General features: G+C 63.4%; 50 protein-coding genes, 1 pseudogene and 3 riboswitches (2 of these 54 running past the window's edge). Of the genes and pseudogenes, 32 read left to right on the top strand and 19 right to left on the bottom strand.

Annotation, left to right across the window (positions count from 1 at the left end; all coding sequences use genetic code 11):
- From Y88_RS04490 to Y88_RS04460, 7 genes are all read left to right on the top strand, one after another.
- On the top strand, positions 1 to 84 hold the 3' end of the coding sequence (locus Y88_RS04490) for an electron transfer flavoprotein-ubiquinone oxidoreductase (RefSeq protein WP_018075368.1). It extends 1,563 nt beyond the left edge of the window; only the last 84 of its 1,647 coding nucleotides appear in the window; the start codon falls outside the window, past its left edge; the stop codon is at positions 82 to 84.
- Between the two features lie 98 nt (positions 85 to 182).
- Positions 183 to 995, top strand: a complete 813-nt coding sequence (locus Y88_RS04485; RefSeq protein ID WP_008066678.1) for a 4-(cytidine 5'-diphospho)-2-C-methyl-D-erythritol kinase — start codon at positions 183 to 185, stop codon at positions 993 to 995.
- Between the two features lie 2 nt (positions 996 to 997).
- Complete coding sequence (locus Y88_RS04480; RefSeq protein ID WP_008066677.1) at positions 998 to 1,735, top strand: N-formylglutamate amidohydrolase; 738 nt, start codon at positions 998 to 1,000, stop codon at positions 1,733 to 1,735.
- Positions 1,736 to 1,891: 156 nt separating this feature from the next.
- The gene (gene ilvD / locus Y88_RS04475) at positions 1,892 to 3,751 is read left to right on the top strand and encodes a dihydroxy-acid dehydratase (protein ID WP_018075369.1); all 1,860 of its coding nucleotides are present in this window, start codon (positions 1,892 to 1,894) and stop codon (positions 3,749 to 3,751) included.
- 145 nt (positions 3,752 to 3,896) lie between these two features.
- Positions 3,897 to 4,169: a hypothetical protein gene (locus tag Y88_RS04470; protein ID WP_232280910.1), complete on the top strand. Its 273-nt coding sequence runs from the start codon at positions 3,897 to 3,899 to the stop codon at positions 4,167 to 4,169.
- Positions 4,153 to 5,568 (top strand): NAD(P)H-hydrate epimerase, encoded by a 1,416-nt coding sequence (locus tag Y88_RS04465; protein WP_018075371.1) that lies wholly within the window; start codon positions 4,153 to 4,155, stop codon positions 5,566 to 5,568. Before Y88_RS04470 ends, Y88_RS04465 begins: the two co-directional genes overlap by 17 nt.
- Entirely contained in the window at positions 5,565 to 6,779 is a 1,215-nt protein-coding gene (locus Y88_RS04460; RefSeq protein WP_008066666.1) for a class I SAM-dependent RNA methyltransferase, read from the top strand. Before Y88_RS04465 ends, Y88_RS04460 begins: the two co-directional genes overlap by 4 nt.
- Here the strand turns inward: Y88_RS04460 and Y88_RS04455 are convergent.
- The 3 genes from Y88_RS04455 to Y88_RS04445 all read right to left on the bottom strand — a co-directional run bounded on the left by Y88_RS04455 (position 6,776) and on the right by Y88_RS04445 (position 9,767).
- Positions 6,776 to 7,423 (bottom strand): class I SAM-dependent methyltransferase, encoded by a 648-nt coding sequence (locus Y88_RS04455; protein WP_008066665.1) that lies wholly within the window; start codon positions 7,421 to 7,423, stop codon positions 6,776 to 6,778. The two genes, Y88_RS04460 and Y88_RS04455, sit on opposite strands and share 4 nt — an antisense overlap.
- Positions 7,420 to 8,673 (bottom strand): DUF3419 family protein, encoded by a 1,254-nt coding sequence (locus Y88_RS04450; RefSeq protein WP_408637182.1) that lies wholly within the window; start codon positions 8,671 to 8,673, stop codon positions 7,420 to 7,422. Before Y88_RS04450 ends, Y88_RS04455 begins: the two co-directional genes overlap by 4 nt.
- A gap of 80 nt (positions 8,674 to 8,753) precedes the next feature.
- Positions 8,754 to 9,767, bottom strand: coding sequence for a threonine ammonia-lyase (locus Y88_RS04445; RefSeq protein ID WP_008066663.1), 1,014 nt, complete (start codon positions 9,765 to 9,767; stop codon positions 8,754 to 8,756).
- Positions 9,768 to 9,844: 77 nt separating this feature from the next.
- On the opposite strand from Y88_RS04445, the gene Y88_RS04440 reads away from it, so the two are divergent.
- The 4 genes from Y88_RS04440 to Y88_RS04425 all read left to right on the top strand — a co-directional run bounded on the left by Y88_RS04440 (position 9,845) and on the right by Y88_RS04425 (position 14,999).
- On the top strand, positions 9,845 to 11,050 hold the full coding sequence (locus Y88_RS04440) for a saccharopine dehydrogenase family protein (RefSeq protein WP_008066662.1): 1,206 nt from the start codon (positions 9,845 to 9,847) through the stop codon (positions 11,048 to 11,050).
- Between the two features lie 18 nt (positions 11,051 to 11,068).
- Positions 11,069 to 12,250 (top strand): carboxynorspermidine decarboxylase, encoded by a 1,182-nt coding sequence (locus Y88_RS04435; RefSeq protein WP_008066660.1) that lies wholly within the window; start codon positions 11,069 to 11,071, stop codon positions 12,248 to 12,250.
- A 124-nt stretch (positions 12,251 to 12,374) separates the two neighbouring features.
- On the top strand, positions 12,375 to 13,595 hold the full coding sequence (locus Y88_RS04430) for a serine hydrolase domain-containing protein (protein WP_008066658.1): 1,221 nt from the start codon (positions 12,375 to 12,377) through the stop codon (positions 13,593 to 13,595).
- 195 nt (positions 13,596 to 13,790) lie between these two features.
- Entirely contained in the window at positions 13,791 to 14,999 is a 1,209-nt protein-coding gene (locus Y88_RS04425; protein ID WP_008066657.1) for a type III PLP-dependent enzyme, read from the top strand.
- 119 nt (positions 15,000 to 15,118) lie between these two features.
- On the opposite strand, the gene Y88_RS04420 is transcribed toward Y88_RS04425, so the two are convergent.
- The 3 genes from Y88_RS04420 to murI form a co-directional block, all read right to left on the bottom strand.
- Complete coding sequence (locus Y88_RS04420) at positions 15,119 to 18,136, bottom strand: TonB-dependent receptor domain-containing protein (protein WP_018075372.1); 3,018 nt, start codon at positions 18,134 to 18,136, stop codon at positions 15,119 to 15,121.
- A gap of 115 nt (positions 18,137 to 18,251) precedes the next feature.
- Positions 18,252 to 19,472: a 5-aminolevulinate synthase gene (gene hemA, locus Y88_RS04415; protein WP_018075373.1), complete on the bottom strand. Its 1,221-nt coding sequence runs from the start codon at positions 19,470 to 19,472 to the stop codon at positions 18,252 to 18,254.
- Between the two features lie 158 nt (positions 19,473 to 19,630).
- Positions 19,631 to 20,431: a glutamate racemase gene (gene murI, locus Y88_RS04410; RefSeq protein WP_018075374.1), complete on the bottom strand. Its 801-nt coding sequence runs from the start codon at positions 20,429 to 20,431 to the stop codon at positions 19,631 to 19,633.
- 79 nt (positions 20,432 to 20,510) lie between these two features.
- On the opposite strand from murI, the gene plsY reads away from it, so the two are divergent.
- The 3 genes from plsY to topA all read left to right on the top strand — a co-directional run bounded on the left by plsY (position 20,511) and on the right by topA (position 24,997).
- Entirely contained in the window at positions 20,511 to 21,122 is a 612-nt protein-coding gene (plsY, locus tag Y88_RS04405) for a glycerol-3-phosphate 1-O-acyltransferase PlsY (protein WP_008066638.1), read from the top strand.
- Positions 21,122 to 22,273: a DNA-processing protein DprA gene (dprA, locus tag Y88_RS04400; protein WP_008066637.1), complete on the top strand. Its 1,152-nt coding sequence runs from the start codon at positions 21,122 to 21,124 to the stop codon at positions 22,271 to 22,273. Before plsY ends, dprA begins: the two co-directional genes overlap by 1 nt.
- A 75-nt stretch (positions 22,274 to 22,348) precedes the next feature.
- A complete protein-coding gene (gene topA / locus Y88_RS04395; protein WP_018075375.1) occupies positions 22,349 to 24,997 on the top strand; it encodes a type I DNA topoisomerase in 2,649 nt (882 codons plus the stop codon).
- 125 nt (positions 24,998 to 25,122) lie between these two features.
- Here the strand turns inward: topA and Y88_RS04390 are convergent, their stop codons facing one another.
- From Y88_RS04390 to lepB, 4 genes are all read right to left on the bottom strand, one after another.
- On the bottom strand, positions 25,123 to 26,652 hold the full coding sequence (locus tag Y88_RS04390; protein ID WP_232280909.1) for a glycosyltransferase family 39 protein: 1,530 nt from the start codon (positions 26,650 to 26,652) through the stop codon (positions 25,123 to 25,125).
- 126 nt (positions 26,653 to 26,778) lie between these two features.
- A complete protein-coding gene (gene era / locus Y88_RS04385; RefSeq protein WP_008066632.1) occupies positions 26,779 to 27,717 on the bottom strand; it encodes a GTPase Era in 939 nt (312 codons plus the stop codon).
- A complete protein-coding gene (gene rnc, locus Y88_RS04380) occupies positions 27,714 to 28,415 on the bottom strand; it encodes a ribonuclease III (protein ID WP_008066630.1) in 702 nt (233 codons plus the stop codon). Before rnc ends, era begins: the two co-directional genes overlap by 4 nt.
- A complete protein-coding gene (lepB, locus tag Y88_RS04375) occupies positions 28,388 to 29,341 on the bottom strand; it encodes a signal peptidase I (protein ID WP_008066628.1) in 954 nt (317 codons plus the stop codon). Before lepB ends, rnc begins: the two co-directional genes overlap by 28 nt.
- 160 nt (positions 29,342 to 29,501) lie before the next feature.
- Between lepB and pgi the strand changes: the two are divergent.
- The 4 genes and pseudogenes from pgi to Y88_RS04355 all read left to right on the top strand — a co-directional run bounded on the left by pgi (position 29,502) and on the right by Y88_RS04355 (position 34,343).
- Positions 29,502 to 31,021: pseudogene (gene pgi / locus Y88_RS04370) on the top strand (glucose-6-phosphate isomerase).
- Between the two features lie 122 nt (positions 31,022 to 31,143).
- Complete coding sequence (gorA, locus tag Y88_RS04365) at positions 31,144 to 32,508, top strand: glutathione-disulfide reductase (protein ID WP_008066626.1); 1,365 nt, start codon at positions 31,144 to 31,146, stop codon at positions 32,506 to 32,508.
- Between the two features lie 75 nt (positions 32,509 to 32,583).
- Complete coding sequence (locus tag Y88_RS04360; protein ID WP_008066625.1) at positions 32,584 to 33,306, top strand: SDR family oxidoreductase; 723 nt, start codon at positions 32,584 to 32,586, stop codon at positions 33,304 to 33,306.
- Positions 33,307 to 33,326: 20 nt separating this feature from the next.
- Positions 33,327 to 34,343 carry an NAD-dependent epimerase/dehydratase family protein gene (locus Y88_RS04355; protein WP_008066624.1) on the top strand — a complete coding sequence of 339 codons (1,017 nt, stop codon included), beginning with the start codon at positions 33,327 to 33,329 and terminating at the stop codon, positions 34,341 to 34,343.
- Here the strand turns inward: Y88_RS04355 and Y88_RS04350 are convergent, their stop codons facing one another.
- Genes Y88_RS04350 through crtY form a run of 4 tightly spaced genes read right to left on the bottom strand, consistent with a single transcriptional unit; the run spans position 34,344 to position 38,551 of the window.
- Positions 34,344 to 35,288 carry a phytoene/squalene synthase family protein gene (locus tag Y88_RS04350; protein WP_008066623.1) on the bottom strand — a complete coding sequence of 315 codons (945 nt, stop codon included), beginning with the start codon at positions 35,286 to 35,288 and terminating at the stop codon, positions 34,344 to 34,346.
- Between the two features lie 10 nt (positions 35,289 to 35,298).
- Positions 35,299 to 35,880: an LOG family protein gene (locus tag Y88_RS04345; protein ID WP_018075378.1), complete on the bottom strand. Its 582-nt coding sequence runs from the start codon at positions 35,878 to 35,880 to the stop codon at positions 35,299 to 35,301.
- Entirely contained in the window at positions 35,877 to 37,355 is a 1,479-nt protein-coding gene (locus Y88_RS04340) for a phytoene desaturase (protein WP_008066621.1), read from the bottom strand. Before Y88_RS04340 ends, Y88_RS04345 begins: the two co-directional genes overlap by 4 nt.
- The gene (gene crtY, locus Y88_RS04335; RefSeq protein ID WP_008066620.1) at positions 37,352 to 38,551 is read right to left on the bottom strand and encodes a lycopene beta-cyclase CrtY; all 1,200 of its coding nucleotides are present in this window, start codon (positions 38,549 to 38,551) and stop codon (positions 37,352 to 37,354) included. Before crtY ends, Y88_RS04340 begins: the two co-directional genes overlap by 4 nt.
- A 301-nt stretch (positions 38,552 to 38,852) precedes the next feature.
- Here crtY and Y88_RS04330 point away from each other — a divergent pair, with 301 nt between their 5' ends.
- The 4 genes from Y88_RS04330 (at position 38,853) to Y88_RS04315 (ending at position 43,918) form a co-directional block, all read left to right on the top strand.
- On the top strand, positions 38,853 to 40,358 hold the full coding sequence (locus Y88_RS04330) for a flavin-containing monooxygenase (RefSeq protein ID WP_008066619.1): 1,506 nt from the start codon (positions 38,853 to 38,855) through the stop codon (positions 40,356 to 40,358).
- A 132-nt stretch (positions 40,359 to 40,490) separates the two neighbouring features.
- A riboswitch (TPP riboswitch) is annotated at positions 40,491 to 40,598 on the top strand.
- A gap of 45 nt (positions 40,599 to 40,643) precedes the next feature.
- Entirely contained in the window at positions 40,644 to 42,506 is a 1,863-nt protein-coding gene (thiC, locus tag Y88_RS04325; protein WP_008066618.1) for a phosphomethylpyrimidine synthase ThiC, read from the top strand.
- Between the two features lie 196 nt (positions 42,507 to 42,702).
- On the top strand, positions 42,703 to 42,912 hold the full coding sequence (locus tag Y88_RS04320; protein WP_018075379.1) for a hypothetical protein: 210 nt from the start codon (positions 42,703 to 42,705) through the stop codon (positions 42,910 to 42,912).
- Positions 42,890 to 43,918, top strand: a complete 1,029-nt coding sequence (locus Y88_RS04315; protein ID WP_008066616.1) for a DUF6976 family protein — start codon at positions 42,890 to 42,892, stop codon at positions 43,916 to 43,918. The genes Y88_RS04320 and Y88_RS04315 overlap by 23 nt, the downstream gene beginning before the upstream one ends.
- 165 nt (positions 43,919 to 44,083) lie before the next feature.
- On the opposite strand, the gene Y88_RS04310 is transcribed toward Y88_RS04315, so the two are convergent.
- The 4 genes from Y88_RS04310 to Y88_RS04295 form a co-directional block, all read right to left on the bottom strand.
- Complete coding sequence (locus Y88_RS04310; protein ID WP_008066614.1) at positions 44,084 to 44,368, bottom strand: hypothetical protein; 285 nt, start codon at positions 44,366 to 44,368, stop codon at positions 44,084 to 44,086.
- A 278-nt stretch (positions 44,369 to 44,646) separates the two neighbouring features.
- Complete coding sequence (locus Y88_RS04305; RefSeq protein WP_008066613.1) at positions 44,647 to 45,087, bottom strand: cupin domain-containing protein; 441 nt, start codon at positions 45,085 to 45,087, stop codon at positions 44,647 to 44,649.
- A 34-nt stretch (positions 45,088 to 45,121) separates the two neighbouring features.
- Positions 45,122 to 45,958 (bottom strand): 2,3,4,5-tetrahydropyridine-2,6-dicarboxylate N-succinyltransferase, encoded by an 837-nt coding sequence (gene dapD, locus Y88_RS04300; protein ID WP_008066612.1) that lies wholly within the window; start codon positions 45,956 to 45,958, stop codon positions 45,122 to 45,124.
- A gap of 65 nt (positions 45,959 to 46,023) precedes the next feature.
- Entirely contained in the window at positions 46,024 to 46,713 is a 690-nt protein-coding gene (locus tag Y88_RS04295; protein WP_008066610.1) for a pyrimidine 5'-nucleotidase, read from the bottom strand.
- Positions 46,714 to 46,765: 52 nt separating this feature from the next.
- On the opposite strand from Y88_RS04295, the gene Y88_RS04290 reads away from it, so the two are divergent.
- From Y88_RS04290 to folP, 3 genes are all read left to right on the top strand, one after another.
- Positions 46,766 to 47,383: a ribonuclease HII gene (locus Y88_RS04290; protein ID WP_050805609.1), complete on the top strand. Its 618-nt coding sequence runs from the start codon at positions 46,766 to 46,768 to the stop codon at positions 47,381 to 47,383.
- Between the two features lie 187 nt (positions 47,384 to 47,570).
- Positions 47,571 to 48,737: a site-specific DNA-methyltransferase gene (locus Y88_RS04285; protein ID WP_008066607.1), complete on the top strand. Its 1,167-nt coding sequence runs from the start codon at positions 47,571 to 47,573 to the stop codon at positions 48,735 to 48,737.
- Between the two features lie 13 nt (positions 48,738 to 48,750).
- Positions 48,751 to 49,863, top strand: coding sequence for a dihydropteroate synthase (gene folP, locus Y88_RS04280; RefSeq protein WP_008066604.1), 1,113 nt, complete (start codon positions 48,751 to 48,753; stop codon positions 49,861 to 49,863).
- A 24-nt stretch (positions 49,864 to 49,887) separates the two neighbouring features.
- Here folP and Y88_RS04275 read toward each other — a convergent pair whose 3' ends face one another.
- Entirely contained in the window at positions 49,888 to 51,306 is a 1,419-nt protein-coding gene (locus Y88_RS04275) for a sigma-54-dependent transcriptional regulator (protein ID WP_018075381.1), read from the bottom strand.
- Positions 51,307 to 51,474: 168 nt separating this feature from the next.
- Between Y88_RS04275 and Y88_RS18855 the strand changes: the two genes are divergently transcribed.
- The 7 genes from Y88_RS18855 to gcvT form a co-directional block, all read left to right on the top strand.
- Positions 51,475 to 51,603 (top strand): aa3-type cytochrome c oxidase subunit IV, encoded by a 129-nt coding sequence (locus tag Y88_RS18855; protein ID WP_008066601.1) that lies wholly within the window; start codon positions 51,475 to 51,477, stop codon positions 51,601 to 51,603.
- An 8-nt stretch (positions 51,604 to 51,611) separates the two neighbouring features.
- Positions 51,612 to 52,742, top strand: a complete 1,131-nt coding sequence (locus tag Y88_RS04270) for an NAD(P) transhydrogenase subunit alpha (protein ID WP_008066600.1) — start codon at positions 51,612 to 51,614, stop codon at positions 52,740 to 52,742.
- A gap of 15 nt (positions 52,743 to 52,757) precedes the next feature.
- The gene (locus Y88_RS04265) at positions 52,758 to 53,042 is read left to right on the top strand and encodes an NAD(P) transhydrogenase subunit alpha (RefSeq protein WP_008066599.1); all 285 of its coding nucleotides are present in this window, start codon (positions 52,758 to 52,760) and stop codon (positions 53,040 to 53,042) included.
- On the top strand, positions 53,042 to 54,454 hold the full coding sequence (locus Y88_RS04260; protein WP_008066598.1) for an NAD(P)(+) transhydrogenase (Re/Si-specific) subunit beta: 1,413 nt from the start codon (positions 53,042 to 53,044) through the stop codon (positions 54,452 to 54,454). The genes Y88_RS04265 and Y88_RS04260 overlap by 1 nt, the downstream gene beginning before the upstream one ends.
- A gap of 56 nt (positions 54,455 to 54,510) precedes the next feature.
- The gene (locus Y88_RS04255; protein ID WP_018075382.1) at positions 54,511 to 55,680 is read left to right on the top strand and encodes a deoxyguanosinetriphosphate triphosphohydrolase; all 1,170 of its coding nucleotides are present in this window, start codon (positions 54,511 to 54,513) and stop codon (positions 55,678 to 55,680) included.
- Entirely contained in the window at positions 55,673 to 56,338 is a 666-nt protein-coding gene (locus tag Y88_RS04250; protein WP_008066596.1) for an NAD(P)H-binding protein, read from the top strand. The genes Y88_RS04255 and Y88_RS04250 overlap by 8 nt, the downstream gene beginning before the upstream one ends.
- 43 nt (positions 56,339 to 56,381) lie before the next feature.
- Positions 56,382 to 56,496, top strand: a riboswitch (glycine riboswitch).
- Positions 56,497 to 56,616, top strand: a riboswitch (glycine riboswitch).
- 33 nt (positions 56,617 to 56,649) lie between these two features.
- Positions 56,650 to 57,413 carry the 5' portion of a glycine cleavage system aminomethyltransferase GcvT gene (gene gcvT, locus Y88_RS04245; RefSeq protein WP_008066595.1) on the top strand. Its footprint extends 364 nt past the window's final position, so the window shows 764 of its 1,128 coding nt (coding positions 1-764); the start codon lies at positions 56,650 to 56,652; its stop codon lies off the right edge, out of view.

The raw sequence follows: 57,413 nt of genomic DNA, 5'->3' as shown, positions 1-57,413 counted from the left end.
ACCTGCGACATCAAGGACAAGACGCAGAACATCAACTGGGTCACGCCCGAAGGCGGCGGCGGTCCGAACTACCCCAATATGTGATCATCCCCGAACGGGATTTTCCATCCGGCGATAGGTCGGATCATCAAAAGGGCGTCGGGGGCTTGCTCCGGCGCCCTTTCGCTTGCAGGGAGGGCGCGATGACTGCCGACCTCTATCACGAAACCGCCTACGCCAAGATCAACCTGGCGCTTCATGTCCGTCGTCGCCGTGCGGACGGATATCACGAGCTCGAAACCGTTTTCGCATTCGTCGATGCGGGTGACGAACTGGTCGCGACGCCTGCGGAGGCCGACCGGCTCGAAGTCGTCGGCGAATTCTCCTCGGCGCTTGAAGGCGATGGCGACAACATCGTCACCCGCGCCTTGTCGCTCCTGCCGCATGGGAAAGGCTGGCACGTCCGGCTCGACAAGCGGTTGCCGGTCGCGGCGGGCCTTGGCGGCGGTTCGGCCGATGCGGGCGCGATTTTCCGTCTTGTCGAACGGGTTAACGGCCTTCCGTCCGATTGGGAGGTGCATGCCGCAGGTCTTGGTGCCGACGTGCCGGCCTGCGTTGCCAGCCGGGCGCTGGTTGGGCGCGGCACCGGGACCGACCTTGCCGAAGTGGACAACGATCTTGCCGGGACGCCGGTGCTGCTGGTCAATCCGCGCGTTGCGCTGCCGACCGGTCCGGTCTTTCGTGGTTGGGATCAGGTCGATCGCGGCCCCATGCCCGAAGGCGACTTGCGTACGATCGCGCTGACCGGGCGCAATGATCTCGAGGCGCCCGCCGTGGCGCTGGTGCCGGTCATTGCGCAGGTTCTGGAAAAGCTCTCGCGCAGCGGCGCGTGGCTATCGCGGATGTCCGGGTCGGGAGCGACCTGTTTTGCCTTGTTTGACGATGTGATGGCGCGCGATGCTGCTGCCGCTTCGCTGCCGCCCGAATGGTGGCGCCTTGCCGGAAAGCTGATCTGACTATGGGCGAAAGCGGGGAAGCCTGGCGTCTCGTCGGGACGCCGCGCGCGGGCGGGATTCTGGTCGTTTCCGACCATGCTTCCAATCGCGTGCCTGCCGACATCGATCTCGGGATTGCCCCGGCGCTGCTCGATTGCCATGTCGCGGTCGACATCGGGGTTGCCGGGATTGGCGAGCGGCTTGCCGCGCGGCCCGGATTTGCGGCCTTTCTCGGCAATGTCAGTCGCCTTGTCTGCGATCTCAATCGCCACGAGAACGAGCCGAGCGTGATCCCGATCGCCAGCGATGGCCATGCCGTTCCGGGCAATGCGCTCGACCATGCGGGCCATGAGGCCCGCATCGCACGGTTCCACCGTCCCTATCACGCTGCGCTGGCGGATCTTCTCGACCGCGAGCCGCCAGGGCTGATCTTGTCGATTCACAGTTTTACGCCACATCTCGAAACGAGGCCCGATGAGAAACGCCCCTGGCATATCGGGGTGCTTTACAATGAAGACCGCCGGGGTCCGGGCGTCGCGCTCGATCTTTTGCGTCAGGAAAACGGTTTGTGCGTCGGGGATCAGGAGCCCTATTCGGGGCAATTGCTCAACGAAACGATGAACCGTCATGCCGAAGGTCGCGGGCGCCTCTATTTCGGGGTCGAAGTGCGTCAGGACCTGATCGCGGATGCGGCGGGGCAGGAGGAATGGGCCAATCGCCTGGAACGGGTTGCGCGTGGGGTTCTTGCGCATTTCGCCTGACGCACATGCGGCCTTTGCGCATGTGACCTGATGATCCGCCAGAAGATCCGCCAGAATATCCGGTTGCAAAATTACCTTTCGACCTTTCGGGCAGGCTGGTTTAGGGCGCACGGTCATATCTTGTCCGTTGCGACAGCAAGTCCGGAGTCGACCGCAATGCCCGCCTATCGTTCCCGCACCACCACCCATGGCCGCAACATGGCCGGCGCCCGTGGCCTGTGGCGTGCGACCGGCATGAAGGACAGCGATTTCGGCAAGCCGATCATCGCGGTGGTCAACTCTTTCACCCAGTTCGTGCCGGGCCATGTCCACCTCAAGGACCTGGGGCAGCTCGTCGCCGGTGAAATCGAGGCCGCGGGCGGCGTTGCCAAGGAATTCAACACGATCGCGGTCGATGACGGCATCGCGATGGGGCATGACGGCATGCTCTATTCGCTGCCCAGCCGCGATCTGATCGCCGACAGCGTCGAATACATGGTCAACGCCCATTGCGCCGACGCGATGGTGTGCATTTCCAACTGCGACAAGATCACGCCGGGCATGCTGATGGCGGCCCTGCGCATCAATATCCCGGTCGTCTTCGTTTCGGGCGGACCGATGGAAGCGGGCAAGGTCATCCTGCGCGGCAAGGAGCACGCGCTCGATCTCGTCGACGCCATGGTCGCTGCGGCTGACGAAGCCTATTCCGATGAGGAAGTGAAGACCATCGAGCGTTCGGCTTGCCCGACCTGCGGTTCATGCAGCGGCATGTTCACCGCCAACTCGATGAACTGCCTGACCGAAGCGCTGGGGCTGTCGCTGCCGGGCAACGGGTCGATGCTGGCAACGCATGCCGATCGCGAACGCCTGTTCCGCGAAGCCGGGCGCCTGATCGTCGATCTGGCGCGCCGGTGGTACGAACAGGACGACGCATCGGCGCTGCCGCGTTCGATCGCGGGGTTCAGCGCTTTCGAGAACGCGATGAGCCTCGACATCGCGATGGGCGGTTCGACCAATACCGTCCTGCATTTGCTTGCCGCCGCGCATGAAGCGGGTGTCGATTTTACCATGACCGACATCGACCGCCTTTCCCGCCGGGTTCCCTGCCTGTCGAAAGTCGCCCCGGCAAAGGCCGACGTCCACATGGAAGACGTCCACCGTGCCGGCGGGATCATGGCGATCCTGGGCGAACTCGAACGCGGTGGGCTCATTCACACCGACCTTCCGACCGTTCACAGCCGTACGCTCGGCGATGCGCTGGCGAAGTGGGACGTGGGCCGCAGCAACGCGGCTTCGGTGCAGGAATTCTTCCGCGCGGCGCCGGGCGGCGTGCCGACCCAAGTGGCGTTCAGCCAGAGCCGTCGCTGGGACGATCTCGATCTCGACCGTGAGAAGGGCGTGATCCGCTCGGTCGAGCATGCCTTTTCCAAGGATGGCGGGCTTGCCGTCCTGACCGGCAACGTCGCGCTCGACGGCTGCATCGTCAAGACTGCCGGGGTCGACGAAAAGATCCTGAAGTTTGCAGGCCCCGCCGTTGTTTTCGAAAGCCAGGATGCGGCAGTGACCGGTATCCTCACCGGACAGGTCAAGGCGGGCGACGTCGTCGTCATCCGTTATGAAGGCCCCAAGGGTGGGCCGGGCATGCAGGAAATGCTCTATCCCACCAGCTACCTCAAGTCGAAGGGGCTGGGGGCGGCTTGCGCGCTCATCACCGACGGTCGTTTCTCGGGCGGCACGTCGGGCCTGTCGATCGGTCACGTTTCGCCCGAAGCGGCCGAAGGCGGTGTGATCGGTCTGGTCGAAAACGGCGACCTCATCACCATCGACATTCCCGCCCGTTCGATCGTGCTCGGCGTGAGTGAAGAGGTTCTCGCCGCTCGCCGTGCCGAGATGGAAGCGCGTGGCGAGGCTGCCTGGGCGCCGGTCAAGGCGCGCACGCGCCGGGTCTCGGTCGCGCTGCAAGCCTATGCCGCGATGGCGACCAGCGCCGCCCGGGGTGCCGTGCGCGATCTGTCCCAGCTCAAGCGCGGACGTTGAGCAGGGCTTGACCGCGTCGTCAAAGCGCCGGATGGGTAAGGGCATGCGCGGCATGCCCTTTTCCTTTGGCCCATGGATGATGGTGGTGGCGTCATGCGCCGCCCTCCCGGCATGCGGTCGACCGACCGGCGATCCCGAACCTGCCATGCGGACAATCGACTGCGCTCTTGCCGGGGCCAGTGCATTCACGCCGGTGTGCCGGGTCGAACAGGCCGGGCTGGTTCTCGTGGTTCATCACCCGGACGGCGGATTTCGCCGCTTGCACAAGGTCGCCGACGGGCGCGGGGTCATCTCTGCCGACGGGGTGGAGGAAGCTCTTGTCGCATGGGCCAATGACGGGCGGCTGATGGTGACGGTCGGCCCGGATCGCTATCTCTTTCCCGCCAAGGTGAAACCCGACAATGCCCCGAAACCGTAATGCGGTGCTTTCGCAGGTTCTGACCGTTGCGCAGATGCGCGCGGCCGAACAGGATCTGATCGCGGCCGGAACTTCGGTCGAAGCCCTGATGGAAAAGGCGGGGCACGGCGCAGGCGCCTATGTCCACCGCATCAGCGCCGGACGGTCGGTTGCCGTGCTGTGCGGGCCGGGGAACAACGGCGGCGACGGCTATGTGATTGCCCGCCACCTTGCCGACCGGGGTGTCGCGGTGCAGGTCTTCGCGCCGCTTCCGCCCGGGACGGCGGCGGCTGCCGCTGCGCGCGCGGCCTTTGGTGGAACGATCCACGAGGGGATTCCGGGCGATCTGCCTCATGGCGAAGTCTTCGTCGATTGCCTGTTCGGCAGCGGGCTCACGCGGGCCTTGCCCGACGATCTCCATGCCTTGCTTGTTCGACTGGCCGCACGCCATCACCGTCGGGTCGCGGTGGATCTGCCCAGCGGGGTCGAAAGCGACAGCGGTCTGCCGCTCAATTCCGCTCTGCCGACTTACGATCTGACCATTTCGCTCGGCGCGTGGAAACATGCGCATTTTGCGATGCCCGCTGCCGCGATGATGGGGGCGCTGCGCCTGATCGATATCGGGTGTGGGGCGGTGCCCGGGGTTCCGCATGTTCTGGCGCGCCCATATCTGCGCGCGCCGGCGGCCGATGCGCACAAATATCGGCGGGGCCTCCTCGCGATTGTCGGGGGCGCGATGCCGGGCGCGGCGCTGCTGGCGGCGCGGGCTGCCGCTCATGCGGGCGCAGGCTATCTTCGCCTGATCGCCGGGGCCGAGCCGGATGGGATTCCCGCAGATCTTGTCGTCGTGCGTGCCGATCCGGGCGAGGCGCTTGAGGACGGACGCGTTGCCGCCGTGCTGATCGGGCCGGGACTGGGCCGCGATGAGGCGGCCAGGGTGCGCTTTGCCTCGGTTGTTCGCTGTGGGTTGCCCACGGTGGTCGATGCCGATGCATTGATGATCCTGCATCCGGCGCCGGGCGTCGGCCCGGGCATGATTTTTACCCCGCATGAGGGCGAACTCGCGGCGCTCGAGCGCGCCTATGGTCTGCCCGGCATTGGTCACAAGCGCGAGCGCGCGGTGGCACTGGCGGCGGCAAGCGGCGCGGTGATCGTTGCCAAGGGCGCCGACAGCCTGATTGCCGGGCCTGACGGACGGCTTTTGCTGGCCCCGCGTGCCTCGTCGTGGTTGTCGGTTGCAGGCAGTGGCGATGTCCTGGCCGGGATCATTGCCAGCCGCCTTGCCGTGACGCGCGACCCGTGGACCGCTGCTGCCGAGGGGCTGTGGCTCCACGGCGAGGCCGCCGCACGGGCGGGGGCAGCTTTTTCAGCGACCGGTCTTGCCGATTGCGTCGCACCTGCATTGGGGAGTTTGTTGTGAGTGAGGCGGGTCTGATCGTTCGGGTCGCGGCAAAGGGGGACGGCGCGACTGCGGATGGTCGTCATGTGCCGCTGTCGGCGCCCGGTGACGTGCTGGAAGCCGACGGGACGTTGACGCGTGGCCCCGATCATGTCGATCCGCCGTGCCGCCATTTCCCTGCCTGCGGCAGTTGCCAGTTGCAGCATTTGTCCGAGCGCGCGCTCGAAACCTATGTCGCCGACCGGGTGGCAGGGGCCGCGCGCGGGCAGGGGATCGATCCGGGCGAGATGCCTGCGGCTCATGTCTCGCCTCCGTCGAGCCGTCGCCGCGCCTCGCTTCATGCCCAGGCGATCGGTCGCCGGGTGGTGATCGGTTTTCGCGAGCAGGGGTCGCACAAGATCGTCGATCTCAAGGAATGCGCGGTGCTTGCGCCCGCTCTGTTCGCTCTGGTCGCGCCTTTGCGCCGTCTGTTCGAAGCACGCGCCGATCGCAAGCTGTCGGTCGATATTGAGCTTGCCCTTGCGGATCAGGGTGTTGTCGTCGGTCTGTCGGGCTATGTGGCGGAAGGATTGGAGCAGACCGAGGCTCTGCTCGATTTCGCCCGCGACAACGGGCTTGCCCGGCTGACGACCGACGCGGGATATGGGCCCGATACGGTGTGGGAGCCGGAACCGGTGACCGTCACTCTGGGCGGAACCCCGGTGGCGCTGCCGCCCGGCGCGTTTCTTCAGGCGACGTCCGATGGCGAGGCGGCGCTTGTCGGGGCTGCTCGGGAATGGCTGGACGGCGTGGGTGTCGTTGCCGACCTTTTCTCAGGCCTCGGCACTTTTGCGTTCGGTCTGGCCGGATCGGCCGGAGCCGCGCCCAAAGTGCTCGCGGTGGAAGCCGCGCGCGACACGCATCTTGCCTGCCAGAGCGCGGCGCGGATGAACGGACGCTCGGTCCATGCGCTTCACCGTGACTTGTTCCGCAATCCGTTGCGGACCGAGGAACTCGATCGCTTTGGCGGGGTCGTGCTCGATCCGCCGCGTGCGGGTGCGCGCGAGCAAGTCGGGCAGATCGCCGCGTCGAAAGTCGCGCGCGTCGTCTATGTCAGCTGCAATCCGGCAAGCTGGGCACGCGATGCGGCGCAGTTGATCGAAGGCGGTTATCGTCTTGCCGCCTTGCGCGCGGTGGGCCAGTTCCGCTGGTCCACCCACGTCGAACTCGCCAGCTTGTTCGTTCGAGACTAACGCCGCTTGAGGATCAGGCGGCGATAGTAGCGCAATGGGCCATGTTCCTGGCCTAGCCACAGGCCGTTCTCGGCAGCGATCCGGGCTGCGACCGTTTCCATGTTGTCGCGCGGGGCGACATGGAACAGGTCGAGCCAGCGACGAAGCAGCATTGCCAGAGGGCGCGGCATGGTGGTGAGATCGCCGAAATCGACGATGTGGAGTTGCCCGCCCGGCGCCAGTTGTCCGGCAGCATGGACGATGGTCCCACGCCAGTCGGGGATCATCGACAAGGCATAGGATAGGACGATGTGGTCGAAGCCGTCCTCGCCGAACAGCGCGGCGGTGTCGAACGATGTCGCATCACCCACGGCGAGCAGAGCGCGCGTGCCCAGCTTCGCCTGTGCATGGTCGAGCATCTCGCGCGAGATATCGAGCCCGAACAGACGCGCGCCGGACCAGCGCCGCCCGATCAGCGCGAGATTGCGCCCCGTCCCGCAGCCCAGTTCAAGCACGCGTTGGCCAGGGCGCACATGCATTCCCGCTATCAGCCGGTCGCGACCGAACAGGTAATATTTGCGCGTCGCGTCATAGATGTGTTTCTGCCGCCGATAGATCGCGTCCATCAGCGCCCCATGACCGGGAAGCGTGCCTGCCGTGTTCATGCGCCAAGCTCGTAGAGATGGACGCCGCCGTAGATCGACGAGCGGTCGCGCCGGGTATAATCGGCCGAGGCTTCTCCGTGATAGGTCCAGCGGGCGAGCAGGTCGTCGGCGACCCGGCCGGGGAGCAGGCTGGGCTCGGCCGCAGTGCGGAACAGGACGCGCGCGCCGGGGCGGGCGGTGCGGGTGATTTCCCGCCACAGGGCATTGAGTTGAGCGTCACTCATCCAGTCCTGCGCGTCGAGCAGGACATAGCGGTCGAGCGAGGCATCCGGCTGCGCGGCGAGATGTTCGGTCAGGTTGGCGTGGCGGACGGTGACGCGGTCGGCGCGGGCGCGCACCTTGTCCCAGTTCGCTTCCTGCAGATAGGGGGGGAGGGGCGCATCGGCGTCCCTGCTATACCCGCGCGAAAAGGCCTGCCACGCGAAATAGTTGTCCTCGACCGCGAAGTCGCAGGCGAGCTTTTCGAGGCGACGGCGCAGGACTTGCGCCATCGGCTGATCCCCAGCGAGCGCGTCGAACTGGGCGGGCGGAATGCCGAGGCCGAACAGTGCGGCAGGCTGTTCGGTCAGCCAGCGGACGAACTTGCGATCGAACACCGGCGCCATCTGCGCCTCGAAGATGGTGCGCTGGGCTTCGCGCGTGGGCGCGTCAAGAATGGCGTGGAGATCGACGCGATAGAGACGGGCGAGCAGGTGGGCCATGCCGATGAAGCCGCCGAGCAGTCCGCGCTTGTAGATGCCCTTGCGAAAGCCGCCGATGCGCCGACGCAGCGTGAGGTCGCGTCCTTCCCAATAGCTCCGCGTCGGTTCGTCGAGGAAGGGGGCGACATAGGCGTGATAGGCCGCGATGTTCGACGGACGGTCGGCTTCGGCAAAGAAACGGCGGAAATGCTTGTAATCGGGCAAATGCTGCGCCGAAGCGAGCTTCAGCTTGTTGAGCGCGATGTGGGCGGTGTTGAGATCGACGGCCGTGATCGCCGCCGGATCGGCGACGAGATAGGAGAGGACGTTGCATCCGCCGCTGGCAATCGCGACCACCCGGCTGTCGGGCCGGATCGCCAGCGCCTCCATGTCGATTTCCGGGTCTTCCCAGATCTGGGCATAGACCAGCCCGCGAAACGCGAGGGCAAAAGCGTGATCGAGCACTTTTCCGGCAACACCGGCGCCTTTGCGGACGACGGCATGCGTGATCGGCGGCTTTCCGGCATTGTCGGAAGTGTTGCTGCCCTGTGCCTGCCGTGCCGATTTCATGACCATGCGTAATGACCCTATGACAATTTCATATAGGTATACGACGGTGCTGTTGCGGATTTGTGGCAAGCGTGCGGGCGTCAGGCCTCGGCGGAAATCGTCCGTGCAAAGGCGATCGGATCGACATTGCCGCCCGAAAGGATGACCGCCGTGCGCCCGTCGGCAGGAACTTTCCCGGCCATCAGTGCCGCCAGAGCAGTCGCCCCGCCGGGTTCGACGACAAGGTGAAGCGCGGAAAAGGCAAGGCGTTGCGCGGCGTGGACCTCGGTGTCGGTTACGGTGACGCCGTGCATGGCGTGTGACTTCATGATGTTGAAATTCATGGGATATGTCTGCGTCGTCTGCAGGGCGTCGCATGATGTTGCCGTTGCATCTTTCGCGACGGCCTCGATTTTTCCGCTGTCCAGACTGCGTACGACATCGTCCCACCCTTCGGGTTCGACCGGCACGACTTCAGCGTCAGGGCAGGCGATGGCAAGGCCCGAGGCAAGCCCGCCGCCGCCGCATGGGCAGACGATGCGCGTGGGCGTGCCGCCCGCCCATGTTTCCATTTGGGCGGAAAGCTCGATGCCCATGCTGCCCTGGCCTTCGATCACCCATGGATCGCCGAAAGCATGGACGAGGATTGCGCCGCTTTGCGCGATCAGGTCGGCGGCGATGGCGTCGCGCGATTCGGTTGCACGGTCATAAGGAACGACCTCGCTTCCCATGGCACGGGTTGCCTCTGCCTTCACCGCCGGCGCGTCGGCGGGCATGACGATCCGGGCGGCAATGCCGAGCCGCTTTGCGGCCCAGGCGACGCCTTGCGCATGGTTCCCACTCGAAACCGCGACGATGCCGCGCGCACGTTCTTCCGCTGTCATGTCGGACAAGCGGTGCCATGCCCCGCGAATCTTGAACGATCCCACCGGTTGCAAGCATTCGGCCTTGGCCCAGACCGTTTGCCCCGAGGGAAGGACGATTGGCAGCAGCGGCGTTTGCGGCACCAGTGCCGCAAGCTTTTCCGCAGCGGCCAGAACGCCCGCGCGGGTGGGTTCCCGGTATGGTGCGGCGATGCTGTGCGGAACCTGCGAAAGGGGACTTGGGTTTGTCATCGTGATACCCTAAACGCCCGCCCCATTGTCTGTCGCGCCCCTTTGCGCGCAGCTCACTCTTTCAGGGGGAGATTCCCATGGCCAAGGTCCTTGTCATCGGCGCCGGCGGCGTCGGCTCGGTCGCCGTTCACAAGATGGCGATGAACCCCGGCATTTTCAGCGAGATTGCCCTCGCCAGCCGGACCAAGTCGAAGTGCGACGCCATTGCCGCATCGGTGAAGGCGCGTACCGGACGCGATGTCGCGACGTATCAGATCGATGCCGACGATGTTGCCGCCACGACTGCGCTGATTGCGGAAGTAAAGCCGGTTCTCGTCGTCAATCTGGCGCTGCCGTATCAGGACCTGTCGATCATGGACGCCTGCCTTGCCGCGGGCGTCAACTATATGGACACGGCCAACTATGAACCGCGCGAAGAAGCGAAGTTCGAATACAAGTGGCAGTGGGCCTATCAGGAACGTTTCAAGGAAGCGGGCCTGACCGCGCTTTTGGGGTCGGGTTTCGATCCGGGCGTGACCAGCGTCTTTGCGATGTGGCTCAAGAAGCACAAGCTCGACACCATCCGCACGCTCGACATTCTCGACTGCAACGGCGGCGACCATGGGCAGGCCTTTGCGACCAACTTCAACCCGGAAATCAACATTCGCGAAGTGACCGCTCCGGCGCGTCACTGGGAAAACGGCGAATGGATCGAAACCCCGGCGATGAGCGTCAAGCACAGCTTCGACTTCGAACAAGTCGGGCCGAAGAACATGTACCTCATGTATCACGAGGAACTGGAAAGCCTCGCTCGCTTCCTGCCGGAAATGGAGCGCGCCCGGTTCTGGATGACCTTTGGCGATGCCTACATCACGCACCTTACCGTCTTGCAGAATGTCGGCATGACCCGGATCGATCCGGTGATCTATGAAGGCAAGGAAATCATCCCGCTGCAGTTCCTGAAGGCAGTGCTGCCCGAACCCGCTTCGCTCGGGGCCACGACGAAGGGTAAGACCAACATCGGCGACATCGCCACCGGCACCAAGGATGGCGTCGAAAAGACGTTCTACATCTACAATATCTGCGACCACGAGGAAGCCTATGCCGAAACCGGCAACCAGGCGGTCAGCTACACCACCGGCGTTCCGGCGATGATCGGCGCGGCCATGCTGGTGCAGGGCATCTGGTCGGGTGCGGGCGTGTTCAACATGGAACAGTTCGATCCCGATCCCTTCATGGACATGCTCAATGCCCATGGCCTGCCCTGGCAGGTCAAGGAACTCGACGGTCCGGTGCAGTTCTGAGCAAAGGATAGAAAGACGATGGAAACGAGGGCTGGCGATCCGGGGGCATTTGCCCATTTCGACCTGTCGCGGGTCGACAGCCCCGCTTTTGTCGTCGACGCGGCGGCCTTGCGGCGCAATCTCGGCGTGCTTGCGGACATCCGCGACCGCGCCGGGATCAAGCTGCTGTCCGCGCTCAAGGCGTTCAGCATGTGGAAGGTCGCGCCGCTGGTCGGGGACTATCTCGACGGCGTGTGCACTTCGGGACTGTGGGAAGCAAAGCTCGCCGACGAGCATTACAGCGGCGAGATCGCGACCTATTGCGCCGGGTACAAGGCGCAGGACCTGCCCGAGATCTGTGAGCTTTCCGACCATGTGATTTTCAATTCGCCGGGCCAGATCGCGCGGTTTGCCGACGTTCTGGCAACTGCTCGGGCCCGGGGATGCAGCTTTGACGTCGGGTTGCGGATCAATCCGCTCCATGCCGAAGGCGAAGTGCCGCGCTATGACCCTTGCGCGCCGCATTCCCGCCTCGGTTTCCCGATCAGCCAGTTGACGCAGGCTCATCTCGAAGGGGTGAAGGGCATTCACTTCCACACCCTGTGCGAGCAGGATTTCGAGCCGCTCGCTCGGACCTGGGATGCCGTGAAGGAACGTCTGAAGCCTTATTTCGGGCAGCTCGAATGGCTGAATTTCGGCGGCGGGCATCACATCACCCGCGCCGATTACCAGCGTGACGAGCTTGTCGAATTCCTGAAGTCGGTGAAGGCGGAAACGGGTTGCGAGATCTATCTCGAACCCGGTGAAGCGGTTGCGCTGGACGCAGGCATTCTCGTCGGCACCGTTCTCGACCGGCATGAAAACGGGATGCCGATCGCAATCACCGACATTTCGGCGACCTGCCACATGCCCGACGTGCTGGAGGCGCCCTATCGCCCGGCGATGCTCGGCGAATGGGGCGAGGGCAGCGGCGAGACGGCCGTGCGTCTGGGCGGGCCGTCGTGCCTCGCCGGGGATGTCATCGGCGATTATCGCTTGCCGGTGCCGTGCGAGCCGGGCGTGCGTTTCGCGTTTCTCGATCAGGCGCACTATTCGATGGTCAAGACGACCACGTTCAACGGCGTGCCGCTTCCCTCGATCTGGCTGTGGGACAGTGAGAGCGACGTGCTCGAATGCGTGCGCTCGTTCTCTTACGAGGATTTCCGCGACCGTCTTTCATGATCGCGCTTTGATGATCCCGGTGCACGATGAGTTTATCTCATCGTGTATCTCATCGTGCGGGCAGGGACTTGATTGCCGCAGCCTTTGCGGCAGTCTCGGCCCGAACCGAACGGGAGAGACATACATGACCGAGCCCTTGCTGGATGCAATCGCCAGCGATCCGCTGACCATGGGCTGGATGCAGGGGTTTCCGCCACCGCCCGAGCGCCAGGTCTTGTGGCGGCGCGGCGATCACTGGCAGTTTCCCAAGACGCGCTGGGCATTTTCCCATTTCCGCGAAATCCTGCCCTCGGTTCGGGTTGAGGGGGAGGGGAGCAGCCCGCTCCCCCGCCGGATCGCGGCCGATCTTGGGCATCTCGAATTCACTCCGCTCGATGCGACAGCGCTGATGACGCTCGATGAGGCGCTTCTGGCGACTTATACCGACGGCATTCTCATCCTGCACGAAGGGGCGGTGGTCTACGAACGCTGGTTCGGCGTGACCGGGCCGGAAACACGCCACATCGCCTTTTCGATGACCAAGAGCTTTGCCGGGACGCTTGCCGAAATCCTGATTGCCGAAGGAAAGCTCGATCCCGCAGCCGAGGTCGCGGCCTATGTTCCCGAACTCGCCGACAGTGGTTTCGGCAATGCCAGCGTGCGGCAAGTCCTCGACATGACGACGGCCGTCGATTTCAGCGAGGACTATACCGATCCCCATTCGGGCATCGGCGCCTATAGCTCGGCTGTCGGTTTTCTGCCGACCGCGCCCGATTATACGGGGCCGCGCGACCTCTGGGGTTTCCTGCGCACGGTCGAGGCCGACGGGGCTCATGGCGAGCGTTTCACCTATCGCACGGCCAATACCGACGTTCTCAACTGGATCCTGACGCGGGTTGGCGGGATGTCGTTCGCGAGGGCACTTGGCGAGCGGCTGTGGCATCCGCTCGGGCTTGGCGAGGCCGATGTTCTGGTCGATCCGCTCGGAACGCCCTTTGCTGGTGGCGGGCTGTGCCTGAGGCTCGAGGATCTTGCCCGGTTCGGGGAAGCGATCCGCAAAGGCGGCGAGGGCGTTATTCCCGATATGGCGATCAGGGCGATCCGGCAGGGTGGCGATCCGGCACTTTTCGACGCGGTGCGCTACCCCGCCTTGCCGGGCTGGAGCTATGGCAGCCAGTGGTGGCACAGCCATGGATCCGACGGCGGGTTCAGTGCGCGGGGAATTCATGGGCAGACGCTGTGGATTGCCCCGGAATCGGGCCTGACCATCGCACGATTCGCCTCGCATCCGGTTGCTTCGGGGAGCGGGAACGATCCAATTTCCGTGCCTTTGTGGCAAGCGCTTGGTCGCGCGCTCAACGCCTGATTTCCAACGAGTCGCGCAGTCGTGCCCGGTCCGGGCAAGGCACTTGTGTTTCAGTTTCTTGACGGTTGTCTGAACCCGCGAATTTTCCCCTTGAAACTCGCACCGGGGGGGCTATGTAGCCCTTCCGCTGCCCCATGGGGACTTCCAAACCGCAAGGCAGCCTTGTTCAACCGTTTCGTTTGGGGGTCCCTTGAGTTGCAGCTTCATCTTGACGCTCTGGCCGTAGTCCGCGCTTCCGCGCCTGACCAACCCGCCATTCTCAATCGCCCGCACGCCGCTGCGCGCGCTGCCCGCTTCTTTGTCGAGAAGTTTCCGGGCAAGACGCTGTACGCCGTGAAGGCCAACCCGTCGCCCGATCTGATCCGCGTGCTCTGGGATGCCGGTGTCACGCATTATGACGTCGCTTCCGTCGGTGAAGCGCGTCTGGTGCGTGGTCTGCTGCCCGAAGCCACCTTGTGCTTCATGCACCCGGTGAAGGCTCCTTCGGCCATTCTCGAAGCCTATCGCGACCACGGTGTTCGCACGTTCAGTCTCGATTCGCTCGAAGAACTGGAAAAGATCCGGCTCGCCACGACCGAAGCGAACGACGGGGTCGAACCCACCGACCTCACGCTCTGCGTTCGTCTGCGCGTCTCCTCGGAATATTCCGAGCTGAGCCTCGCGTCGAAGTTCGGTTGTGAGCTTTCGGATGCAGCCGAACTGCTTCAGGCGACCCGCCAGCTTGCCGATTGCCTCGGCATCTGCTTCCACGTCGGCAGCCAGGCGATGAGCCCGCATGCCTATGTGCAGGCGCTGGAAAAGGCGCGTGCGGCGATTGTCGATGCGTCCGTCACTGTCGACATCATTGATGTCGGTGGCGGGTTCCCATCGATCTATCCCGGCATGGAGCCGCCGCCGCTTGAAGACTACTTCGCGCTGATCGACCGCACTTATGAATCGCTGCCGGTGTCCTATTCGGCGGAACTGTGGTGCGAACCGGGCCGTGCGCTGTCGGCGGAATACAATTCGATGATCGTGCGCGTGGAAAAGCGTCGCGGTGACGAACTGTACATCAACGACGGGGCCTATGGCGCGTTGTTCGATGCCGCCCATGTCGGTTGGCGCTTTCCCGTTCGTCTCCTGCGCGAGGATGCGAACGGTGATAATGCCGATTTCAGCTTCTACGGCCCGACGTGTGACGACATGGATCACATGGAAGGTCCGTTCGAACTGCCCGCAGACATCCGTTCGGGCGACTATATCGAAATCGGCATGCTCGGGGCTTATGGCGCGGCGATGAAGACCCGCTTCAACGGCTTTGGCGCGACCGAAGTGTGCGAAGTCGCCGACGAACCGATGTCGAGCCAGTATCGCGGGGATCGCGTCGATCCGCGTGTCAGCGACAACGTCGTTTCGCTGCGCTGATCGGATCATCGGTCCAAAGAAAAGGCCCCGCCGGAAGGTGGGGCCTTTTTCGTTTCCGGAGTCCGGGTCGCGTCGCGTCTTACGGACCTGCAATGAGATGAACTCATTGCAGGTTGGTATCAGAGTTTGATTTTCACCGTCGCGCGCACATAGCGGCCCATGATGGCGTCATAGTAACGCTTGGTGCTGACCGTGTACGGGAACGGAAGGCCCCGATCGAACAGGTTGTTCACGTTGACCGTGAACGTGTAATGTTCGTTGACGATGAAGCTCACGGCGCTGTTGACGATGAGATAGGGCGACTGGCGCGGATACTGGTAGTCGCTGTCAGCGGCGTTCACGTCGATCCGCGTGGGGCCGTAATAGATGCCCTGCCACATCCAGTTGAAGTGCTTGCGCGCATACGTGATCGTCGTTGTGACGTTGTCGATGGGGGATTCAATGCCGCCCGCGACCTTTTCCAGATCGCCGGTCCCGACCCGATAGTAATGGCGATAGGTATGGAGGAAGTCCGCGTGGAACGTCAGCGAGCCGAAGCTGTCGGGAAGGCCGACACGGCGCAACGGCAGATTGTAGGCGATCGACCCCTGGAGCGCGCGCAGGTTCTCGACGCCGATGTTGTAGTAGCCTTGCGAGAAGCTGGTGACCTGACCTGAGGAGTCCCGTGTGAACGTCTTGCAGAACGCGTTGTTGGGATAGCTCGAGCTGTCATAGCACGCATCCATGAGATCGGTCGGGGTGAGCGAGGCGATCTCGTTGCGGATGCTGATGCTGATATAGTCGATGCCGATCTGAAGCCCGGGAATGACGCGCGGAGCGATCACCGTGCCTGCCGTCCAGCTGGTCGAGACTTCGTTCTGGAGCCCGGTGTTGCCGCCTCCGGTGCCCTGGATCGCATAGTCGACGATGTTCGAGACGAAGTTGCTCGACAGCCCGGCATTGGCGCAATTGGCGGCACGGACCGCCGGGTTCGCGCCTTGCGAGACATAGCGGTAATCGCAAGGATCGTTCCCGGTGTTGTAGACCGACCCGCGTGGGGCATAAAGTTCGGTGATCGAGGGCGCGCGGAACGAACGGGTGTAATTGCCCCGGAACGTGATGTCGGGGATCGGCGCGTAGGCGCCGCCGCCGGTATAGGTCCAGAAATTGCTGGTCGAGCTGTTGGTGACGTAACGGGCTGCGCCGTTGATTTCGAGACGGCTGACCAGCGGGACGTGATTGTCGGCGGAAATCAGCGGAAGTTTCAGTTCCCCGAACGCTTCGTGCGTGGTGAAGGCGCCTCCGACCGGATCGACGACCGCTGCGGTGCCATAGGCCGTCCGGGTGCCGTCGCTGGCAACGGAGCCATAATAGAACGCGCCGGGGTCAAAGTGTGCGGTTTCATGGCGTTGTTCGTAGCCGATCACGAACCGGGAAAAACCGCCGGGCAGTCGGACCAGGTCACCCTTGATGTCGGCGACGATGTCGTACTGGGTGTTGACCTGATGCGTCTGGGCGATCGAAGTGATGTAGGCGATCGCGGCCGAACTTGCGGTATTGGTGCCGAAGACGTCGAGTGGCGCGCAAGTGCTGCTCAGCGTCGGATAGGCCGAATTCGTCGGCGTCCCCGAACAGACGATGTTGCCGTTGGAATCGGTCGTCGCGTCGAGCGCGTTGGTGAAGTTCTGAAGGTTGAGTTCGCGCGCGGACGTCACCGAAACCGAGCGACCATAAGTCGCGGTCAGGTCCCAGTCGAACTTGCGTTCACCCGCCTCGAAGTTGCCCTTGAGGCCGGTCACGATCCGCAAGACGTCGGTCCGTGTGCGGAATTGTCCGGTGGAGAGGTCGGTGTTCGCCCGGGCGAGATAGAATGTGCCGGGCCCGCCGATTGCGGATTCGATCAGAGCGCGGTCGGTTGCGCTCAGGTACGGGTTCGACGTGCTGAAAATCAGGTTGCCGTTGGTGGACCCGGCTGTGCCCGCTGCGGCGGACGAATAATAGGGCTGGGAGGCGAGGTTGGTTCCAAAGCTGCGCCCCCACCAGACTTCGCCCGTCAGCTGAATGTGGTCGTTGATGTCGTAGTGCGAGAGCAGCGTTGCCGAATAGCGTTCGGTCTGGCTCAGGAAGTTGCCATAGTCGCTGGTGGCGAAACCGTCGCCGCCTGCCTGATAGATCGAACTGCCCGTGGCCGTGCCGTTGACGAACGGGACAAGGTGGCCGCTGTTGTTGAAGCGCAGGGCATTGCCGCCCGCATCCGTGACCGCCGAGAAAGCCGACGTGCCCAGGATGGGGATTGAATCCGCGACGAGCGGGATGCCGGTCTTGGTGAAGAGGGAATAGTGCTTCCCGTTGGAATAGGTCTGGTAGAGATAGCCCGCCGCGCTCGATCGGGCGGCTCCGGTGAAGACCGAATCCCCGCCGATGATCGAGGACCGCTGGGCATTGGTGATGCCGTTCTGGCGATCGTAATAGAAATTGAGCGTGACGTTGCCGCGCCCGCCCGCGAAATTCCGTCCGAACAGGAGTGACCCGTTGATGTCCCGGCCGTCGCCGTATTTCGAGATGCCGGTCGAGAACGTGCCTTCCAGTCCCTGAAAGTTCTTTTTCAGGATCACGTTGACCGTTCCGGCAATCGCGTCGGAACCATAGATCGGGGCGCCGCCGACGGTCACCACTTCGATGCGGTCGACAAGGTCGGGCGCGATCTGCGCAAGGTCGACCGGGCTCCCGGCAACCGGGCCGAAGATCGAACTGCTGGCCGAACTGACCGAGCGGGTTCCGTTGATCAGCGTGAGCGTGCGCTGGGCGCCGAGGTCGAACAGATTGACGAAAGTCTGTCCGGCGCTGAAGGTTCCCTGCGTTCCGACGGCACTGTTGGCGGCGACGCCGAAGACCGGCAATTGCTGCAACGCGGTCCCGATGTTGGTTGCGCCCAATGTCTCGATGGTTGCGTGGTCGAGCGTGGTGACCGGCTGATCGACGATTTTCGACTGCGCGATGCGGGATGCGGTGACAACGATCGGATCGTTGAACGTCGGCGCTTTCGCCTCGTCGGGCGTGGACTTGTCAGGCGCCGATTGGGCAAAGGCTGTCGGGGCTTGCGCAAGAGCAAGGGCCCCGGCGGAAAGCAGAAGGCGATAATAGGCGTATTTGGGCATGCGATCCCCCGATCGAAACCGGCAGGCCACCTGCTAGGTCAAGCCGGTTCATCTGCGACGCCCACTCGTTGGAGGACGTCGCAGAAGAGGGTGCCTTATCGGTGATAAGGAAGCGTTAAGCGGCCTGCTTCATCTCGAGATCGAGCCGATGCCAGATCTCCACCAGCGCCTTGGTCAGGTCGACCATCATCGCGCGGGTATGTTGCGGGCCGGGGGTGAAGCGCAGGCGTTCCGTGCCGCGCGGAACCGTCGGGAAATTGATCGGCTGCACATAGACGCCATATTCGGCGAGCAGGATGTCGCTCACCTTCTTGGCGCGCACCGGATCTCCGACCATCAACGGAACGATGTGGGTGGTCGATGCCATGACGGGAAGCCCCGCTTCGGCAAACAGTTCCTTGAGCGTCGAGGCCGCTTCCTGCTGGGCTTCGCGTTCCGCGTTCGACGCCTTGAGGTGGCGAACGGCGGCAAGCACGCCCGCGACCAGAACCGGCGAAAGCGAAGTGGTGAAGATGAAGCCGGGGGCATAGGAGCGGATCACGTCGATGATCCGCTTGTCCGCGGCGACATAGCCGCCCATGACGCCGAATGCCTTGCCCAGCGTGCCTTCGATGATGTCGATGCGGTGGGCCGCCTCGTCCCGTTCGGAAATCCCGCCGCCCCGTGCGCCGTACATGCCCACGGCATGGACTTCGTCGATATAGGTCAGCGCGTTGTACTTTTCCGCAAGGTCGCAGATCGCGTGGATCGGCGCGATGTCGGCGTCCATCGAATAGACGCTTTCGAACGCGATCAGCTTGGGTAGGGCCGGATCGGTCTCTGCGAGCAATTCCTCGAGATGGGCGACATCGTTGTGGCGGAAGATCTTCTTTTCCGCGCCCGAATTGCGGATGCCCGCGATCATCGAGGCATGGTTGAATTCGTCGGAAAAGATCACGCAACCCGGCAGGATCTTGGCCAGCGTCGAGAGCGTTGCGTCGTTCGAGACATAGCCCGACGTGAACAGCAGCGCGCCTTCCTTGCCGTGAAGGTCGGCAAGCTCGCCTTCCAGATCGATGTGATAGTGCGTGTTGCCGCCGATGTTGCGCGTGCCGCCCGAACCGGCGCCGACGTCATGCAGCGCTTCTTCCATCGCGGCGATCACCTTGGGGTGCTGCCCCATGGCGAGATAGTCGTTGGAGCACCACACCGTGATCGGCTTGGGGCCGTTGTGCCCGGCAAAGCAACGGGCATTGGGGTAGGAGCCCTTGTTGCGGAGAATATCGATGAAAACCCGGTAACGCCCTTCGGAATGCAGACGTTCGATAGCGGTATCGAAAACCTGTTCGTAATTCACCCGCCGCTCCTTTTGTTCATGGAGGCGCATTACGCCTCCGGCGGTCCTGTGGTCCCTTTTTCCCTCCACCCCGGGGGCCGGGATGGCGCTTTACGCCTCTTCTCCGGGCTTTGCCACCCGGAATTCGCGACCCTGTCCCAATGGCGGATATGGTGGTGTCAGAAGACCGCGATACGCGTCAGTCCGGCCGCCGCAAGGGCAGGGGAAAGCTCGGGAAGGTCGGGGTCCGCGCGGGTGAAAAGCGCAAGATCGGGCTCCTTGCGCAGGAATTCCTGTCCTTGCGTCAGATGGGCGATCCGACGCGCGATTCCGTCCGAGCCGTCGATGAAGCGCACGTCCGGCCCAAAGGCTTGGGCAAGATCCCGCTCGATCAGGGGGAAATGGGTGCAGGCAAGGACGACGGTATCGATCCGGTCGCCATCGGGCATGGATCGCAAGGCCTGTGCCGCGCGGGCAAAGACCGCCGGATCGACGTCCCGCCCGCGCAGGCGCGCTTCGGCTGCCGTGACGAGTTCGGGCGCGCCATGGCGCAAGAGGCGCTTGTCGGCGGCAAATTCGGATTCGAGACGGTCGACGTAGCCCTGACGGATCGTGGCCTCGGTACCGAGCAGTCCGATCACCCCGGTCTTCGTCATCGCGGCTGCGGGCTTGATTGCCGGGACCGTGCCGACGATCGGGACTTCGAGCACTTCGCGGACCGAGGCGAGCGCGATCGTCGAGGCGGTGTTGCAGGCAATGCAGACAAGGCGGGGGTGAAGCCGTTCGGTCATGCGGCCGAGCAGGCCCGAGACACGCGCGGCGATCTGCGCCTCGGTCTTTTGGCCATAGGGCAAGCCGGCGTTGTCGGCGACGTAGATCACCGGCGCCTGCGGTAGAAGCAGCCGCATTTTTGCAAGCACGGACAGGCCGCCCACGCCCGAATCGAACATCAAAATGGGCTGGGCAGGGTCGATCGACATGACGCGGATATGGGCAATCGTTGCAAAAAGGTCGAGATCCCTCTCCCCTTTGCCCACGGCTGCGGCTACATCGCCCCCCGTGGATGGATTGGATGCTCATGGCGCTGCGGGCGCCTTCGCTCTTGCCGGGGTGCTCGGCTATGTCTTCGGCTCGATACCGTTCGGGCTGATCCTCGCCCGTATGGGCGGCGCGGGAGATCTGCGCGCGATCGGATCGGGCAACATCGGCGCGACCAACGTGCTGCGCACCGGACGCAAGGGGTTGGCGGCAGGGACGCTGCTGCTCGATCTTGCCAAAGGGGCTGCGGCAGTCTGTCTCGCGCGTGCGCTCTGGCCGGGCAGTGAAGGGCTCGCGGCCCTTGGTGCCGTCATCGGCCATTGTTTTCCGGTCTGGCTGCAGTTTCGCGGGGGCAAGGGCGTGGCGACGCTGATGGGGGTCTCCATGGCTCTCGCCTGGCCGATCGGCCTTGTTTATGCGGTGGTGTGGCTGGGCATGCTCTATGCCACGCGGATTTCGTCGGTCGGCGGCATGAGCGCGGCGGTGGCGTCGCCGATCGCCGCGCTGGTGTTCGGGCATCCGCGCTATGCGGCGGTGCTGGCGCCGCTCGCCCTTTTGGTGGTGTGGCTCCATCGCGCCAATATCGCCCGACTGTTGGCAGGCACCGAACCGCGCGTCGGCAAGGGGCGCTGATGGCAACGCGGGGGGCAAATTGGGGGCCGGCATCCGAAGCGTCGGAGGCCGAACGGTTCGCGCGGCTGCGCCTGTTGCGATCGCCGAACATCGGTCCGGTCAGCTATTATCAGCTCCTGCGCCGTTTCGGCAGCGCGATCGCGACCTTGCCCGCCTTGCCGGACCTCTCCGCGCGCGGCGGGGCTCCCTATCGCCCGATCGGAACGGACCGGATCGAGGCCGAAGTCGAAGCTGCCGACCGGACCGGGGCGCGATACCTGTTTCATGACGATGTCGCCTATCCGGTTATGCTGGGCAATCTGGAAAACCCGCCGCCGATCCTGACCGTGCGCGGGAATGACGCGCTGTTCGATCAGCCTGCGGTGGCGATGGTCGGTGCGCGCAATGCCTCGGCCGGGGCGGTTCGCATGGCGCGCGACTTTGCCGCCGGACTGGCCGCACGGGGATTTGCGGTCGTGTCGGGCCTTGCACGCGGGATCGACGGGGCCGCTCATGCCGGGGCGCTCGCGGCCGCTCGGGGGGATGGCGGAACCATTGCGGTGATCGCGGGCGGCATCGACGTTGCCTATCCGCCCGACCACGCCGCCTTGCAGGAACGCATCGCTGCCGAAGGTCTGCTAGTTGCCGAAATGCCGCCGGGAACCGAGCCGCAAGCGCGCCATTTCCCTTCGCGCAACCGGATTATCGCGGGACTTGCGGCGGGAACCGTGGTGGTGGAAGCCGCGCCCAAGTCGGGATCGTTGATCACAGCGCGGCTCGCGGCCGAATATGGGCGTGAAGTCATGGCCGTGCCGGGATCGCCGCTCGATTCGCGTTCGCACGGCTGCAATCAACTGATCCGCGAGGGCGCCATCCTGGTCCAGAGCGCGGAAGACATCGCCGAACTGATCGAGACGTTCGAAGGAACCGCGCGCTGGACGTTCCGAGAGGACGGGGTTGCCGCCTTTGACGGTGCGCCGCCCGACTATGGCGACGATCCGGCGCTCACCGAAGAAATCGCGGCCATGCTGGGCCCGGCTCCGGTGCCGGTCGACGAACTGATCCGCCAGACCGGCGCGCCTCCGGGCTCGGTGCAGATGGCTCTGGTCGAGCTCGAACTCGCCGGTCGTTTGCATCGCCATGCCGGTGGACGTGTGAGTATCTTCGTTTGAAGTGCTTGACGCACCCGCGCCCCATTCCCCACCCTCGCGCGTACGCATACACGTAAAGGACGTTCGGCAGCGATCATGCAACTTGTGATTGTGGAATCCCCGGCCAAGGCCAAGACTATCGAGAAGTATCTCGGCCCCGGCTACAAGGTGCTGGCCTCCTACGGCCATGTCCGTGACTTGCCGGTCAAGGATGGTTCCGTCCGCCCGGACGAGGACTTTGCGATGGACTGGGAACTCTATGGCGACAAGCAGTCGCGGGTGAAGGCCATTGTCGACGCGGCCAAGGACGCCGACCGTCTGATCCTCGCCACCGACCCTGATCGCGAAGGTGAGGCGATTTCCTGGCACGTACGCGAATTGCTGTCGAAGCGGCGCGCCCTGCCCAAGGATGTGCAGCGGGTTACGTTCAACGCGATCACCAAGGCGACCGTCACGGCCGCCATGGAAAAGCCGCGTGCGCTCGATCAGGATCTGATCGATGCCTATCTGGCCCGGCGTGCGCTCGACTACCTGTTCGGCTTCACGCTGTCGCCGGTCCTATGGCGCAAGTTGCCCGGAGCCAAGTCGGCAGGGCGCGTGCAGTCGGTCGCCCTGCGCCTGATTGTCGAGCGCGAACGCGAGATCGAGGCTTTCCGGTCGCAGGAATACTGGTCGATTGTCGCCCGTCTTGAACATGGCGGGACACCCTTCAAGGCGCGTCTGGTAAAGCTCGACGGGCAGAAGCTCGACAAGCTGACGCTGGGCGACGAAGGCTCGGCAATGCGCGCCAAGGGCTTGGTCGAAGCGGCCACGTTCCGCGTCGAGGATGTCGAGACCAAGCCGACCCGGCGCCATCCGCAGCCCCCGTTCACGACCTCGACACTGCAACAGGAAGCTGCGCGCAAGCTCGGCTTTTCGGCCAGCCACACGATGCGGGTCGCCCAGACGCTCTACGAAGCCGGTGCGATCACCTATATGCGTACCGACGGGGTGCAGATGGACCCATCGGCCATTTCGGCGGCACGTCGTGTGATCTCGGACCGCTATGACGGGCATTACCTGCCCGAAAAGCCCCGCCATTACGAAACCAAGGCCAAGAATGCGCAGGAAGCGCACGAAGCCATTCGTCCGACCGATTTCGCGCGAGATCATTACGGTTCGGGCGACGAAGCACGGCTTTACGAATTGGTGTGGAAGCGCGCTCTGGCAAGCCAGATGGCTTCGGCCAGCATCGAGCGCACGACCGTCACCTTGCGCGAAGGCACCGGCAAGCACGAGTTGCGCGCGACCGGGCAAGTGGTCCGTTTCCCCGGATTCCTTGCCGTCTATGAGGAAGGCCGCGACCAGAAGCCCGACGCTGACGACGATGAAAGCGGCCTGCTGCCTGCGATGAGCGCCGGCGATCTGCCTGCCAAGCGCGAAGTCGAGGCGAACCAGCATTTCACCCAGCCGCCGCCGCGCTATTCCGAAGCCTCGCTGGTCAAGCGACTGGAAGAACTGGGGATCGGTCGTCCTTCGACGTATGCCGCAACGCTTCAGGTCCTGAAGGATCGCGCCTATGTCCGGGTCGAGAAGAACCGCTTCTTTGCCGAGGAATCGGGCCGTCTTCTGACCTCGTTTCTCGAACGCTTTTTCGACCGCTATGTCGCCTATGAGTTCACCGCCGGAATGGAGGACGAACTCGACGACGTTTCGGGCGGTCGGGCGGCGTGGAAGGACGTGCTTGCGGCGTTCTGGCGCGACTTTAAGCCCAAGTCCGACGAGGTCATGGAAAAAAAGCCGAGCGAGGTTACGGCCGAGCTCGACGTCTTCCTTGCCGATTACCTGTTCCCCCCGCGTGCCGACGGTGGCGATCCGCGCCAGTGCCCCAAGTGCGCGGACGGACGTCTCAGCTTGCGCGGCGGGCGCTATGGCGCCTTCGTTGCTTGCTCGAATTATCCCGAATGCAAGTTCACGCGCAAGTTCGCGCAGGGCGGCGGTGCGGACGGCGAAGGAGAAGGCGAGGACGCCGCGCTTGGCAAGGATCCCGTCAGCGGTCTGGAAGTGACGCGTCGTTCGGGACGTTTCGGGCCCTATATCCAACTTGGCGAAGGCAAGGAGGCGAAGCGCGCCTCGATTCCCAAGGACATTGCCGAACTCGATCTGGAATGGGCGCTCAAGCTCCTGTCGCTGCCGCGCGAGATCGGTCCGCACCCGGAAAGCGGCAAGCCGATCACGGCGTCGATCGGACGCTATGGCCCGTACCTTGCTCATGACGGCAAATATGCGCGCCTGCGTTCGACGGCCGAAGTTTTCGAGACGGGCATGAATGCGGCGGTGGTGCGTCTGGCCGAAGCTGCGGCCGGGGGCGGGGCCCGTGGTGGGCGTCAGGCCCCGGCGCCTTTGCGCGTGATCGGGGCGCATCCAGCAAGCGGCTCGGAAATCCGTCTGATGGCCGGACGTTATGGCGCCTATGTCACCGACGGCACGACGAATGCGACGCTGCCCAAGGACAAGGCTGGGGAAACGCTGACGCTTGAAGAAGCGAGTGCGCTGATCGATGCACGTGCGGCTGCTGCGCCTGCCAAGGGCAAACGCAAAGCCCCGGCGAAGAAGGCCACTGCCAAGACCACGGAAAAGAAGGCGGCTCCGAAGAAGGCGCCTGCAAAGAAGGCAGCCAAGGACGCTTCAGGTGAAACCGGGGCGACCGAGAAGAAGCCTGCCGCCAAAAAGGCCGCACCCAAGAAGAAGGCTGCGACCGAATAACTCCAACCGGGGGTGGGCTTTGATCACCCCCGGTCCGGACAGGATCCCGACATCAAGGCCGGACAGGATCCCGACATCAAGGGAAGAGAAAAAACGGGCGGTCCGATGGGCCGCCCGTTTTTCGTTCAGTGGTGCTTGAGCCGGTAAAGCCCGAAATGGTGCGTGCCGAGCACGAAGCCGGTGTACCGCTCGTAGTCGCGGGCGAGGAAATCCTTCACCACCGCGCGCGAGATATGGTTGGGCAGATAGATCTGCGTCCATTCGCCGATCAGCACGACATCAGGATGCGTGAGCATGATGCGCGCCACTTCCTGTCCCGGATCGACACCGATTGCCGGAGCCTCGGTCCAGGTGTTGAGGTGCGTTGAAAAGGCATAGCGGGTGGGAATGCAGGCACCAACCGAGCGATAGAGCGCCGGTTCACCATCGAACTGATAGAAGCAGCCACCGTGCATTTCGTTGCGGATGACCTGGGTCATACGGTCGAACTGGGTGGCGGTGCCGTGGTTCTTGAACTGGATGCCCATCACCGCGAGCCCGCCGATCGCGCTCGCCACCAGAAGGAGACGCCCGAACCAGCGTTCGTCGGGAACCGAGCGAGCCAGAACCGGCGCAGCCAGAACCGACAGCGGGGCGAGCATCGGCGCGACATAGTGGTCATACCACGTGCCGAATACAAGATAGCCCGCGATCGCGGCGATCGCCCAGGCGCGCAGGACCGCCGGAACCAGCGGATGACGCGCGCGCGGCATGGCCATGAAACGCGGTGCCACCAGAATGGCGAGCCAGAACGGCGTCAGTGCGCCGAGCTGCGTGGCAAGGCGGATCCACGAGGCTTCGCCATCGGGCAGGCGGTGCAGGATCGAGATGAAATTGGCCTGCAGGAAGTCGTCGGCATGGCCGATCGCGGCATAGCAGGCAAAGGCGAGAATGGTCGGGAAGAGCGCTGTGAGCGCCCAGATGAGCCCGGCAAGGGCGAGGCGACGCCATGACCAGACATCGGCCCAGCCCCGCGCCAGCAACATGCAGCCGAACGCGATGCCTTCGAAAAGCACCGAATACTTGATCTGCATCGCCACGCCGACCAGCAGCATGATAATGATGCCGCGGACGAGGAGGTCGGGTGCTTCTGCGCGTTTCCACACATCGACGAGCGCGAATGCGGCCAGCGCCATCAACAGGTTGTAGAATACAGGCGCCTGCCCGAACGAGCAGGAGAAAGCGGGCATCGCGAAGACGTAGACGATCCCGGCAAGCCAGGCCGACGACGGGCGCGCGATTTCGCGCGCCAGACGCTGGATCACCAGTGCGGTTGCCGCGGTCGAGGCAATGCCGAAAAGCTGGTAAATCCGAATCGGATCGCCCGGCACCAGCAGGAACAGCCGATAGAGCAGGAACAGTCCGACCGGCTTGCGGTCCCAGATGTCGACGAAGGGGAGGTCCCCCTGCGTCCATCGCCATGCAACCAGCTGATAGAACTCCTCGTCGACATGGACGACGGGATTTCCGAACAGGATCAAACGGAAGGCAAGGGCAATCGCGGCGTACTGGAAAAATGCGACCCAGGTGCTCGAGATTGCAAGCGAGCCCACACGCAGGCGTCCCGGCTGGCCCCATGCCGCCGGAAGAGAAGACGCGCCTGCCGGTTTTGTCATGCGTTAACTCCGCTTTGCCCGATACCGGCTAATAACGCACCGAGATGGTGTTTCCTTCCGGAAAAAGTCTCGCGCGACAAAAATAAACGCCTGGTGAATGGTGCCCACAGGGCGCCGGGGCAGGGGTCACTGCACCCAGTCGAGACCGATTTCCTCGTAGATTTCACGGCTTTCCGCCCAATTCTCCTCGACCTTCACATGGAGGAAAAGGTGGACACGGCAGCCGAGCAATTCGGCCAGTTCACGCCGCGCCGCTTCACCGATCGCCTTGAGCTTGGATCCGCCCTTTCCGAGCACGATCGGGCGCTGGCTGTCGCGAGCGATGACGATCTGCTGGTGGATCTCGATCGAGCCGTCGGGACGCGGACGATAGCTTTCGGGGCGAACCGCGCTGTCATAGGGCAGTTCGTCGTGGAGCTGGCGATAGAGCTGCTCGCGCGTGATTTCGGCGGCAAGCAGCCGTTCCGACGCGTCGGAAACCTGATCTTCGGGATAGTGCCAGGGACCCTCGGGCATCAAGGCGCCGAGCCGTGTCTTGAATTCGGAGACGCCGTCGCCGGTGAGCGCCGAGACGAAGAACACTTCGTCGAAACCTCCGGCTGCGGCCAGTTCCTGTGCCGCGACCAGCAAGGGTTCCTTCGCTGTGGAATCGACCTTGTTGAGCACCAGAATGCGGCGTTCCGGCCGTTCTTTCAGCGTTGCGAGGATGCCTTCGAGATAGTCGCGCTTCTTCTTGCGCGCGTCGACGACGAGAACGATCGCGTCGGCTGCCTCGGCGCCTTCCCATGCGGCATGGACCATCGCACGGTCGAGCCGGCGGCGCGGTTCGAACAGGCCGGGCGTATCGACCAGAATGATCTGTGCCGGGCCTTCGAGGGCGATGCCCATGAGCCGCGCGCGGGTCGTTTGCGCCTTCGACGAGACGATCGCGACTTTTTGTCCGACGAGCGCGTTGACGAGCGTCGATTTGCCTGCGTTGGGAGCACCGATGACGGCAACCAGGCCGCAGTGCTGGCCAGAAGTGTCGGGCGTGGCGGGAAGGGGGGGAAGTTCGTTGTCGGTCATGCAAAAGTCTTCATGAATTCGCGGGCTGCGGAGGTTTCCGCTTCCTGCTTGCTGGAGCCGCGCGCGGTCATCTCGCCAACGCCCTTCACCGTGACGGAAACGGTGAAAGTGGCGGCGTGATCGGGGCCTTCGCGCGCGACAAGGGTATAGATCGGCGGCTTGCGCTTGTTGCCTGCGGCCCATTCCTGCAACGCTGCCTTGGGGTGCTTGCGCTGCCCGGCACCGGCGGCCATCGGCGCGGCCCAGGCCCGGCGCACGAAATCGCGCGCCGCAGGAAACCCGCGTTCGAGAAACAGCGCACCGATCAAGGCCTCCATCACGTCGCCCAGAATGTTGTCGCTGTCCGCGCCGCCGTCGTCGCGAGCCTGCTTGCCGAGACGCATGTGCGGCGCGATGCCGAGTGTCCGTGCGACGTCGGCACAGGTTTCGCGGCTGACCAGCGCGTTGAGGCGCTGCGACAGCTTGCCTTCGGCGGCAGAGCTGTCGCCATGCAACCATTCGGCAACGGCAAGACCGAGCACCCGGTCACCGAGAAATTCCAGCCGCTGGTAATCGCGCGCCTCGCCAAGCGAGCCGTGTGTGAGAGCTTCGTGCCAGAGATCCTGCCGGATCGGTTCATGACCGAACACGGCAGTGAGAAAGGCAAGCGATGCGGGATCGAGATGCTGGCTCAGAACGTCCCCCCGATCCGGTTCCAACGGGCAGAGGTAAACCATGTCCACGGCAGGAACCAGTTGGCGCCGCCGTCGGTCGACCACATCACGATCGTTGCACGACCGACCAGGTTTTCCTGCGGGACGAGACCGATGCCGCCGCCTTCGACTGCGGGGAAACGGCTGTCCATGGAATTGTCGCGGTTGTCCCCCATCAGGAACATGCGATCGGCCGGGATGAGGATCGGCGGAGTGTCGTCCTGGGGGCGATAGCCGAGGTCGAGCACGTTGTAGCTCTTCCCTTCGGGCAGCGTTTCCTTGAACTGCGGGTAATGGCAGGTCGGGGTGCCGTCCTTTTCCAGCACTTCGAATTCGGGCGAGACGCAATTGGTGTTGGTCGAGACCGGAATGACGAAATCGCTTTGGCGTTCCTTCTTCACCGGTTGCCCGTTGATATAGAGAACCCCGCCCTTCATCTGGACCGTGTCGCCGGGCAGGCCGATAACGCGCTTGATGTAGTCGACGTCATTGCCCGGAGGCGCCTTGAAAATCACGACATCGCCGCGCTTGGGCTGATGGGGCAGCACCCGGCCCGGGATCAGCGGCAAGCTGAACGGCAGCGAATATTTCGAGAAGCCGTAGGGCCACTTCGCCGCGAGCAGGTAGTCGCCGTTTTCCAGCCGGGGCAGCATCGATTCCGACGGAATGTTGAACGGCGAGAAGATGAAGCTGCGGAAGATCCCGACAATCAGAACCAGCTTTACCAGGAAGACCAGGAAGCTTTCATCGTCGTGAGGCTTCTTGCCCTTGGCCCCCTGCGGATTGCCGTTTCCGCGCACGATCCGCGCGGCGATGTCGGCAGCGGCATCGCGCTGCTCGCCACTCGCTTTCGGCTTGGCAGTACCGGAACTGCTCCCCGAGGCACTGGGTGCCGGGTTCTTTTCGGGTGTGTCATTCATCGTTGTGGTCATGTTTGGCGGCCTTGCATCCGTCAAGCCGGATATGATCGTCATAGCGTCGGGGAGACTACAAGGCACGATCTCTTGATCGATGGCTGTCGGCGCTTGGCGGAATAGGCGCAAGCGGGCATGACATGGGCGTTACTGCACAAGCGAAGTTAGGGAATGAGTGATGGCCGAAGCCCTGTCGAAGTTGTGGGGAGAATTGGAAAGTATCGAATTTCCGACACTTTCAGAGCTCTTTGCGGTGCCGGATCGTCTGTCTCGTTACGCTCGGGATCTTGAGCTTCCCGGCGGGTTGATTCGGTTCGACTGGGCCAAGACGCATCTTTTCGCCGATGCGGAACGTGTTCTGGTCCGGATTGCCGCAGCGCAGAACCTTGTGGAAAAGCGGCGCCAGTTGTTTGAAGGCGAGACGATCAACAACACCGAAGGCCGCGCGGCCGAACATACGGCCCAGCGGGGCGTCGGCTCTCCGGCAAGCGTGGTCGAGGCCGAGGCCCTTCACGAACGGATGCAGGGATTGGTCGAGGCGATCCACGAAGGCCTGCTCGGCGAGGTGAAATCGCTGATTCACATCGGCATCGGCGGTTCGGCGCTGGGACCGGCGCTCGCGATCGACGCCTTGGCGCGCGAAGGCGCCAAAGTGGCGGTTCACGTCGTGTCGAACATCGACGGTTGCGCTCTGGAAGCTGCATTCAAGGCTTGCGATCCGGCGACCACGCTGATCGCGGTCGCGTCGAAGACGTTCACCACCACCGAAACCATGACCAATGCGGCCTCTGCCATCGAATGGTTGAGCGAAGGCGGGGTTGATGATCCCTACGGCCGGGTGATTGCCCTGACGGCGTCGCCGGACAAGGCGGTGGAGTGGGGCGTCGACGATACCCGCGTGCTGCCTTTTGCCGAAAGCGTCGGGGGCCGTTACTCACTGTGGTCCTCGATCGGTTTCCCGGTTGCACTGGCTCTCGGTTTCGACGGGTTTGCAGCGTTTCTCGAAGGTGGTGCTGCAATCGACCGCCACTTCCTTGAAACTCCGCTTGAAGAAAACGTGGTGGTGCGCGCGGCCTTCGCGGACCTTGTCTACACACAGGCTCTCGGGTGCCAGACGCGCGCGGTCTTTGCCTATGACGAACGTCTCACCCTGCTGCCGGACTATCTTCAGCAACTCGAGATGGAATCAAACGGCAAGCGCGTTACGGCCGACGGGCACCTGCTCGACCGGCCGAGCGCGCCCGTTACGTGGGGGGCGTGGGAACGGATGCGCAGCACGCGGTGTTCCAGTTGCTGCATCAGGGAACGCATCTCATCCCGGTCGATTTCCTGGCGGTGAAAATGCCCGGCCACGATCTCGATCCGATCCATCACAAGATCCTGCTGTCGAATTGCTTTGCGCAAGGGGCTGCGCTGATGGCGGGCAAGGCATCGGACGATCCGGCGCGGGCCTATCCGGGCAATCGCCCCTCTGCGACCATATTGGTCGACGAACTCAATGCGGCCACGCTCGGCAGCCTGATCGCGTTTCACGAGCACCGGACGTTCGTTTCGGCGGTCATGCTGGGGATCAATCCGTTCGACCAGTTCGGCGTGGAACTGGGCAAGGCGATTGCCAAGCAGATCGACGCGGGTGGCGGCGACGGGTTCGATCCTTCGACCGAGGCGTTGTTGGCAGCGGCCGGAATCGGCGTTTGACGTCGAACGGCCTGAAGTCGAACGGGCAGCAGTCGAACAGGCTTTGAAATTCTGACGCGGCACTGGAACTGCGCGGCGAGAGGCGCCATATCGGCGGACCTCTCGCCGCCAGCCGCAAAAGGATGACCATGGCCCACAGCGAATACGACTACGACCTTTTCGTGATCGGTGCCGGTTCCGGCGGCGTGCGGGCCAGCCGGATCGCGGCCGGTCATGGCGCGCGGGTGGCCGTGGCGGAGGAATTCCGGATCGGCGGCACTTGCGTCATTCGCGGTTGCGTTCCCAAGAAATTGCTCGTCTATGCATCGCAATTCGCCGATGATCTGGCGCATGCGTCCGATTATGGCTGGACGATCGAAGGAGCACGGTTCGACTGGCCAGCGTTACGAGACGCGGTGGCCCGTGACGTTGATCGATTGAACGCGGCCTATACCCGCACGCTCGACAGCAACAAAGTCGATCATTTCCTCGAACGTGCGGAGATCACCGGTCCCAATAGCGTCCGGCTCAAGCAATCCGGGCGCACGATCACCGCGGGAACGATCCTTGTCGCGACCGGCGCGTGGCCGGTCATGCCCGAATTTCCAGGTGCCGAGCACTGCATCACCTCGAACGAGGTGTTTCATCTCGAAACCCTGCCTTCGCGCGTGGTGGTTGCCGGGGCGGGCTATATTGCGATGGAATTCGCAGGCATTTTCAATGCGTTGGGGTGTGACGTAACGATCGTCAACCGGAGCGCGAAGATCCTGCGCGGTTACGATACGGACCTGTCCGACCGTCTTCTCGCGATCACCCGCGCGCGCGGCATCGCTTATCGGTTCGACGCCTCGTTCGAAGGCGTCGAGAAGCAGGAGGACGGCAGCCTGCTCGTTCATTTGGGCGATGGCGGCGAGCCGGTCCCGGCCGATGTGGTTCTGGTCGCGACCGGGCGTCGTCCGAACACGGCGGGACTGGGGCTGGAAACAGCCGGGATTACGCTCGGCGCTCATGGCGAAATTCCCGTCGATAGTGACGGGCGGACCGCTTGCCCGACCATCTTTGCCGTCGGTGACGTAACGGATCGGGTGCAGTTGACGCCCGTCGCCATTCGGGAAGGGCACGCCTTTGCCGATGCCCGTTTCGGCGGCAAGGCCACTTCGGTTTCCTATGACGCCATTCCGAGCGCCGTGTTCTCTCAGCCGCCGCTGGCCGCCGTCGGCCTGACCGAGGCAGAGGCGCGTGACCGTTACGAAAACGTCCGTGTCTTCACGTCCGATTTCCGGCCGATGAAGAATGTTTTCAGCGAGCGGATCGAGCGCGGCTATTACAAACTGGTGGTCGATGGCGCGACCGACCGTATTCTAGGCATTCACATGATCGGTCCCGATGCGCCCGAAATTCTTCAGGCGGCGGCGATCGCGGTGAAGGCGGGGCTGACCAAGGCGGATTTCGATGCCACCGTGGCGCTTCATCCGTCGATGGCCGAAGAGCTTGTCCTCATGCGTTAATCACGGCGCAAATCCCATTGCATCGGGAAACCGGTCCGTTACGTTCGCAGGATCGGGCGCTGTGGGAGAGGCACGATGCTGATTGCTGGCAAGACGGCCCTTGTCACCGGGGGCACCGACGGGATCGGGCGCCGGATCGCGCAGGAACTGCGACGACGAGGTGCCCACGTCATCGTGACGGGACGCAACCCGGATCGTTTGGACCGAGCCCGGTCCGAAGGTTTCGAAGCGATTGCCGCGGATTTGTCGGACCGTGACGGTGTCGAGGGACTGCTGCGGGCTCTGACCGGAAGACCGATCGACGTACTCGTTAATAACGCCGGGATGGGGGCCGCTCACGACTTTCGCCAGGGGATCCCCGATCCGGCCGATGATGAGCGCACCATCCGCCTCAATCTCGATGCGCCGATCCGGCTTATCGTGGGCTTGATGGAGGCGCTCCGCTCGCGGCCACAGGCGATGATCGTGAATGTCACGTCCGGGCTGGCTCTGGCACCGAGTGCCGGAGCGCCGGTCTATTGCGCGACCAAGGCGGCCTTGCGCAGTTACACACAGTCGTTACGTGCGCAGCTCAAGGGTACCACGATCCACGTTCTCGAGGCCTTGCCGCCAGTGGTCGATACCGCGATGACGGCGGGGCGGCGGGGGCGCAAGCTGTCGGTGGAGCGATGCGCCGTTGCGATTGTCGATGCCATGGCGGCCAATGCGGACGAGGCGAACGTCGGCTTGGTCAAAGTGTTGAAAGCGGTCTGTCTCGTTGCGCCCTGGCTTGCCCGTCGCATCATGATCGGATTTTGACCGGGATGGGGAGTGGAGCGATGCCGGGAACGGTCTTGGTCACGGGGGGAAGCGGCTATATCGCCGGGTTCCTGATCCGTCAGTTGCTGGCCGAAGGGTGGCGGGTTCACGCGACGTTACGTGACCCGGCGAAGGAGTCCGCCTTGCGTCCCATGCTGGGTGGAACGGCGGAAACGCTTCGCTTTTTCCCGGTCGATCTGCTGTCCGATCATGGTTGGGTCGAAGCCTTGGCCGGGTGTTCGCATGTGGCGCATGTCGCTTCGCCTTTCACGCTGGAGCCGCCACGTAACGACGAGGATCTGATCCGTCCGGCGTGTGAAGGCGTGCTCCGGGCCTTGCGTTTTGCCCGTGACGCAGGGGTGGTTCGTTTCGTTCAGACCTCGTCGGTGGCGGCAATTGCCTACGGGCACGGCAAAGGGTGGCATCTCTTTACCGAAGAGACCTGGAGCGACCTCGAGGGCGAGGACGTCAACGCCTATGTCCGTTCCAAGACTCTCGCCGAATGGGCGGCCCGCGAATGGATGGCGCGCGAAGGCGGGCAGCTGGAATTCGTCTCGATCAATCCTTGCGCAGTGCTTGGCCCGGTGTGGAGCGCTGATTTTTCGCCATCGATCGAAGTGGTGCGTCAACTGCTCGCCGGGCGCTTGCCGGGATGTCCCGATATCGGTTTCGGGATAGTCGACGTCCGTGACGTTGCGGACCTGCATGTGCGTGCCCTGACGGCGCCAGGGATAGCCGGACAACGCTTCATCGCCTCGGGCCGGTTCCTCAAGATGGTGGACGTCGCCCGCATTCTGAAAAAAACGATGCCTGATGAGGCCCGGAAAGTCTCGGCCCGGCGGTTGCCCGACTGGCTCGTTCGGCTTGCCGGGGTGTTCAGTCCGATGATCCGTCAGGTAACGGGCGAACTCGGCAATATCCGCGGTACGGACGCGAGCCGTGCTCGGACTGTGCTGGGCTGGGAGGCACGGCCGGTCGAGCAGACGATTGTCGATTGCGCCAAGAGCCTGATCGCCTGCGGGATCGTGCGCGTGTGATCAGGCGGTGAAATCGCGGCGTGAGTAACGGCGCAGGCGTGCCCCGTGGTAGAGGCCCGGCATCGCGGGCAGGAACGCCTGCACCGCCGAGCGGGCAATCCACCAGAGCTTGCGTTTTTTGTCGACGACGGCGCGCCGGTCCCAGGCAGCCGCACCGCGGCGCGTAACGATACGGGCGATTTCGCCATAGATACCGGCCGCAGCAAGGATCGCCCAGCGCTGTCGCACGCGCAGTCGCCGGGCCCCGATCCGGGCGGAACATTCATGGGCCGTGGCGATCCGGCACAGCCGCCGGGCCATCACGGCAAGGGCGTTACGGTACGGCGGTTTCAATTCCTCGCCCGGCGGAATGTCCGCTTCGGCGAGCCATTCTGCAGGCAGGTAGCAACGCTGGGCCGCGTTATCCTCGGCAAGGTCGCGGGCGATGTTGGCAAGCTGAAACGCCATGCCGAGATCGCCTGCGCGCTCCAGCGTTTCTGCGTCGTCAGGATCGACGCCCATGACGACCGCCATCATCACCCCGACCGCCCCCGCAACGTGCCAGCAATAGCGCATGAGATCCGTCTCGTTACGCGGTTGCCAGCCGGTGGCGTCGAGTGCGAACCCGGCCAGGACGTCATCGGCCATGGCCGGCGTCAGGCCGGTTTCCCGGGCCACCATGGCGAGGCAGTCGAAGGCCGGATCGCCGGTCTCGATCCCCGAAAAGGCCCGGGCAGTGCGCTCCCGGACCTCTTCCATGCGTTGCGTAACGGAGGCCTGATCCCGCATGGCTCCGCCCAGATCCTGCCCGTCGATGAGGTCGTCGCAGCGTCGGCACCAGGCGTAAAGCAGCCAGACCCGTTCGCGCGTCGCCCGATCGAACAGGCGGCTCGCGGCCGCAAAGCTCTTGGACCCGGCCCTGATCGTTGCCGCAGCGTGCGTTACGAGACGGGCGCGATGGTCCACTTTGGCCCCCTTAGAGGTCGCTCGCCTTCATCGCGAAAATCGGCACATGGGGCTCGTGTCCGGCCATGCGGGCGAGCAGCAGGTCGAGATCGGGCTCGGCCATGATGATCCCCGCGTGCACCGGACGGATGAAGCCCGTCGCGATCATGTGGTGGTTGAACGCGAGCAGGTGGTCGAAGAAGCCGAAAGCGTTAAGTAACCCGACCGGCTTGGCGTGATAGCCCAATTGCGCCCAGCTCACCGCTTCCCACAGTTCATCCATGGTTCCGACCCCGCCGGGCAGCGTGAGGAAACCGTCGGACAAGTCGACGAAGGCCTGTTTGCGTTCGTGCATATTGGCGACGACGTGCAGCTGGGTGCAGGCGTGATTGGCGATTTCCGGGCCAGCGAGCGCCGTCGGGATGACTCCGATGACTTCGCCCCCGGCAGCCAGCGCTCCGGCCGCCACAGCCCCCATCAGGCCGCGATTACCGCCACCGTAGACAAGGCCGATGCCCCGGGTTGCCAGTGTTTCGCCCACGATACGGGCGAGAGTCACGTAACGGTCGTCGGCCGGAGAGGCTGAGCCGCAATAGACAGCGATCCGTTTCAAGCAAGATCCTCTAGAATGAGGCCGGCAGTAGCCTTGGCACTGCCGACGACGCCGGGAATCCCGGCCCCAGGGTGAGTGCCGGCGCCGACAAGATAGAAGTTACCGATGGCGTCGTCACGGTTGTGCGCACGGAAATATGCACTCTGCGTGAGTAACGGTTCAAGGCTGAAAGCGCTGCCCGCATAGGCGGACAGGTCCGAGGAGAAATCGGCCGGAGTGTAATGGAAACGGGTGACGATCCGGCTCTGGAGATCCGGGATCAGGCGCCGCCCCACTTCATCGAGCACGCGCTGTTCCAGGATCGGTCCGATTTCCCGCCAGTCCACCGGCAATTTGCCCATGTTTGCAACGGGAACCAGCGCATAGAACGTGCTCATCCCGTCGGGCGCCATCGAGGTATCGGTGACGGTGGGGTGGTGAAGGTAGATCGAGAAATCCTGCGGCAGGACGCCGTATTTGTAGATGTCGTCGAGTAACCCTTTGTAACGCGGGCCGAAAAGGATCGTGTGATGGGGGATGCCCGGCCAGGTCCCGGTGACTCCGAAATGCACGACGAAGAGGCTGGGAGACCAGCTTTTCCGTGTGAGCGCACGCGCGTGACGTCGCGCATAGCTGTTGTCGCCGAGCAGGTCGCGGTAGTTGTGGACGAGATCGCCGTTGGAGGCCACGGCGTCGAAATTGGCCTGCCATCCGCTCTTGGTCACAATGCCCGTAACGCGATTTCCCAGCGTTTCGATGCGGGTGACAGGATCGCCCATGCGGACCTGCCCGCCGATCCGCTCGAACTGGGTCACCATGGCCGCGACGAGGCGGTTGGTCCCGCCCTTGGGCCACCAGACGCCGCCATCCTTCTCCAGCTTGTGGATGAGAGCATAGATCCCGCTCGTTGTCATCGGATTGCCGCCGACGAGAAGCGAGTGGAAGCTGAACGCCTGGCGCAGCTTCTCGTTTTCTATGTATTTGGAAACAATGGAATAAACCGATCGCCATGCCTGAAATCGGGCAAGTGCGGGGGCGGCCTTGACCATGCTGGCAAAGTCCAGGAACGGCACCGATCCGAGCTTGGTATAGCCCTCGCGATAGACCCCTTCGGCATAGTCGAGAAACTCTTCGTACCCCGCAACGTCACGCGGGTTCAGTCGCGCGATTTCGGCACGTAACGAGGCCTCGTCGTTGGCATAGTCGAAGGTGGTCCCATCGATCCAGTTGAGCCGATAGAACGGCGTGACCGGCAGAAGTTCGACTTCGTCGGCCATACTGTGGCCCGAAAGCGCCCACAGTTCGTCAAGGCATGGGGGATCGGTGATGACGGTCGGGCCTGCATCGAAGGTGAAGCCGTCGCGTTCCCAGTAATAGGCCCGGCCGCCGGGCTTGTCTCGCGCCTCGATCAGCGTTGTCGCGATTCCGGCGGACTGAAGGCGAATGGCGAGCGCGAGGCCGCCAAAGCCCGCTCCGATCACGCAGACCCGTTTCATGGTTTTTCCCTTGTGTCATGGGTCTGCGTCCGTCGGTCGGCAAGCGGCGCAGGGCGCTTGCCAAGACCGGTCAGCACTCCGATAGCCCGGCTGATCGGGACGGGAGGTTTTCCCATTAAAATTCGTGCCTTGTCGGTGATTGTACAGGTTCCGGCGTAAAAACGCTCGATCAGGCCGCGGTCGAGGTGGTAAAATCTCTCGAGGATTTTGTAACGCTCGTCCGGCTCGGCAGCGGCAAAGAGCATTGCGGTCAGTGTTCGGTAAAATCCGTAATTATTCCATACGGATGACGAATATTTACCGGAAATTGACGCAAGGTCGTGGCGGTTGTTTCCAACCATCTCGGCAAAGGCCATGGCAAAGCGCACGGCCTCGGGCAGGGAATAGCTGGTCAGGGGATGGAAAAGGCCTGCACGCGTGCCTCCGCAGGCCATTTGCGGGCGATACGGCTTCCCTCCGGCAACGACGGGCAAGACGCCGCTTTCCTCGCCGAGCATGCCCAGGATCTGCCATCCTTGCGCTTTTGCGTAATCGGCGATCCGGGCCGACAGGGCGCCAGTGTCGAGATCGGGTGAATTGGAATAATATGTATCTTCGACAAGCACTTCGTCGGCGGAAAAGGGAAGGCAGTAGACGAAGCGATAGCCGCCGATTTGCGGCACGGTGGCATCCATGACCACGGGGCGCTGCAATCCGTGAGGCTTGGAAAGCTTTAGATGTTGACCGAGAAAAACCTGCCAACCACCTGACATGGAATTGAAATATTCAATTCCGCGTGTGTCGATCACGATGTCGGCGGCAATCCGTCGGCCGTCTGACAGCTCTGCGGTCATTGTCGATGCCGTCAGGACGCGGGCGCCGGTCAGAAGCGCGGAGGCGGGCAGGGCAGCGCGCAGGGCCGCGTCAAGCCGTCGCGATGTCGTGGTGTGATAGGCCGTCTCGAGAACGCGTCGATAGGAGGGAAAGCGAACTTCATACGATGTCCAGCTTGCCTCGATCAGCGGCGCCACCAGTTCCATTCCGTCCGCGGCAAGATCGGTCGCGAAGAACGACCAGAAGTGATTTCCGCCGAACGTTGATCCCTGTTCCGTTACGGTGATCGACAGATCCGGCCTGAGCCGGGCAAGCGCCAGCGCGACGAGACCTCCTGCCAGTCCGCCACCGAGGATCGCAATGTCGGATCGGACGACGCTCATGGGATGCAACGGCTACCGGGCGGGATGTTATGGTGCAACATTGCCCTTCGGGAAATGCGTTGACAAGCGTGCCGTGATCCCAGGCTCCGTCGTTACAAACGAATGGGTCTGGACGAGAGGGGACGGGATTTGAGTTGCATTTCAGGATGTATCGGCGTTTCCTGATCTCGCCGGGAGAAAACCTGAGAAAAAACGGGCCTCGAATCGTCGATCCTGACCTCCGTTTCGTCACGTTACGGCGGAGATTGCCTTGGAATCCGGCGATATCGGCCCCGGCGTTGGAGAGGATGGGGTACAAGGCATGGCAGCAGAGCATTTCGACGTGCTGATCGTTGGCGCCGGGATTTCCGGGATCGGATCGGCCTATCATTTGCAGGATCAGTGTCCCGACAAGCGTTACGTTATCCTTGAGGCCAAGGATACGTTCGGCGGGACATGGGTGACGCACCGTTATCCGGGGGTTCGTTCGGACTCCGATCTCTATACGTTCGGGTATCGCTTCAAGCCATGGGTGGGCGCGCCGATCGCGAGCGGGGCCGAAATCCTTCACTACATGGGCGAAGTGATCGAAGAGAACGGCATTGGCGCCCATATCCGGTATGGGCACCGGATCACGGCCTGTTCGTGGTCGGGGCAGGACAATCTCTGGACCGTTACGGCACGGCGCGGAAGCGATGGCGAGACGGTCGAGTTTACCACGCGGTTCCTGTGGATGTGCCAGGGCTATTACGATCACGAAAATCCCTATATTCCTGATTGGAAAGGGCTTTCCGATTACAAGGGGCAATTCGTCCACGCCCAGCAGTGGGACCCGTCGACAACGGTCGCGGGCAGGCGGGTGCTGGTCATCGGCTCGGGTGCGACGGCCGCGACAGTGGTTCCGGCCTTTTGCGAGGCTGGGGCAAACGTAACGATGTTGCAGCGTTCGCCGACCTATTTCTTCTGTCACCCCAATCAGAACGAACTGGCCGATCGCCTGCGCCAGATCGGCATCGACGAGCCGACCGTTCACCGGGTCGTGCGGGCGCAGATCATGCATGACCAGAACCTGATGAACCGTCGCTGCGTCGAGGAACCCGATGTCGTCTTCGAGGAGCTGAAGGCACTCGTGCGCGCTTATGCGGGCGAGGATTTCCAGTTCGAGCCTCATTTCACCCCGCGCTATCGCCCTTGGCAACAACGGCTCGCGTTTTGTCCGGACGGAGACCTGTTCCGTCACGCGGCTGCGGGACATGTCCGCGTCGTTACGGACACCATCGACCGCTTTACTGAAAAGGGCGTCCGCACGGTCTCGGGCGAGGAAATCGAAGCCGATCTGGTCGTGGCCTGCACCGGGTTTCGCCTGTCGGTCATGGGGGATATTCCCTTTACCGTCGATGGACACCGCGTGGATTGGCACGAGGCGATCAATTATCGCGGCATGATGTTCACCGGGGTTCCCAACCTCGTCTGGGTCATGGGCTATTTCCGGGCAAGCTGGACGCTGCGGGTGGATATGCTGGGAGACTTCGTGTGCCACCTGTTGCGGCACATGGACGAACTGGGCGCGCAGAAGATCGAGGTTACGTTGCGCCCCGAGGACGAAGGCATGGCGCTCTATCCCTGGATCGAGGCGGACAATTTCAATCCCGGATACCTGATGCGGGGAATCGACCTCATGCCCCGGCGCGGGGACAAGCCCGAATGGCGTCACAACCAGGATTACTGGCGCGAGCGGCTCGAAATTCCGCAGATCGATCTCGATGGGCCGGAGTTTCTTTACGACGACCATCGTGCCGTAACGCCCTCGCGGGAAGCTGCGGAATAGAGGCGTTTCAACGGCCTTTCGGTAGCTGGAACCTGTGCCGGGATCGGCCCGGAACAGGTTCCCGTGACGTCACAAACCGTCGGTCGTCCGCGCTCCGTCTGGACTTCGACGTAAGGCAGGCCTAAAGAATCGAGCCGTACCCCGGGGAGCCTGTGTTGGCTGAGAGGGGCCGGTCACGCGGCCCGACCCGTCGAACCTGAACCCGTTAGCACGGGCGGAGGGAGGGCCGGCGGCAAATCCATGCGCGCTTCTTCTCCTTCTTCCGTGCCGCAGAAGGAGCGCCTCATGGCCGACATCAACAGCAAGCTGGAAATCGGCGTAACAACCGGTCCGATCCGTGGCAGCCGCAAGATCCATGTCGAATCCCCCCGCTTTCCCGGGGTGCGTGTGGCCATGCGGGAAATCGCGCTCGAACCCTCGTCCGGCGAGCCGCCGTTGCGTGTCTACGACACGTCGGGCGCCTATACCGACCCGTCCGTAACGATCGACATCGGGGCGGGGTTACCCAAGCTGCGTCACGACTGGATCGTGGGCCGTGGCGATGTCGAACAGTATGACGGACGCGCGATCAAGCCCGAGGACAATGGCCAGCTCGGACCGGATCGTTCGGGCGGGGTGCCGCCGTTTCCCAATACGGTGAAGCGTCCGTTGCGTGCGGTCTCCGGCCGTAACGTGACGCAGATGCACTATGCGCGGCAGGGCATTGTCACGCCCGAAATGGAATATGTCGCGATTCGCGAAAACCTGGGCCGCAAGCAGTTGAAGGAAGCGCTGATCCGTGACGGACAGGATTGGGGCGCCTCTATTCCCGATACCGTAACGGCCGAATTCGTGCGGGATGAAGTCGCACGCGGACGGGCGATCATCCCCAGCAACATCAATCACCCGGAAAGCGAACCGATGGCGATCGGTCGCAATTTCCTGGTCAAGATCAACGCCAATATCGGCAACTCGGCCGTTGCCTCGGACGTCGCCAGCGAAGTCGACAAGATGGCCTGGGCGATCCGATGGGGCGCCGATACGGTCATGGACCTTTCGACGGGCCGTAACATTCACGATACCCGCGAATGGATCTTGCGTAACGCTCCGGTTCCGATCGGGACCGTGCCGATCTATCAGGCGCTCGAGAAAGTCGGCGGCATTGCCGAAGAGCTGACCTGGGAGATTTTCCGCGACACGTTGATCGAACAGGCCGAGCAGGGGGTGGACTATTTCACCATCCACGCGGGCGTGAGGCTCGCCTACATCCCCTTGAGCGCCCGTCGCGTAACGGGGATCGTCAGCCGTGGCGGATCGATCATGGCCAAGTGGTGTCTTGCCCACCACAAGGAAAGCTTCCTCTACGAACACTTCGACGAAATCACCGAGATCATGAAGGCCTACGACATCGCCTATTCGCTGGGCGACGGTCTGCGGCCCGGTTCAATCGCGGACGCCAACGACGAAGCGCAGTTCGCCGAACTCTACACGCTGGGCGAACTGACCAAGCGCGCCTGGGAACAGGACGTGCAGGTCATGATCGAAGGTCCGGGCCATGTGCCGATGCACAAGGTCAAGGAGAACATGGACAAGCAGCTCGCCTCGTGCGGGGAAGCGCCGTTCTATACGCTCGGGCCCCTCGTGACCGATATTGCCCCCGGTTACGACCATATCACCAGCGGGATCGGCGCCGCCATGATCGGGTGGTTCGGCACGGCGATGCTCTGTTACGTGACGCCCAAGGAGCACTTGGGTCTCCCCGACCGCGATGACGTCAAGGTCGGCGTGGTGACCTACAAACTGGCAGCGCACGCGGCCGATCTTGCCAAGGGGCATCCGGCCGCCAAGCTGCGTGACGATGCGTTGAGCCGCGCCCGGTTCGAATTCCGTTGGCGCGATCAGTTCAATCTCAGCCTCGATCCCGATACGGCCGAGCAATACCATGACCAGACGCTCCCGGCCGAAGGGGCCAAGACCGCGCATTTCTGCTCGATGTGCGGTCCCAAGTTCTGTTCGATGAAGATCACGCAGGAAGTGCGCGAATTTGCCGCCAAGCAGAACAGCGCGCCGGAAAACTTCCTCGCGGCTGAGGATGTCGAGGCGGGAATGGCGCAAATGAGCGAAAAGTATCGCGAAGCAGGCGATCTTTACATTCCGGCTGCCGAGTAAAACCCTTGTTCCCCGTCCCTTGCTCTCGATCGAGAGCGGGGCGGGGATTCCGGAGTTCATCGCGTAACGCCCCGTCATGGGTTACGTTGCGCTCTGCGGACCTTCGTAGTTTTCCGGGGTGTTCAGACATCCCGCCCATTAACTTGCGCCCCGTAATGCTCCCCTTGTTCATAAGAAAAAGAGGAGCCTGCCAGAAATGGCCGTACCGCCGAGTTCGGCGCCATGCTGGAAGCAGCTGGCCACCGGGGGATTGTCGCGCATTCGCACCAGCAATGTCGGCACCCAGATGATGATCAAGCGCCTGCAACTGAGCAATGCCTCGGTCGATCAGAAGGCGCTCGAAATCCATGCCTATTATGCCAAGTGGGAACGGGGTCTGTCCGATGAAATTGCCCAATTCGCGTGAATTCGTGGAAGCGGGCCTGTCGGGCTCGCTCATCAATGCGCTTGTCGAACTCGAAGATGCGGCGGCGCTGATAACGGCGGGGCTCTCGCTTTCCCTTGCCGGGACGGCACGGGCGTTGCGCTCGTTGCCTGCGGGTAACTGGATCGGGGGTACCACACCCTATTTCATGACGGTCGAAGGCGGAACGGTGGTCGGGGATGACCGCGTGTTCGTAACGAACCTGTCCGCGCTCGGTTCTGTTACGGTCGCCTGTTTCGGACCGGGCGAGCTTGACCGCATTAGCGGCGATGCGCCTGAATCCGGGTTTGCCCTGGCGATCATGCCGGCGGAATCGGAATGTCACGGCAGCTTCGCACTCGATGCACCGTTCTATCCCCAGGCATTCATCAAGCCGACGGTTGGCTGGATTTCAGGGTATCTTCTGTCCGATGGCGGTCCCGCGCTGGTGTTCGACGGGCGTAACGGCACGAGCCACACCAACCGCGTTGTCGTTGCTCACGTCGATCTGGGCGAGGGCGCTCTTGCAGTGCCTGCAATCGTCAATCCGTTCCGGGCGGGTTCGGGGGAAGTGCTGAGCTTTTCCGAACCGGGCTTCGTCCACACCATGGTCATGGTCGACGGCATCGCGATGCCTTTTGCCGAATATTGCGTCGAGGAAGGCTTCGGCGGCGGACAAGTGCCCCTGGTCGGCGATTACGGCGGCGCGGCGATCAACGTCTCGATCCGCGAGGTCGATCGGAACACCGGTGAAGTCCATCTCTATGCGCCGGTCTTTCCCGGCGTGGAGTATCGCTTTGCCGAACCGCTCTATGATTATGTCTCGGCTCTCGCCGAAGGGATTTCCGCAGGTCAGCAGGATGCCTTCTGGTCCTGCAACTGCATTCTCAATTTCCTGTTCGGCCATCTCGAAGGCAAGGCGGTCGGAGGTGTCGCCGGTCCCGTGACGTTCGGAGAGATCGCCTATCAGCTGGTGAACCAGACTTTCGTGTCGATCCGCAAACTCTGACGTTTCGGTTGGTGACAGGTGCCGGTGGGGCTTCGGCCTGAGGTTAGGATTTCATTTTATATACAATGCCTTGTGGCGTTGCGTTGCGATCATTAAAAAAGGCCCTGCCGTCACGTGACGGCAGGGCCTTTTTCATAAGCCTGTTGGGGTGTTCGCCCCGACGGTTCAGTTGCCGGTGACGAGGCCCATCTTCTTGGCTTCGGCAATGTCGAATTCGACCGGCTTGTTGTTGAACGTGCCGGTGACGGTCTTCTTGCGGATGTGCAGTTCGAACGGCACGCGACCGGCATAGGCAGTGCCGCGCACGATCTTTTCGCCGTTCTTGTCCTCGGTCGTGTAGTTGTAGTCGACGCCCTGGTTCTTGAACTGACCGGTATCTCCGGCAGCGAAAGCGGCAGCCGGAGCAACGGTGGCGACCAGCACGGCGGCGACAAGCGACTTCCTGAACATTGCAATCACTCCTGATACCTCGAAGGGCCTCAAAGGTTCCCGGATGCGCCTGCTCGTGACGCTCGACCGGCAATTTCGGCTCTGTTTTCTTGCTGAGGACGGGAATGATGTTGCATGTGCGAAGGCGCAAATGCTTATCGCGCGATAAAGGTTGCGTAAAATGCAACATAATTGAAAAAATAACAATTTATCGAGCGATAAGGGTGAGGCCTTTCTGACATTTCTGTCAGTAGCTCTGCGTCAATGGCACAGGGATGGCCCGATGCGTGCCGTTTGGCTCAGGATTCGGGCGACCAGTCGGGTGGCGCGAGGCGAAAGCCCGCGAAATCGAATCCGGGCGCCACGACGCAGGATACCAGGACATAGCCGTGCGATCCTGTGATCGGGGCAGCCGCTTGCCAATGGCCGGTGGGAACGACGGCCTGAACCGCGTCGCCCGACAGGGGATCAGGCCCGAGTATGGTCGTCACGACCGGCCCCGTATCGGTTTGGGATGTCGAGAGGGCAAGGCGGTCGCCGTCGTGCCAGAGCCAGACTTCGTCGGCATCGACAGCATGCCAGTGCGATCGTTGTCCCGCTTCGAGCAGGAAATGGATCAGCGTTCCGGCAGGGCGCTTGCCCGGCGCGGCGGCGGCTCGCCATGTCTGACGATACCAGCCGCCTTCGGGATGAGGTTCGAGCCCCAGGCGATCGATCAGCGCGCGTGCCCTATCGGTCATGGTGCCCGGACTATCTCTCTTGCCTCTCTGCCGATCAGTCGCGAAGCAGTTCGTTGATTCCGGTCTTGCTGCGGGTCTGTGCATCGACGGTCTTCACGATCACCGCGCAATAGAGCGAGGGGCCAGGAGTGCCGTCGGGCAGGGGCTTGCCGGGCATCGCGCCGGGGACGACCACGGCATAGGGCGGAACCTTGCCGATGTGGACTTCGCCGGTGGTGCGGTCGACGATCTTGGTCGATGCGCCGAGGTACACGCCCATCGACAGGACCGCGCCTTCGCCCACGATCACGCCTTCGGCGACTTCCGAGCGGGCACCGATGAAAGCGCCGTCTTCGATGATGACCGGGCCTGCCTGCAGCGGTTCGAGCACGCCGCCGATGCCGGCGCCGCCCGAGATGTGCACGTTCTTGCCGATCTGGGCGCAGGACCCGACCGTCGCCCAGGTGTCGACCATGGTGCCTTCATCGACGAAGGCGCCGATGTTGACGAAGCTCGGCATCAGCACGACGCCCTTGCCGATGTGGGCGCCACGGCGTGCGACGGCGCCGGGAACGACGCGGAAGCCGGCATCGCGGAACCGTGCATCGTCCCAACCGGCAAACTTCGAGGGAACCTTGTCGAACGCCGGAGCGCCCGCAGCACCGCCGTCGATCACGACATTGTCCTGAAGGCGGAACGAGAGCAGCACGGCTTTCTTCAGCCACTGGTTGACGCGCCATTCGCCGTCGACCTTTTCGGCAACGCGGGCCTTGCCGCTGTCGAGCAGGGCAAGCGCGGCGTCGACCACTTCGCGCACGTCGGCGCTGGCAGGGGTGACGTCGGCGCGGTTTTCCCAGGCGGCTTCGATGGCGGCGGCAAGCTGGTCAGTCATGATGGGTGTCTCCGCTTGGAAGGTCCGGCGCGGGCCGGCGAGATTTCATCGTTTCGCTGGGGCGCCTAGCCCAGTGGGCGAGGCCGGGCAAGTTCGGCCGCCACGCTGTCGAGCCAGCGTTCGAGGTCATCGATCACGAGATCGATCGCGGCATCGTCCTTGGCGCGGTCGCCCCAGTCGGTTGCCATGTCGATCCAGACCGTCTGCATGCCAAGTCCCTTGGCAGGGGACAGGTTGCGGGCCGAATCCTCGACGAAGACGGCTCGTTCAGGATCGATGCCGAACCGCTCGACCAGGCTGGTATAGGCACTCATTTCCGGTTTCGGGCGATATTCCATGGCATGGATGTCCCACATGCCGTCGAAACAGTCGGTGATGCCCAGAGCGTCGAGCACGCGTTCGGCATAAGGGCCGTCGGCATTGGTGAAGATCAGCCGCTGTCCGGGCAATGCGCGCAACTTGTCGGCAATGCGCGGGGCCTTGCTCAGAACGCCCATGTCGATGGCATGGACATAGGAGAGGAAGTCGCGCGGATCGACCGCGTGATAATGCATGAGACCGGCGAGCGTGGTGCCGTGGTCGTGGAAATACATCTTCTGCACCCGCCGGGCTTCGGCAAGGTCGCAGCCGAGCAGTTCGGCAATGAAGCGCCCCATCAGCACGTCGATCTGGTCGAAGAGCTGCACGCTGGCGGGATAGAGCGTGTTGTCGAGATCAAAGATCCAGCAATCGACGCGGGCGGGATCGAACGGCATGGGATGAGGTCTGCTTGCGATGGAACGGCCCATCGCGATAGGGGCATGGGGTATGTCCTGTCCATCCTCCTTGGTGTCGTCATCCGGCCTTGTCGTCGGTGTCGATGAAGCCGGGCGAGGACCGCTTGCCGGTCCCGTCGTTGCAGCCGCCGTCATTCTGGGCGCAGGAGCGCCACAGGGCCTTGCTGATTCCAAGAAACTGACCGCCCGGCGGCGCGCTTGGCTGGAAGTCGGGATCAAGGAGACCTGCCGCTGGGGCCTTGGCGTTGTCGAGGCGGACGAGATTGACCGGATCAATATCTTTGCCGCGACGATGAAGGCGATGACGCTGGCCGTCGCGGACCTGCTGGATCGCGATGGAGGCGTCGTCGAGATGGTCCTCATCGACGGGAACAAGACCCCGGCGGGGCGCGATCCGGGCTGGGTCTGGCCCGCACGGGCCATTGTCGGCGGCGATGCGACCGAGGCGGCGATTTCGGCAGCTTCGATCCTGGCCAAGGAACATCGCGACCGTATCATGCGCGATGCGGCGCAAAAGTGGCCCCAGTACGGGTGGGAGCGCAATGCCGGGTACGGCACGCCCGAGCATCTGGCCGCCTTGCGCGAACATGGACCGTGCGTTTTCCACAGGCGCAGCTTCGCGCCGGTGGCGCAGGCGTTGCTGCTCTGAATTTTTTCCACGCCTTTGAGGCACAAGATATTGAGTCGTGCTTGGCGGCATGACTCAAGATATGCCTTCCGGACTCATTCCGTTCCTGTTTTGATTCAGTGCGACTCGTGCTGACTCCACGAGTCGCAGCTTGACGCGCGAGTCGCGATGATTCACCTAGGGGTCATCGAACAGGAGAATACGGGTCATGGCAGTCGTGGTGAAAGAACGGGTCCAATCGCGCAAGCGCAGCCTTGGCAAGGCAAAGGCGCTGCAGGTCGGAATGCCCGCGGTCGATCCCTCGCTGCCGGTGAACCAGATCCTGCGTGGCGACTGCATCGAACAGATGCGGGCGCTGCCCACTGCGTCGATCGACATGATCTTTGCCGATCCGCCCTACAACCTCCAGCTTGGCGGCGATCTTGCCCGTCCCGACGGCAGTCATGTCGATGCGGTGACCAACGACTGGGACAAGTTCGACAGCTTTGCCGCCTATGATGCTTTCACGCGCGAATGGCTGGCCGAAGCGCGCCGCCTGCTCAAGCCCGACGGTTCGATCTGGGTCATCGGCAGCTATCACAACATCTTCCGTGTCGGCGCGATCCTGCAGGACATGGGCTTCTGGATCCTGAACGACATCGTCTGGCGCAAGGCGAACCCGATGCCCAATTTCAAGGGCACCCGTTTCACCAATGCCCACGAAACCCTGATCTGGGCCTCGCGCAGCGAAAAGTCGAAGTACACCTTCAACTATCGCGCGATGAAGACGCTGAACGATGAACTGCAGATGCGCTCGGACTGGGTCCTGCCGATCTGCTCGGGCCAGGAACGCCTGCGCAACAAGCGCGGCGCCAAGGCTCATCCGACGCAGAAGCCGGAATCGCTGCTCTATCGCGTGATGCTGGCGACGACCAATCCGGGCGATGTCGTGCTCGATCCCTTCTTCGGCACCGGCACCACCGGCGCGGTAGCCAAGCGTCTCGGACGCCACTGGATCGGTTGCGAGCGTGAAGAAGGCTATATTGAAGTCGCCGAAGAGCGCATCGAAATGGCGCTGCCGCTCGATGAAACCGCGCTCAAGACGATGCAGAGCCGCAAGTCGCAGCCGCGCGTCGCCTTTGGTCAGCTGGTCGAAAGCGGCTGGATCCGTCCCGGTGCGGTGCTCAGCGATCGCAAGGGGCGCTATTGTGTCACGGTCCGCGCCGACGGTTCGATCATGGCGGGCGATGACAGCGGTTCGATCCACGGCATCGGCGCCAAGCTTCAGGGCGCGCCTTCGTGCAATGGCTGGACGTTCTGGCACATCGAGCACGAAGGTCAGGTGAAGCAGATCGACGCCCTGCGTCAGCTTTACCTGCTCGCGACCGAGGACTGATCGCGTTTTCCCCATGACCGAGACCGTCTATCTTCGCCCGATCGCCCTTGCCGAAAGCCCGCAGGGCGAAGCGGGCGATGCGGTTCGCCTTGGCGGCAGCCTTGCCTGGGCCAGTCGCTTCGCGCTGATCCGGCGCAAGGACGGGCGGGTCGTTGCCCGGCAGCGGCTTGACGTCAGCGAGGTTCCGGCCGCGATTGCTGCCTTGCCCGACGCGCTCGCGATGGAGGCGCAGGCGCAATGGCGCGATCTGGCTCGCCCGCATGCCCCGCTTTCGTGCGGGCCGCGTGTGTTGCGGTTCGATCAGCCACTGGTCATGGGTATCCTCAACGTCACGCCGGACAGTTTTTCGGATGGCGGCAAGTTTCTCGACAAGCCCGACGCGGCGATCGAGCACGGTCACGCCATGCTTGAGGCTGGCGCCGCGCTTATCGACGTCGGCGGGGAATCGACCCGTCCCGGTGCCGCGGCGGTCTGGGAAGGCGACGAAGAGCGGCGCATCGTTCCGGTGATCGAGCGGCTTGCGACAGCAGGTGCCGCCATTTCCATCGACAGCCGCCGCGCGAGCGTCATTGGTGCAGCGTTGAGTGCAGGCGGGCATATCGTCAACGACGTCTCGGCGATGCGACATGATCCGCGCACGGTCGAACTGGTGGCGCAAAGCGGCGCTCCGGTCGTGTTGATGCATGCGCCGGGGGATGACGGCGATCTCCACGCAGACGGCGTCTATCGCGATGTCGTGCTCGATGTCTTCGATGCCTTGCGCGAACGACGCGACGCGGCATTGGCGGCGGGGATCGCGCGGGAGAAGATCCTGCTCGATCCGGGCATCGGGTTTGGCAAGAATCTGGCGGAAAACCTGGCGCTCATCAATGCGATGCCGCTGTTGCACGCCTTGGGGCAGCCGATCCTGTTCGCGGCGAGCCGCAAGCGTCTGATCGGTGCGCTGGCGGGCGAAGTGGCAGCGCACAAGCGTATGCCGGGCTCGCTGACGCTCGCGCTCAAGGCGGCGGACGCGGGGTCGCACATGGTCCGCGTCCACGACGTTCCCGAAACGGTGCAGGCCTTGCAGGTCTGGCGCGGCTTACGCGATGCGGCGCTGACCGATTTCAGCCAGATTGTCGATTGACGGCCTGAGGTTTCGAACGGGGTTTCAGGCGGCGTTGTCGATGCCGAGTTCGGACAGCTTGCGATAGAGCGTCGATCGGCCGATGCCGAGGCGGCGCGCGACTTCGGTCATGCGCCCCCGGTAATGGCCGATGGCAAGGCGGATGACATCGGCCTCGATGTCTTCGAGCGGGCGCAGGTTGCCGTCCGGTCCGAACAGCATGACGCCCGCGCCATCGCTGATCGGCGCATTGTGGCGGGGCGCTTCGCCCACCATTGTCGAGAGATTGGGAAAGTCCTGTGCCGTCAGGGCTTCGCCGTCGCAAAAGACCGCCGCGCGAAACAGGGTCGCCTGCAACTGGCGCACGTTGCCGGGCCAGTCGTAGGCTCCGAGCAGAGCCAGGGCGCTATCGGTGATGCCGAGCGGACGCAGGCCCGGCTGTTCGCCGATACGGGCGAGGAAATGGCGGGCGAGAGCCGGAATGTCGCCGGCACGTTCGCGCAAGGAGGGCAGCCGTACGAGCGTTCCCGACAGTCTTTCGTAAAGCTCGGCATCGGCCAGCCCGGAATCGACCAGATCGCGCAACGGCGCATTGCTGCACGCGATCAACCGGACGTCGAGGCGGAAGGAATGGCGCGCGCCGATCGGCTGCACGTCTCCCCGGACGAGGAATTGTGCAAGGCGGCGTTGAACCGGCAGGGCCAGGCGGTCGATCTCGTCGATGACCAGCGTGCCGCCGTCAGCGTGCTGCAAGGCGCCGACATGGCGTTCGAACGCACCGGCAAAGGCGCCCTTTTCATGGCCGAACAGGACGGATTCGATCTGGTTCGGCGGAATTCCGGCGGCATTGACGATGCGCAGCGGCATCTTGGCGCGCGGGCTGGCAGCATGCATCGCCCGGACCAGCATTTCCTTTCCGGTCCCGCTTTCCCCTTCGATAAGGACGTGGGCATGGGTACGGGCCGCCTTGGCCGCGATGGCAAGGGCCGCACGGAACGACGACGCCGCGCCGATCATCGAATCGAAATCGAGTGCCGCTTCGAGCTTTTCGGTGAGCGGATGAAGCTCCGACCGCTGTGCCTCGGGTGTGGTCGCGGCGCGCAGGGCCTGCATCATGCGATCGGGCGAGACGGGCTTGATCAGGTAGTCGGTCGCTCCGGCCCGCATGGCTTCGACCGCAAGCAACGGCGAATTGCTGGTGGTCAGCATCAGGATGGGCAGGGCGGGACGTCGCGCCTTGAGCTCGGAAATGAGGTGGCAGGCCGCATCGCCGGGCACCCATTGATCGAGGATGATCGCGCCCAGTTGCATGCCTTGACGCGTGCCGAGCGTCGCGATCGCAGTCTCTGCGTCGCGGGCGACGATGGTGCGCCATCCTTCCCGCGCGGCGAGCGCGGTCACGAGCCGGATTTGTGCCGGTTCGTCATCGATGAGCATCAACAGACGATCTTCGGGGTCAGGCATGCGTTGTCCGGTAGTTGGCGTGCTCGGGTATGAATAATCCAACTCGGTAAAGACGGACTTAAGCCTCCGGCGAACGATCCGGCTTGAGTGAAAGGGGGGAGGCAGGTACAACAGGCACGCAGGCGGACTTGCGCGAAAAGGCATGCCGCTACGGGAATTTGCGAGAGGATGACCATGGCATCTGCCACTGACATACGGGCCGCGCGTGCGACATATGAAGGCTTTGTCAATCTGATCAAGATTGCAGTGCCGGTGATTGCGGCGATCGTCGCCTTTGTCATTTATCTGATCCACTGAGGCCGCGCGTGGCACATTCGGTAGAAATCGCCGTCCTGCGTGAGCGGGCGGTCGGGGAAACGCGCGTCGCGGCGACACCAGAAACGGTGCGCAAGCTGGTCGCGCTGGGCGCAGGCGTCGTTGTCGAAAGCGGGGCCGGTCTTGCTGCCATGGTCACCGACGACGATTACATCGCGGCCGGTGCCCGTATCGCCAGCAGCGATGTCGCGCGTGGCGCGGATATCGTCTTTGGCGTTCAGGGGCCTGAAATAGACCTTCTCGCCGGAGTCAACCCGGGGGCATGGGTGGTCGCGGGGCTCGATCCCTTTGCGCGCCGCGACCGGGTGGAGGCCTATGCTGCCGCCGGTCTCGAGGCACTGGCAATGGAATTCATGCCGCGCATCACCCGGGCGCAGTCGATGGACATCCTGTCGAGCCAGTCCAATCTTTCGGGATACAAGGCGGTGCTGGTGGCGGCCAATCTCTATGGCCGCGCTTTTCCGATGATGATGACGGCAGCCGGAACCGTGAGCGCGGCCAAAGTCTTCGTCATGGGCGTTGGCGTTGCCGGGCTACAGGCAATCGCGACCGCGCGGCGTCTGGGCGCGCAAGTGTCGGCGACCGACGTCCGTTCGGCGACCAAGGAACAGATCCTGTCGCTCGGCGCCAAACCGATCTTCGTCGAGAACGTCGCGGGGATCGAAGGCGAAGGCGCGGGCGGTTACGCCACGGAAATGAGCCCGGAATACCAGAAAGCGCAGGCGGAACTGGTTTCGGGGCATCTGGCAAAGCAGGATATCGTCATCACTACTGCGCTCATCCCTGGACGGGCGGCGCCGCGTCTCATTTCGGACGAACAGGTCGCGACGATGAAGCGCGGCAGCGTCATCTATGACCTTGCCGTGGCGCAGGGCGGGAATGTCGAAGGCTCGGTCGCCGACGAGATCGTCGAGCGTCACGGGGTCCGCATCGTCGGGTTCGCCAACACTCCGGCACAGTTGCCCGCCGACGCATCGGCGCTGTTTGCGCGCAATCTCTACAACTTCCTCGCGGCATTCTGGGACAAGGACAAAGGCCGTCCCCTGCTTGACGAGGAAATCGGCAATGCCATCCGCCTCACCCAGGGGCGCAAGGTGGTGCATGAACGTCTGCTGGGCTGAAAGGGGGGAAGGTCCATGGACTTTGTCAGCATCCTGTCGATTTTCGTCCTTGCCTGCTTCGTGGGCTATTACGTCGTCTGGTCGGTCACTCCGGCGTTACACACGCCGCTGATGGCCGTTACGAACGCGATTTCCTCGGTCATCGTGGTGGGGGCGCTGATCGCGTCGGCTGCGCAAGGATCGGCGGTGTCGAAATGGCTGGGGCTGGGGGCCGTCGTGCTTGCCAGCGTCAACATTTTCGGCGGTTTCGCCGTTACGGCACGCATGCTCGCCATGTACAAGAAGAAGGAGAAGAAGTGATGGACGCTTCGACTTCTTCGGCCTGGTCCGCGCTTGCCTATCTGATTGCGGGCGTCCTGTTCATTCTCGCCCTGCGCGGGTTGTCGAGCCCGGCGACGAGCCGTGCGGGCAACCGTTACGGCATGATCGGGATGACACTGGCGGTTGCAACGACGCTGGTGACTCACGGCATTGCCAGCCTTCCCGAAATCGCGGCGGCACTGGCGCTGGGTGGCGGGATCGGCTTCGTGATTGCCCGTCGCATCCAGATGACCGACATGCCCCAGCTCGTCGCGGCGTTCCATTCGCTGGTCGGTCTTGCTGCCGTTCTGGTCGGGTGGGCCGCTTACCTCAATCCCGGTGCCTTCGGCATTCTCGAAGGCGCGGAAATCGCCTCGCACAGCCGGGTCGAAATGGGGCTGGGCATTGCCATTGGCGCGATCACGTTTTCGGGATCGATCATCGCCTTCCTGAAACTGGCCGGGAAAATGAGCGGGGCGGCGATCCTGCTGCCAGGACGGCACGTGCTCAATCTCGGGACTCTTGCGCTCATTCTCGGGCTCGTCGGCTGTTTCACGCAGGATGAGGCATTGTGGGTGATCGCGGCGATCACGGCGCTGTCCTTCATGATCGGTTTCCTGCTGATCATCCCGATCGGTGGGGCGGACATGCCGGTCGTCGTCTCGATGCTCAATTCCTATTCGGGGTGGGCGGCTGCGGCGATGGGCTTCACGCTGCACAACACCGCGATGATCGTGACCGGCGCGCTGGTCGGCTCGTCGGGCGCGATCCTGTCCTACATCATGTGCAAGGCGATGAACCGCTCGTTCCTGTCGGTCATCGCGGGGGGCTTCGGCGCCGATGCGGCAGCGGGCGGCGGGGGCGCGGTGCGCGAACAACGCCCGTGGAAACGCGGCAGCGCCGAAGACGCGGCCTACATCATGAAGGAAGCCGAAAACGTCATCATCATCCCCGGCTACGGCATGGCAGTCAGCCAGGCACAGCACGTCCTGCGCGAGATGGCGGACCAGTTGAAGGCGCATGGCGTCAATGTGAAATACGCCATCCACCCGGTCGCGGGGCGCATGCCGGGGCACATGAACGTACTGCTTGCCGAAGCCAACGTCCCTTACGACGAAGTCTTTGAACTCGAAGACATTCAGGGCGAATTCGCGCAAGCCGACGTGGCGTTCATCATCGGGGCCAACGACGTCGTCAACCCGGCGGCCAAGACCGACAAGTCCTCTCCGATTTTCGGGATGCCGGTCTTCGACGTGGACAAGGCCAAGACGATCTTCTTCGTCAAGCGCAGCATGGGCGGCGTCGGCTATGCCGGGGTCGACAACGATGTGTTCTACATGGACCAGACCATGATGCTGCTGGCCGACGCCAAAAAGATGGTCGAGGAAATCGTCAAGGCCTTGGCACATTGATGTTTGATGGGGCGCGGGGCTGGACGACCGGCCCTGCGCTTTCTAATCCTTCGCGCATGTTTGAAAGAAGCCCTGTCGCCTCGGACCCGACGCGCTCGCGCGGGCGCGAATTCGGCCTTGAAGGTTCGATCGCGCGCGGTCCACGCAGCGATTTTCAGCGTGATCGCGACCGGATCATCCATTCGATTGCCTTTCGCCGCCTGCGCCACAAGACGCAGGTCTTCGTCGCGCCCGATGGCGATCATTATCGCGTCCGTCTGACGCACAGTCTCGAGGTCGCGCAGATCGGCCGCGTGATCGCGCGCGTGCTGGGGCTGGACGAGGATTTGACCGAGGCGCTGTGCCTTGCCCACGACATTGGCCATCCGCCGTTCGGCCATGCCGGGGAAGATGCCCTCCAAGAAGCTTTGGCCCCCCACGGCGGGTTCGACCACAACGCCAACACCTTGCGCGTGCTGATGCGGCTCGAAAGCCCCTATGTCGAACACGACGGGCTCAATCTGACCTGGGAAATGCTTGAAGGTCTCGCCAAGCACAATGGACCGGTGCGGCAGGCGCCATGGGCCCTTGCCGAACTCGACGCGTGCTTTCCGCTCGACCTTGCCAGCCACGCCTCGCTCGAAGCGCAGGTAGCGGCGATTTCCGACGATATCGCCTATGACAACCACGACATCGACGACGGGTTGCGCGCGGGGTTCCTGACGCTCGACCATTTGCTCGAACTGCCGTCGCTGGCCGAGCAGTGGTACGCGATCGAACGACGTTTCCCCGGCGCGCCGCGGGAACGCCTGTTGCGCGAGCTGGTTCGCGGACAGATCGGGCGCATGGTCAACGATGTTCTGGCCGAGACGCGAGATCGCCTTGCCGACAGCGGCGCGGCAACGGTCGAAGACGTTCGGGCAGCCGGACGCGCGCTTTGCGGATTTTCGGACGCCATGCGGGCAGAGGAACGCGCGCTCAAGAAATTCATGTACGCGCGGCTCTATCTCCATCCCGAACAGGTTGCCGCTGCCGAACGCGCGCGCGAAGTCATCGCGACCTTGTTCGCGGCCTATGCCGCCGACCCCGGCTTGCTGCCCGAGGCATGGCGGACCCGTCTGCCGGACGAGGAACCGGGACGCAGCCGCACGATCGCCGACTATATCGCGGGCATGACGGATCGTTTTGCCATCGAGAGCTACGGGCAAGTGACCGGGACGGTTCCCGAAGGTTTGCGCAATGTCTGAAACGGCCCTGCTGGTCGGCGCGACAGGCCTCGTTGGCCGCGCGGTGATCGCGGGAACCGAACGTCATCCGCAAGTTCGTCTTTCTGCTCTGGCCCGGCGTGAAGTGCCCTTGCCCAAGGGCGCGCGGGTGGAAGTGCTGGTTGCCGATCCGGCGGCGTGGACCAAGGCGATCGCCCAGGCTCGCCCGGCAGTCCTGATCATCGCGCTGGGCACGACCATTCGAGCTGTGGGCGGCAGTCGCGATGCCTTTCGCGCGGTCGACCACGATCTGGTGGTCACGCTGGCGGAGGCTGCAAAAGAAGCAGGAGCCCGTCAGGTTATCCTTGTTTCCTCGGTTGGTGCCTCCGCAACTTCACGCAATTTCTATCTTTCGGTGAAGGGAGAGGTGGAGCAGGCGCTCGATGCCATGCACTTCCAGAGGCTCGATATTCTGCGCCCCGGTCTCCTGCGTGGACGGCGGGATGGGTCCCTGCGTTGGATGGAGCGTCTGGGGCAAGGGCTCGCCCCCTTTTTCGACTTGTTCCTGCATGGAAAACTTGCCCGGTATCGCTCGACATCCGCCCGGGATCTTGCCGAGGCGATACTGGCGCTGGTCGGCGCATCCGGGCGTGGCCGCCATGTCCATGGCAGCGGGAATATCCACAGACTTGCCCGCTGAGAGTTGACTTGGATAACCAAAATGATGCACGACCATAAGCGTCACTGATCGCGCGGGAGAGATCCTGCGATTCGCGATGGGTCAAACCATCGCGGCGACGGACGCCGAAGGAGCAACCGCCCCGGAAACTCTCAGGCACCAGGGACTGCGTGGATCAACAGTGATGCTCTGGAAAGTGTACCGGGCTTTCGGCCCGGTGCCGCCGAAGGGGTAACTTCGCGGGTGTCGAATCGCGCGCGTGGGGAAAACTCTCAGGTTTTCGCGACAGAGGGGGCTCCAACAGACGCCACAGTTGCGCGGAGCCGATACGAGTGAGTCATTCCAACGATACAGCCGCCGACCTGCGGATCCTGCCGCTTGATGCCTGGCATCGGGCGCAAGGCGCGCGCATGGTCCCCTTCGCCGGTTATTCGATGCCGGTGCAGTACGAAGGCATCCTGGCCGAACACCAGTGGACGCGCACCCATGCCGGGCTTTTCGACGTGTCGCACATGGGGCAGTTGGTCTTTTCCGGAGACGACGTCGCCGAGGCGCTCGAAGCCTTGCTTCCCGGTGACATTCGCGGGCTTAAGCCGGGGCGCATGCGCTATTCGTTGTTGCTCGACGACAAGGGCGGCATTCTCGACGATCTCATCGTGACCAACACGGGCGACGCGCTGGCCATGGTGGTCAACGGCGCGATGGTTGAGGCCGACGTCGCCCACATCCGGGCGCATCTGCCCGCTTCGGTCGTCCTGCATCACATCACCGATCACGCGCTGCTGGCCTTGCAAGGTCCGTCGTCGGCGCAAGTTCTCGAGGCAATCGGCCTTTCGGGTCCGGGGCAGCTTGGCTTCATGGAGTGGGGCCGCTTCGAGTGGCACGGAGCCTCTCTTGGCGTCTCGCGTTCGGGTTATACCGGGGAGGATGGGTTTGAAATCAGTGTTCCGCATGCCATTCTTGCGGAACTGGTTGATGTTCTTGCGGCGCATGACGAAGTTCATCCGATCGGCCTCGGCGCCCGGGATTCTCTGCGTCTGGAAGCCGGGCTTCCCCTTTATGGCCATGATTTGACGTCGAAAATCGAGCCGGTCGA

It is taken from the genome of Novosphingobium nitrogenifigens DSM 19370, assembly GCF_000192575.1.
Taxonomy (GTDB): Bacteria; Pseudomonadota; Alphaproteobacteria; order Sphingomonadales; family Sphingomonadaceae; genus Novosphingobium; species Novosphingobium nitrogenifigens.
This window is presented reverse-complemented; position numbering and strand designations above follow the sequence as displayed.

Coding starts and splice junctions, on each gene's coding strand:
- Y88_RS04250 (WP_008066596.1), top strand. CDS start 55,673: ATGTCTGAAACGGCCCTGCTGGTCGGCGCGACAGGCCTCGTTGGCCGC.
- Y88_RS04315 (WP_008066616.1), top strand. CDS start 42,890: ATGAAATTGCCCAATTCGCGTGAATTCGTGGAAGCGGGCCTGTCGGGC.
- Y88_RS04330 (WP_008066619.1), top strand. CDS start 38,853: ATGGCAGCAGAGCATTTCGACGTGCTGATCGTTGGCGCCGGGATTTCC.
- Y88_RS04445 (WP_008066663.1), bottom strand. CDS start 9,767: ATGACAAACCCAAGTCCCCTTTCGCAGGTTCCGCACAGCATCGCCGCA.
- Y88_RS18855 (WP_008066601.1), top strand. CDS start 51,475: ATGACCATGGCATCTGCCACTGACATACGGGCCGCGCGTGCGACATAT.
- topA (WP_018075375.1), top strand. CDS start 22,349: ATGCAACTTGTGATTGTGGAATCCCCGGCCAAGGCCAAGACTATCGAG.
- thiC (WP_008066618.1), top strand. CDS start 40,644: ATGGCCGACATCAACAGCAAGCTGGAAATCGGCGTAACAACCGGTCCG.
- Y88_RS04420 (WP_018075372.1), bottom strand. CDS start 18,136: ATGCCCAAATACGCCTATTATCGCCTTCTGCTTTCCGCCGGGGCCCTT.
- Y88_RS04255 (WP_018075382.1), top strand. CDS start 54,511: ATGTTTGAAAGAAGCCCTGTCGCCTCGGACCCGACGCGCTCGCGCGGG.
- Y88_RS04450 (WP_408637182.1), bottom strand. CDS start 8,673: ATGAAATCGGCACGGCAGGCACAGGGCAGCAACACTTCCGACAATGCC.
- Y88_RS04355 (WP_008066624.1), top strand. CDS start 33,327: ATGCCGGGAACGGTCTTGGTCACGGGGGGAAGCGGCTATATCGCCGGG.
- Y88_RS04440 (WP_008066662.1), top strand. CDS start 9,845: ATGGCCAAGGTCCTTGTCATCGGCGCCGGCGGCGTCGGCTCGGTCGCC.
- Y88_RS04435 (WP_008066660.1), top strand. CDS start 11,069: ATGGAAACGAGGGCTGGCGATCCGGGGGCATTTGCCCATTTCGACCTG.
- Y88_RS04465 (WP_018075371.1), top strand. CDS start 4,153: ATGCCCCGAAACCGTAATGCGGTGCTTTCGCAGGTTCTGACCGTTGCG.
- dprA (WP_008066637.1), top strand. CDS start 21,122: ATGGCAACGCGGGGGGCAAATTGGGGGCCGGCATCCGAAGCGTCGGAG.
- Y88_RS04390 (WP_232280909.1), bottom strand. CDS start 26,652: ATGACAAAACCGGCAGGCGCGTCTTCTCTTCCGGCGGCATGGGGCCAG.
- era (WP_008066632.1), bottom strand. CDS start 27,717: ATGACCGACAACGAACTTCCCCCCCTTCCCGCCACGCCCGACACTTCT.
- ilvD (WP_018075369.1), top strand. CDS start 1,892: ATGCCCGCCTATCGTTCCCGCACCACCACCCATGGCCGCAACATGGCC.
- Y88_RS04485 (WP_008066678.1), top strand. CDS start 183: ATGACTGCCGACCTCTATCACGAAACCGCCTACGCCAAGATCAACCTG.
- Y88_RS04310 (WP_008066614.1), bottom strand. CDS start 44,368: ATGTTCAGGAAGTCGCTTGTCGCCGCCGTGCTGGTCGCCACCGTTGCT.
- Y88_RS04480 (WP_008066677.1), top strand. CDS start 998: ATGGGCGAAAGCGGGGAAGCCTGGCGTCTCGTCGGGACGCCGCGCGCG.
- gorA (WP_008066626.1), top strand. CDS start 31,144: ATGACCATGGCCCACAGCGAATACGACTACGACCTTTTCGTGATCGGT.
- Y88_RS04285 (WP_008066607.1), top strand. CDS start 47,571: ATGGCAGTCGTGGTGAAAGAACGGGTCCAATCGCGCAAGCGCAGCCTT.
- Y88_RS04305 (WP_008066613.1), bottom strand. CDS start 45,087: ATGACCGATAGGGCACGCGCGCTGATCGATCGCCTGGGGCTCGAACCT.
- folP (WP_008066604.1), top strand. CDS start 48,751: ATGACCGAGACCGTCTATCTTCGCCCGATCGCCCTTGCCGAAAGCCCG.
- Y88_RS04340 (WP_008066621.1), bottom strand. CDS start 37,355: ATGAAACGGGTCTGCGTGATCGGAGCGGGCTTTGGCGGCCTCGCGCTC.
- Y88_RS04320 (WP_018075379.1), top strand. CDS start 42,703: ATGGCCGTACCGCCGAGTTCGGCGCCATGCTGGAAGCAGCTGGCCACC.
- lepB (WP_008066628.1), bottom strand. CDS start 29,341: ATGACCACAACGATGAATGACACACCCGAAAAGAACCCGGCACCCAGT.
- Y88_RS04430 (WP_008066658.1), top strand. CDS start 12,375: ATGACCGAGCCCTTGCTGGATGCAATCGCCAGCGATCCGCTGACCATG.
- Y88_RS04275 (WP_018075381.1), bottom strand. CDS start 51,306: ATGCCTGACCCCGAAGATCGTCTGTTGATGCTCATCGATGACGAACCG.
- Y88_RS04455 (WP_008066665.1), bottom strand. CDS start 7,423: ATGAACACGGCAGGCACGCTTCCCGGTCATGGGGCGCTGATGGACGCG.
- Y88_RS04360 (WP_008066625.1), top strand. CDS start 32,584: ATGCTGATTGCTGGCAAGACGGCCCTTGTCACCGGGGGCACCGACGGG.
- dapD (WP_008066612.1), bottom strand. CDS start 45,958: ATGACTGACCAGCTTGCCGCCGCCATCGAAGCCGCCTGGGAAAACCGC.
- Y88_RS04470 (WP_232280910.1), top strand. CDS start 3,897: ATGCGGACAATCGACTGCGCTCTTGCCGGGGCCAGTGCATTCACGCCG.
- Y88_RS04295 (WP_008066610.1), bottom strand. CDS start 46,713: ATGCCGTTCGATCCCGCCCGCGTCGATTGCTGGATCTTTGATCTCGAC.
- crtY (WP_008066620.1), bottom strand. CDS start 38,551: ATGAGCGTCGTCCGATCCGACATTGCGATCCTCGGTGGCGGACTGGCA.
- Y88_RS04260 (WP_008066598.1), top strand. CDS start 53,042: ATGGACGCTTCGACTTCTTCGGCCTGGTCCGCGCTTGCCTATCTGATT.
- murI (WP_018075374.1), bottom strand. CDS start 20,431: ATGTCGATCGACCCTGCCCAGCCCATTTTGATGTTCGATTCGGGCGTG.
- Y88_RS04265 (WP_008066599.1), top strand. CDS start 52,758: ATGGACTTTGTCAGCATCCTGTCGATTTTCGTCCTTGCCTGCTTCGTG.
- Y88_RS04290 (WP_050805609.1), top strand. CDS start 46,766: ATGTCCTGTCCATCCTCCTTGGTGTCGTCATCCGGCCTTGTCGTCGGT.